Below are 57,671 nucleotides of genomic sequence, written 5' to 3'. Positions count from 1 at the left end.
GACGACCACGAGCAAAAGGACGAGCGCTGGAGCAATGCGCGCTATCCGCAGCACATAGAACGCCCGGAGTTCGATATTGCGCAAGTCATTCCAGCGTTTAAGCGCATTCGTCGTAATCAGATAGCCCGAAATCACGAAGAACATCGTCACGCCATAGTTGCCGTTGCGCGCAACGGCCCGCACCGCATCCCAGCCGATCGCACGCGCCAGCGCGGTGTCATCCAACCGATACGCGATATTGAAGTGGTGAAATAGAACGAGCAGAATCGCAATACCGCGCATGATGTCGATCTGACCATTGCGGCCCCCGTACCCCGCCTGCCTAGTTTCCCCGCGTATCACGCCGCCGTCGCCCATTGCACGAATACCTTGCCTGCTTCGCGCAGTACCGCTTCGCGCGCGTCCATGCTCACACCGGGCGCGTCGTAATACGCGGCAATCAGCAAAGGCGCGCGGCCTGGCGGGCGCACCAGCGCGTAGTCGTTGGTTTCCGCTTCCACGCTTGTGCCGGGACGATCCGCCGCTTGCCAGTCCCCCGGCAAAACCGCGCGTAATCGATTGAGTCCCGGCTTGCAGGCCACCATCCATTGCTCCAGTTGCGCGCGCGAACCCGCGCTCAGCACCTCGCCCAGCAACACCGCCCGCGCCGAAGTGACGATCGCACGCGGCGTCGTGGTATCGAGCACGCCGTCGTTGTGGTTGGAGTGAGGTTCGTAACGATCCGAGCGCGTCACGTTGTCGCCGATATCGCGCAGGAATTGCGTGAGCGCAGGCGGCCCCCCGACGCTACGCATCAGCAAAATCGCCGCCGTGTTGTCGCTTTCTTCGATGATCGCCTGGCAGAGCGCGCGCACCGGCAAAGCGCCACGCGCCAGATTCGCTTTGGTAACCGGCGAGGTAAAAATCAGATCCTGCGCCGTGTAGTGCACGAGCCGATCCAGTTGCTCCTTGCCCGCATCGACGCGTGCCAGCACCTGCGCCGCCAGCATGCCCTTGAAAGTGCTGCACATCAGAAAGCGTTCGTCCGCGCGATGTTCGAGTACGCGGCCCGAGCCCGTATCGATCGCATGGACGCCAAGACGCCCGCCGTGGCGACGCTCGATATCGGCGAGAAGTGGGGCATTCGCGGCACGCGCCGCCGGCAGTAAAACCGCACCGGCAAGCGCGGATAAACCCAACATCAAGGTACGACGCACAGGCGAATGAGTCACAACGCAATCCCGGTCATGAATGGTTGACAGATAGAGAAATCGGCAAGCATGGTCACACGAAATCGCTACTCGTGAAAGGCGAAAGCCATTACGCATTGATTCAGGCCTACCCACCCGATATATACTTCCTCATCCCAAAAAACCGGCCAACCGTTCGCCCCGCATGAGCCTTTCCGTCAAGAGCGTGCGCTATTTCATCGCTGTCGCCGAAGCCGAATCGGTCACGGGCGCGACGCAAACGCTCAATATTTCGCAGTCGGTGATCACCGAAGCCATCAAGGGACTCGAAAGCGAACTGGGCGCGCAACTGTTCGTGCGCCACGCGCGCGGCATGGTGCTCACGCATGCGGGGCATCAGTTCCTGCGTCACGCGCATCAGATTCTGGCGGCCGTGCGCAACGCGCAGCAGGCGCTATCCGCGCGGCCCGATGCACGCACCGGCCGATTGAATGTGGGCGTCACGAGCCTGATGACGGGCTATTTCCTGCCCTATCTGCTCGATCACTACAAGCGCGTTTATCCGAAAGTCGAAGTGCAGGTGATCGAGGATCAGCGCGATTACATCGAGCATCTGCTGGTGAATGGCGAACTCGATGTCGCCGTGCTGATCGTCTCGAACGTGGAAAACAGCCAGGCGATCGAAACCGAATCGCTCATTCAAGCCGCCTGGCGTTTGTGGCTTCCCGCCAATCATGCGTTGCGCGGGCTCGGCAGCATCTCGCTTCAGGAGATCGCCAACGAAGGCATGATCATGCTGAAGGTGGACGAACTCGAAGACAACACCACGGCTTTCTGGCGCGCCGCCGGCTTGCGGCCGAATACGGTCATGCGCACGGCTTCCGTGGAGGCGGTGCGCAGTCTGGTCGCCACGGGCGCGGGTCTGTCAATCCTGCCGGACGTGCTGTATCGCCCATGGTCGCTCGACGGCGACCGGCTCGAAGTGCGCAAGATTCTGGGCGACATGCCCACGGTCGATATCGGCATCGCGTGGCGGCGCAGCCTTGCGCTGCCGGAGATGGTGCAGCACTTTCTGGTGGTCGCCCGCGAGTATTCGCGCACGCACAACAAGAATTCGATCTGAATTTCCGATACATGCGAAATTGCATTCGCAAATAACGAATACAGTTTATTCCGCTTACATCGCTGTTCGGGTTTCTACGGAGCGGCGCGACTTCCTCTCGTCTCCCGCGCTTTTCTGGCCATTCGCGCACGCATAGCATTCGGTTTTGCCGATAGCTCGTATCTGGGTTTCGGTCTGGCTGACAAAAAAACCTGCCTCCTAGAATAGCTCCGACCTTCAGCGCATCGCCTCAAACGCCGCCCGCCACGCCTGCGGAACGCCGTCAAAGAACACCACCTACGAGGACCCGGAGCATGTCGCACAACTCAAAACTGGCCGCCGCCATCGCCCTTGCCACCTTCGTCAACGCAGGGCTCGCCAGCGCGGCCGCGCCGTCCGAGCCGCTCAAGCAACTCGGCAAGCCCGAAGGCCAGGTCAATATCATCGCGTGGCCCGGCTATATCGAACGCGGCGACACCGACAAGAAATACGACTGGGTCACCGGCTTCGAAAAGGAAAGTGGTTGCAAGGTCAACGTGAAGACCGCCGCGACCTCCGACGAAATGGTCACGCTAATGAACCAGGGCGGCTACGACCTCGTGACGGCATCGGGCGATGCGAGCCTGCGCCTCGTCTACGGCAAGAAGGTGCAGCCGATCAACACGGCGCTGATTCCCGCATGGAGCACCATCGAGCCGCGCCTGCAGAACGCGCCGTGGCACACGGTCAACGGCGTGCATTACGGCGTGCCCTATCAGTGGGGCGCGAACTTCCTCGCCTATAACACGAAGATTTTCCCGAAGGCGCCCACTTCGTGGTCGGTGGTATTCGAGCAGCAGACGCTGCCCGACGGAAAGAGCAACAAGGGCCGCGTGCAGGCCTATAACGGCGCGATCTACGTGGCCGATGCCGCCGTCTATCTGATGCACAAGAATCCCGCGCTCGGCATCAAGGACCCGTATGAACTGAGCGAAGCGCAATACGCCGAAGTGCTCAAGGTGCTGCGCACGCAAAAGCCGCTCGTGCATCGCTACTGGCATGACGTGACCGTGCAGATGAACGACTTCAAGAACGAAGGTATCGCCGTATCGAGCGCGTGGGGCTATACGGTCAATTCGCTGCAGGGCGAGAAATTCCCGATCGCCGCGACGATTCCGCAGGAAGGCGCAACCGGCTGGGCCGACACGACCATGCTTCACGCCGACGCACCACATCCGGTGTGCGCCTACAAGTGGATGAACTGGTCGCTCAATCGCAAACTGCAGGCCGATCTGGCCGAGTGGTTCGGCTCGAATCCGGTGATCGCGGGCGGCTGCAACCAGAAGGCCGTGGGCGGTTCGAACTTCTGCGCGGCCAACGGCTATGACCGCTTCGACCAGATTCACTTCTGGAAAACGCCGGTCGCCAGCTGCGCACAAGGTCAATGCGTGCCGTACAGCCGCTGGACCCAGGACTTCATCTCGATCATGGGCGGACGATAGGAATCCATACTATCTGTCTCGCCGCCCATACTCACGCATCTCGCAGGAACCGCTATGAACAGCGCAGTCGAATTCTCGAAGGTCTCGCGCCACTATGACGGCGTGCGCGCCGTGGACGACGTCTCACTCGTGGTCGAGGACGGCGAATTCTTCTCGATGCTCGGGCCGTCCGGCTCGGGCAAGACCACCTGTCTGCGCCTCATTGCGGGCTTCGAGCAGCCCAGCGCGGGCCGCGTGGTGCTGCACGGCCGCGACGCCACCGGCCTGCCGCCGTATCAGCGCGACGTCAACACGGTGTTCCAGGACTACGCGCTGTTCCCGCATATGAATATCCGCGACAACGTGGCGTATGGGCTGCTGGTGAGCGGCGTGGACAAGCGCACGCGCCATCGCGAGGCGGAGGAAGCGCTCGATCTGGTCGCGCTGGGCGGTTATGGCGCGCGGCGCCCTGGCCAGCTTTCGGGCGGCCAGCGGCAGCGCGTGGCGCTGGCGCGCGCGCTGGTGCGGCGCCCGCGCATCCTGTTGCTCGACGAGCCTTTGGGCGCGCTCGACCTCAAGCTGCGCGAGCAGATGCAAACGGAGCTCAAGACGCTGCAACGCAAGCTCGGCGTCACCTTCGTCTATGTCACGCACGATCAGGGCGAAGCGCTGTCGATGTCGGATCGTGTGGCCGTGTTCAACCAGGGACGCATCGAACAGGTCGATACGCCGCGCAATCTCTACACGCGCCCGGCCACGCCCTTTGTTGCCGATTTCGTTGGGACATCTAACGTAATTGCGGATGCCGCTTCACTGCAACGCGTCGGCAGCGCTCAACCGTTTTCGATCCGGCCCGAGCATATTCGCTTTATCGATACGGCAAACACGGGCGCCGACGATGTGCGCCTGCCCGGCACACTCGTCGATATCCAGTATTACGGCGCGACGAGCCGCTACGAGGTGCGCTCCGAAGCCGGACAAATGCTGGCGGTCACCGTCGCCAATCAGGACGATGCGAGCAGCGCACTGCCACAGGTCGGCGCGCAGGTGACGCTCGCGTGGCCGCGCCATTCGATGGTCGCGCTGGAGCAACGGAGATGAGCATGGCGACGACGTCGAATTCCGCCGTACCACGCACGCCGATCGCGCGCGACGGTCTCGTGCGCCGTGTCTGCAGCTTCCTGCACCGCCACGCGAATCTCTATCTGCTGATGCTGCTGTTGCCGCCGCTGCTATGGTTCGGCGTGGTCTATCTGGGGTCGCTGTTCGCGCTGCTGCTGCAAAGCGTGTGGCGCTTCGACGACTTCACGATGGCCGTGAGCCCCGATTTCACGCTCGCGAACTATCTGGCGCTGATCCGCGACGCCGCGAATCTCGACGTCATTCTGCGCACCACGGCGATGGCCTGCTGCGTCACGCTGGCGAGCGCGCTGCTCGCCTTCCCCGTCGCGTATTACATGGCGCGCTACGCCAAGGGCTGGAAAAAAGGCCTGTTTTATGTGGCCGTGATGCTGCCGATGTGGGCGAGCTATATCGTCAAGGTCTATGCGTGGACCGTGATCCTCGCGCAAGGCGGCATACTGTACTGGCTGATCGACATGCTGCATCTGCGCGGCGCGCTCGATGCGCTGCTGCGCGTACCGGTGATTGGCGGCGATTCGCTGTCGACTTCGAATATCGGCCGCTTTCTGGTGTTCACCTATATCTGGCTGCCGTTCATGATCCTGCCGATCCAGGCCGCCATCGAACGCATTCCCGGCAACCTGCTGCAAGCCTCCGCCGATCTGGGTGCCCATCCGGGCCAGACCTTTCGCACCGTGGTGCTGCCGCTGGCGTTTCCGGGCATTGTCGCGGGTTCGATCTTCACGTTTTCGCTCACGCTCGGCGACTACATCATTCCGCAACTGGTCGGCCCGAGCGGGCTCTTTATCGGCACCATGGTCTATACGATGCAAGGCTCGATCGGCAACGTGCCGATGGCCGCCGCCTTCACCGTCGTGCCGATGCTGCTGATCGGCGTGTATCTCGTCATCGCCCGACGACTCGGAGCCTTCGATGCACTCTGACGCCCAACCCTCGCGCCTGTTGCGCTGCGCCGCCTGGGGCGGCCTCGCCTTCCTGCATCTGCCGATTCTGGTGGTCGCGCTCTACGCGTTCAACACCGAAACCAGCGCGTTCAGCTTCCCGCTCAAGGGCTTCACGCTGCACTGGTTCGCCGATGCCTTCGCCCGCGACGATATGCTCGACGCCGCGTGGCTCTCCGTGAAAGTGGCGGCGCTCGCCACGCTGCTGGCCGTGGTCCTCGGCACGGCGGCCGCTGGCGCGCTGTATCGGCGCAACTTCTTCGGCAAGGAAGCCATCACCTTCGCGCTGATCCTGCCGATTGCGCTGCCGGGCATCATCACCGGCATCGCGCTGCTTTCGGCGTTCAAGACCGCGAATCTCGACCTGGGCTTCTGGACCATTGCCGTCGGTCATGGCACCTTCTGCGTGGTGATGGTCTACAACAACGTGGTCGCGCGGATGCGCCGCATGCCCGCCAGCCTGATCGAAGCTTCCATGGACCTGGGCGCGGACGGCTGGCAGACCTTCCGCCATATCGTGCTGCCGCAGATCGCCACCGCTTTGCTGGCGGGCGCGATCCTCGCCTTCGCGCTGAGCTTCGACGAAATCATCGTCACGACGTTCACGGCCGGACAGGAACGCACGCTGCCGATCTGGCTGCTCAACCAGCTTTCGCGACCGCGCGACGTGCCCATTACCAACGTGGTCGCGCTGCTGGTGATGGCCGTCACGATGATTCCGATTTTTGGCACGTGGTACCTCACGCGCGACACCGAAAGCACGGCAGGCAGCAGCCGCTAAACCCTCAGGCACCCATAGCCCATCCAGTCACCACGAGAAATCACATGGAAAAATCGTTGCAAACCAGCCTTTTGATCGGCGGCGAATTCGTGCCGGGCCAGGGCAGCAAGGAAAACATCTACAACCCGTCGACGGGCGAAGTGATCTCGCTCGTAGCCGAAGCCTCGCTCGAACAGGTTCAGGCCGCCACGGCCGCCGCGAGCCATGCGTGGCCCAAATGGTCGCGTAGTACACCGAAGGATCGTGCGACGCTGCTGCTCAAACTCGCCGATGCCATCGAAGCGCGCGCCACCGAATTCGCGCGGCTCGAATCGCTGAATTGCGGCAAGCCCTACCTGGGCGCGCTCAACGACGAAATCCCCGCCGTCGCCGATGTATTCCGCTTCTTTGCAGGCGCATGCCGCACGCAGCACGGCCCGATCGCCGGCGAATACCTCGAAGGCCACACCAGCATGATCCGCCGCGATCCTGTTGGCGTGGTGGCGTCCATCGCGCCCTGGAACTATCCGCTGATGATGGCAGCGTGGAAGCTCGCGCCCGCCGTGGCCGCGGGCAACACGGTCGTGCTCAAGCCTTCGGAGCAGACGCCGCTCACCACGCTCAAGCTCGCGGAATTGATCGCGTCGATCTTTCCCGCAGGCGTCATCAACGTCGTGACGGGTCGCGGCGACACCGTGGGCGCGCCGCTCATCACGCAGCCGCAGGTGCGCATGATCTCGATCACCGGCGATGTCTCCACGGGCCAGCGCATTCTGGAAGCGGCGTCGCGAACGGTGAAACGCACGCATCTGGAACTGGGCGGCAAGGCGCCCGTGATCGTATTCGACGATGCCGATCTCGACGAGGTCGTCGCGGGCTTGCGCACGTTCGGCTTCTACAACGCGGGCCAGGATTGCACGGCCGCGTGCCGCGTCTACGCCGAAGGCAAGATCTACGACAAACTGGTGGCCGACCTGTCGAGCGCCGTCGGTTCGATCCGCTATGGCGAGCAGCATATGGAAGGCGTGGAAATGGGCCCGCTGATCTCCGAGCGCCAGCGCGGACGCGTCGCGAGTTTCGTCGAGCGCGCCGCCAGCCAGAAGCACATCGAAATCACCACGGGCGGCAAGATTGCCGATACGCGCGGTTTCTTCTACGAACCCACCGTCATTGCGGGCGCGCGTCAGGACGACGAAATCGTGCGCCGCGAAGTGTTCGGGCCGGTGGTTTCGGTGACGCGTTTCGAAGGCACGGAACAGGCCATCGACTGGGCCAACGATTCGGATTTCGGCCTCGCCAGTTCGGTCTGGACCCGCGACGTCAACAAGGCGTTCAAGGTGGCCGCCGAACTGCAATACGGCTGCACGTGGATCAATACGCACTTCACGCTGGTCAGCGAAATGCCGCACGGCGGCATGAAACGTTCGGGCTACGGCAAGGATATGTCGATGTTCGCGCTGGAGGAGTACACCTGCGCGCGGCATATCATGGCGCGCTTTTCGTAATCGCAACGCGCCGGGCGCTTGCCCGGCTTCGCCCTCCTGGATGTTGCGAAGCGTTATGCTTGCTGATCGCTCGAGTGAGCGTCGAGCCAGAATCAATCAAGGAGGGCAACCGGCATGGACAGCAAGGTGACCGTAGCAGGCGTAGTCGGCACGGGGTTGATGGGCGTGGGCATCGCGACGCAATGCGCGCTGCACGGGTTGCGTACGATCGTCCACGACGTCGATGCCGCGCGCCTCGCGAGCGTGAGCGCAAAAGCCGAAGCGGTCCTCGACGAACTGATCGACGCGGGCCGGATCGATGCGGATGCACGCGCGGCGGCGTTATCGCGTATCGAAACGAGCGCGCAACTCGACGTAATGGCGCAGGCGCAATTCGTATTCGAAGCCGTGCCCGAAGTGCTCGATCTCAAGCACGCGCTCTACGCGCAACTCGACGCCGTGCTCGCCCCCGATGCGATTTTCGCCAGCAACACCAGCGGCTTCGAACCCGATCTGCTCGCTCGCGCCTTGAGCGCGCCCGAGCGCTTTGTGATCGCGCATTTCTGGAATCCGCCGCATATGATTCCGCTCGTCGAAGTCGTGCCGGGCAGCGCCACCGCGCCCGACGTCACGGCGCGCACCGAGGCCTTGATGAGCGCCATCGGCATGGAGCCGGTGGTGCTCGCGAAAGCGATTCCGGGTTTCGTCGGCAACCGGCTGCAATTCGCGGTGCTGCGCGAGGCGCTCAATATCGTGCGCTCGGGCGCGGCGAGCCCGGAAGTGGTCGATCGCGTGATGAAGGCGTCGCTGGGGCGGCGTTGGGGTATCGTCGGGCCGTTCGAGGGCGCGGATATGGGCGGGCTCGATACGTTCGTCGATATTTCATCGCATCTGATGCCCGAACTCGCGAAGGACGAAGACGTGATCGATCTGCTGCGCGAGCAGGTGAACGCGGGACGCGTGGGCGTGCGCAGCGGCGCGGGCTTCTACGACTGGGACGACGCGCATCTCGCACGCGTGAAAGCCGCGCGGCGCAAGCTGATTGCAGGCGGCTAGGTGCGCTCGCGCAACTGGTTGTTATAGGCGCTGTCGAGCGCGATGCGTATGCGGAACATGCCGTCCGTCATGCGCGTGCGCCCCGGCTGCGCGGGCAGCAGGGTCAGCAGCCCTTTGACGATATAGAGCAACATCAGCGCGCCGAGCAGATCGCCGCCGAACATCATGCTGTAGCTCTCCAGCAGATTCGGCGTCGAACCGGCCAGCGCGAACCAGACGTGATGCAAGGTGGAATTCGTGAAGGCAACCGCGAAAGCCAGCACGAGCAGGCGCCGCGCCGAGAGATTCGCCAGCGACGCCTTGAGGCCATAGCGCTCCAGCGCCAGCCGGTAAACCGCATACGGTCCCACCGAACTGATCACCGCGCCAGCAATCGCGCGCGCCGGGTCGTGCGGAAAATAATGAAAAAAATCGACCAGCAGCGCGGAAATCAGCAGGCCGATCGCGCCATCGACGCCTAATAGCAGCGTGCTCAACAGGCGAATCCCCGTGGGCAGATAAATCCATTCGACGAAGCGCGGGAATCCGCTGTGCAGGAACAGCAATTCGTCGATCCAGAGCGTGAGCAGATAAACCGCGATCGTGCCCAGAATCGAACAGAGATGTAGACGCAGGCTGCTCATCGTGCTGTGTGAAAGCCTTTCATGAAGCGATGACGGATCGTGCTGGCGCACCGCTGCGATCATAGCTCACCCGGGATAAAAGAGAAGAAGCCGGCGCGAGGCCGGCTTCTCCGTGCTGCAACGGGCCTTGATTGGTTGTGGTTGATCGGCCCTTGTTCCCCTCGACTAACTGATGTTGCTGATATTGCTGGTTGCGTTGTTACTTGGGCAGGGCGCCCGTGACCGAACTCAGCAGGCTCGTGACCGGCGCGAGCGCGCTGCTCGATCCCGCGGCGTGCGTCGCCGTCGAGCCGATCGAGGCCACCAGGCCCGTCACCGGCGCGAGCGCGCCCGTGGCGCTGGAGCTGGCCGTGCCGCTCGTCTGTCCGGCCGTCGCCGTGCTCGCATTCGCCGCGCTGTTCGTGACGCTCACGCCCGCGCCGACTACGCCCGTCACCGCCGCCGTCACCGTGGTCGCCGATGCCAGCGTCGAGCCGAGTGCCCCCGTCGTCGCGCTAACCAGCGGCACGACCGGGTTGGTCTTCGCGATGCTGCCGAGCGTGCCCGTCAGCGTGCCAGCCGTGCCGGTGACCGTGCCGAGCGCACCGGTGATCGGCGTGATCGGGTTGGCGCTGGCAAGCGTGCTCGTCACCGTGTTGACGGTGCTGCTGAGCGGCGCGGTGGCGCTGGTGAGCGTGTTCACCGCCGATGTGACCGGGGTGAGCGGGTTGCTGCCGGCGGCGCTGCCGAGCGTGCTGGTGACCGTGTTGACGACGCTCGTGATCGGCGTGAGCGGCGTGCTGCCTGCTGCATTGGCGAGCGTGCTGGCTACCGTGTTCACTGCGCTCGTTACCGGCGCGAGCGGATCGCTGCTTGCTGCGTTTGCGAGCGTGCTCGTTACCGTGCTCACTGCGCTGGTTACCGGCGTCAGCGGGTCGCTGCTTGCTGCGTTTGCGAGCGTGCTGGTCACCGTGTTCACTGCGCTCGTTACCGGCGTCAGCGGATCGCTGCCTGCTGCGTTGGCGAGCGTGCTGGTCACCGTGTTCACTGCGCTTGTTACCGGCGTCAGCGGGTCGCTGCCTGCTGCGTTGGCAAGCGTGCTCGTTACCGTGTTCACTGCACTCGTCACTGGCGCGAGCGGGTCGCTGCCTGCTGCGCTCGATGCCGCTGAAGTCAGCGAGTTGAGCGTGCTGGCCAGCGTGCTCGATCCCGAATTCAGTGCATTGGCGACAATGCCCGTCGTCGAATCGACGGTATTCACGACATTCGCCGTCGTCGTACCGGACGCCGTGCTCAGCGCGCCCACTTCGGTGTTAACCGCGTTTGCAAGCGTGCTGGTCGTGGCGTTGACCGTGTTCGCGAGATTGCCCGTGGTGGCGTTCGCTGCGTTCGTGAGCGTGCTCGTCGCTGCATTGGCAACGTTCGTCACAGGCGCAAGCGGGTTGCCACTAGTCGCTCCAGACAGAGCGCTCGTTACGGTGTTCACTGCGTCGGTGACCGGAGCGAGCGGATCGCTGCTTGCTGCGTTAGCCAGCGTGCTGGTCACCGTGTTCACCGCGCTCGTCACAGGCGTCAGCGGGTCGCTGCTTGCGGCATTGGCGAGCGTGCTCGTGACCGTGTCGACTGCACTCGTTACAGGCGCGAGCGGGTCGCTACCTGCTGCGTTGGCCAGCGTGCTGGTCACGGTGTTCACTGCGCTCGTCACAGGCGCGAGCGGATCACTCCCGCCAGCACCCGACAACACACCGGTAACCGTGCTCACAGCGCCAGTCACAGGAGCAAGCGGATCGCTGTCCGATGCACCCGACAACGCACCGGTAACCGCGCTCACAGCGCCAGTCACCGGAGCGAGCGGGTCGCTGCCCGATGCACCCGACAACGCGCCAGTAATCGTGCTCACCGCACCGGTCACAGGCGCGAGCGGATCGCTACCGCCTACACCCGACAATGCGCCAGTAACCGCGCTCACCGCACCAGTCACCGGAGCAAGCGGATCGCTACTGCCAGCACCCGACAATGCGCCAGTAATCGTACTCAACGCGCCAGTCACAGGCGCAAGCGGGTCGCTGCCCGACGCTCCCGACAACGCACCGGTAACCGCGCTCACAGCGCCAGTCACCGGGGCAAGCGGATCGCTGCCCGACGCGCCCGACAGCGCACCAGTAACCGTACTCACAGCGCCAGTCACTGGAGCAAGCGGGTCGCTACCCGATGCACCCGACAACGCGCCAGTAATCGTACTCACAGCGCCAGTCACTGGAGCAAGCGGATCGCTGCCCGATGCACCAGACAACGCGCCAGTAATCGTACTCACAGCGCCAGTCACAGGAGCAAGCGGATCGCTACCGCCTGCACCCGACAACGCGCCAGTAATCGTATTCACCGCGCCAGTCACAGGAGCAAGCGGGTCGCTACTGCCAGCACCCGACAATGCTCCAGTAATCGTACTCACCGCGCCAGTCACAGGCGCGAGCGGGTCGCTACCCGATGCTCCCGACAATGCTCCAGTAATCGTACTCACCGCGCCAGTCACAGGAGCAAGCGGGTCGCTACCCGAAGCACCCGACAACGCGCCAGTAACCGTACTCACAGCGCCAGTCACAGGAGCAAGCGGATCACTCCCGCCAGCACCCGACAACGCCCCCGTAACCGTACTCACCGCGCCAGTAACAGGCGCCAGCGGATCACTCCCACCCGCGCCCTGCAACGCCCCCACCAACCCGCCGAGTTGCGCGAGCGGCTGACCGCCGTAATTCACCGCGAGCCCAGCCGCGCCGCCCACCGCCACGGTGACGTCGTTGCCCGTCGCCACGCCGACGATACCGCCGCCAATCACAATCGTTCCCGGCGTGGCGCCTGCTCCAGCCGCCGCCCCCACTGCCACGCCCCCCGGCGCCGTCGAATCCGCCCGTGCTGCACCGCTGGCCGCCGCGGCGAAAACTGCCGCGGTGCACAACGCCATCGTGGTGATTCGCGTCTTCACGTTGTTCCCCATCGCTAGTCTCTCTTTAGGTTGGTTATCGCAGCGGTCGGCTGCGGGACCACACACTGCAGAGACCATGCCAACGCGAGCAAACCGGCCACAACACGTAACGACGGCACATTCACGACATCAAAATCGATGCAGTCAATGCGAATTGATTAGACGTAACAGGGAAATCCACCGACGTTACGAAATTGCGTAACGTGACATGAGCGCCAACACGAGAGGGATAGGAGCGCAAAGAAAGTTGCGAGTGCAGCGAGACGGTCGATATCGCGGAAGCGAATCGCGAAATGGGAGAAAAACTATTCGCCGATACAAAAACAAAAACGCACTACCGATTATTTAAATCGCAAAACACAGACACAGCTCCCGGCATATCCGGCGAGGATGACCGAGACGAAATGTTCGCGCAACCTACCCATATGAACAGGTCGAAAATGATCTGCAAACCATCCGCGCAACTTTCAAAAAACGCCACCGCCCATCCACAGAAATCGCTATCCGATTATGCGAATTCCCTTTCGCATCGATTAACAAATTCGCGCTGAATATCGCATTCGCATGGCGTTTCATTACCCAGGTTTACCTGTGTTACGGCCAGCCCCGTAACACGGAACATGAGCCATTACGTTACGCCCAATGTCGCGCGCATCGTTACGTTCGTTGTGCGCACATCGGTCTCTCGCACGGCAGCAAAGTGCTCAAGTGCAATCGCCTTGCAACGCCCGCCCCATAACGATCCGGCACCCGTCGCGTCCTTCCCGCCGCGATTCCTCAGTCGAAATGGCACACCTGTTGCGTTAGAAGCAGTGCAGCAATCGGGCACAGCGTCGGTACAAGGCGCAAGCGGCCGCCTCTCACGGCCGCGCCCGACCTTCGGCCTGGAGGGGACAAGTTTTCAAGCCACGGGCCGGCACATTGCAGGCGGCGCGACGCATCGGTACGCGGCGCGGCCCTGGCGAAATCGAGTGCAGCCATCCTGGATGCGATACGCCCAACAGGCGTCATTTCGCTATCCGGCCGGCTGCGGGTGCGTTCGTCGCGTTCGTCTTTTTGGCATTACATGCGGGGGGAAAATCTCATGTCCGTCGAGAAGCAGGTATTGCCACTACCGGGTGGCCTCAAAGTCTATGTCGAGCATCATTGCTTCGATCCGTCGTTCGATACCGTGCTGCTGGTCAATGGCGCACTGGCGACCACCGCGTCGTTCGGCCAGACCATCCGCTATCTGGGCGAACGCGTGAATGCGCTCTGCTTCGATCTGCCCTACGCGGGCCAGTCGCGCGAGCACAACGTATGCGACTACGCGCTCACCAAGGACGACGAAGTCGACATCCTCATGCACATCGCCGATCGCTTCCGTCCGGCGTACCTGCTGTCGGTTTCGTGGGGCGGCGTGGCTTCGCTGTTCGCACTCGCGCGCGGTTGCGCCAGCGTACGCCGCGCGGCCATCGCGTCGTTCTCGCCGTTCCTCAACGCCGCGATGACCGATTACGTCACCCGCGCGCGCGACCATATCGCCGCTGGCGAAAACCTGCAGGCGGCGCAGCTACTCAACGACACCGTGGGCCGCCATCTACCGCGCATCATGAAGCTCTACAACTACCGCTATCTCACGCGTCTGCCGCGCGACGAACAGGATCAGGTCGCCTTCCACGTCGATCAGATTCTGGCGATGGAACCGGAGCGCTATCTGAATGAGTTTCGCCATATCGATTGCGACGTGAAATTCGTCAACGGCGATCTCGACGACTACACCACTGCCGCCGATGTGCGACGCCTCGGCGATTACGTGCGCCACGCCGAATTCTCGACGATTCGCGGCGCAGGCCATTTCCTCGATCTCGAAGGCCGCGCGCAGCAGGAACAGATGCGCACGGTGCTGTGCGACTTCTTCTGCGGCGAGCGCGAGACCTTCACGCCCATCGCACCGATCCCGCAGCTTTCGCCGGTCGCCAACTCCAGCGTGCCGCAGCGCCTGCCGTTCCAGGTGCCCGTGCTTTCCTGAGCCGCAACGCTCGAACCCATCGTCAAGGCCCGCTCATGAATATCGTGCAAAGTATCGCCATCGTCGTACCGTGGCTTCTGTGGCTTGCGTACTGGATCGCGACGGCGCAAGCCGTCAAGACCACCGCGCGCAAGGAAGCGCGCAGCGCGCGCACCTGGCAATCGATTCCGCTGATCGTGGGCGGCGCGCTCGTGATCCTGCCCGATCCCTCGTTCGATGCGCTGCTGCCGGACTGGTCGCATCTGGGCGCAGTGCAGTTCGGCGGACTCGCGCTGCTCGTGGCCGGCTTGCTGTTTTCGGTGTGGGCGCGCCTGCATCTGGGCACGAACTGGAGTGTCTCCGTGACGCTCAAGGAAGGCCACGAACTGATCCGCAGCGGCCCGTATGCGCTCGTGCGCCACCCGATCTACACCGGTTGCCTGATCGCTCTCGCGGGTTCCGCGGTCATCGGCGAAACCTGGCGCGGCGCGCTGGGCGTCGTGCTGATTTTCGCTTCGCTGGCCTTCAAGGTGCGTGTCGAGGAAAGCTGGCTCACCGGTCATTTCGGCGATGCCTACGCGCGCTACCGCCGCGAAGTCGCCGCGCTGATTCCCGGCATCTACTGACGCGCGCGGCGGCCCGATGGCACAGATCATCATCACGGCGATCGGCTCGGCGGGCGACGTGCATCCGCTGCTCGGCGTCGGCCGTGCGCTGGCTGCGCGCGGTCATCGCGTCGTGTTCTGCACGCATCCTCCATTCGAGCCGGCGGTGCGTCGCGAGGGCTTCGATTTCGTCGCGATCGGCCTTGCCGAAGACTACACGGCCGCGCTCGCGAATCCTGCGCTCTGGCATCCGCGTACCTCGTTCAAGACGCTGTGGGCCTTGATTGCGCCCGTGCTGGAACCGCATTACGAGGCGCTGCACGCCAGGCTCGACGCGAATACAGTCCTGGTGGGCACACTCTGGGCCTTCTCCGCGCGCCTCTTGCAGGAGCAATACGGCACGCCATACGTGTCCGTACAGGTTTCACCATCGACACTGCTTTCGGCGCACGCGCCGCCCGCGCACAAGCGCCTGACGATTCCACGCGGCCTGCCCTTGCCGATCAAGACCGCGCTGATGACGCTGATCGAGCGCGCCGTACTCGACGCCGTGTGCGGCCCGCATCTGAACGCGTTGCGCGTGAAGCTCTCGCTGCCGCCCGCGAAGCGCATCCTCGGCCGCTGGCTGCATTCGACCGATGGCGTGCTCTGCCTCTTTCCCGACTGGTTCGCGCCGCCACAGCCCGACTGGCCCGCGCAGCACACGCTCAGCGGCTTCCCGCTCTTCAACGATCTCGACGATGGCGCGCCCGACGCGGAACTCGAAGCCTTCCTGGCCGCCGGCGAGCCGCCCGTGGTCTTCACCGCCGGATCGACGCTGGTGGACGGCGCGCACTACGCGCAAGCGGTCCTGCACGCCTTGCGCGCGACCGGCACGCGCGGCCTGCTGCTAGGCGGCGACAGCGCCCCCGACGATGCCCAGCGCGGCCGCGATATGCCGCGCCAACGTCTGCTGCATCGGCGTTATGTGCCGTTGCGCGCGCTGCTGCCGCGTTGCCGCGCGCTCGTGCATCACGGCGGTATCGGCACCGCGTCGCTCGCGTTCGAAGCGGGCATTGCGCAAGTGGTCACGCCGTTCGCGCACGATCAGTTCGACAATGCACAGCGTGTCGCCGATGCGGGCTGCGGCGTGCGTCTGGATGCGCCGTTCACGAACGCCGCGTTGGCGCACGCGCTCGCCCGCGTGCTGCATGATTCGCGCATCGCCACGCGCTGCGCACAGACGCGCGGCAAGCTCGCGGCCTCGCCCGACGGTTGCGCCGAAGCGGCGCGCTTCATCGAACGCTTCGCGCCATCGGCCACGCAGGAAACGGCGCATCAGCCAGCGCACGAAGCCGTGCCTGCGCCCATGCTCGCGGTGGTTCGCGCATGAGCACCGCACCGTCCTTCGCGCTGCCGGAACGCCACGCCACGCGCGGCTTGCGCCTTGCGCTGCTGACTTTCGCGCTCTCGCTGGCCACCTTTATCGAAGTGCTCGACTCGACGGTCACCAACGTGGCCGTGCCCGCTATTTCGGGCAGCCTGGGCGTGGCGAACAGCCAGGGCACGTGGGTGATCAGTTCGTACTCGGTGGCGGCCGCCATCGCCGTGCCGCTGACCGGCTGGCTCGCGCGCAGAATCGGCGAAACGCGGCTTTTTATCGGCGCGGTGCTGCTGTTCACGCTCACTTCGCTGATGTGCGCGCTCGCCGCCGATCTGCACGTGCTGGTGATCTGCCGCGCCTTGCAGGGACTCTGCTCCGGGCCGATGGTGCCGCTCTCGCAAACCATCCTGCTGCGCACCTTCCCGAGCGACAAACGCACGCTTGCGCTCGCGCTATGGGGCATGACTGTGTTGCTTGCGCCGATCTTCGGCCCCGTGGTGGGCGGCTATCTGATCGACGTGTTCTCGTGGGAATGGATCTTCCTCATCAATTTGCCGATCGGGCTTTTCTCTTTCGTTGTCTGTGCAACCATGCTGCGGAAGGACGCAAAGCGCGGCGAACGCGTGCCGGTCGATTACATCGGCATCGCGCTGCTTGTGATCGGCGTGGGCGCATTGCAGGCGATGCTCGATCTCGGCCACGACGCGGGCTGGTTCGATTCCACGCTGATCGTCACGCTGGCGATTGTCGCCGCGCTCGCGCTGGTGTCACTACTGCTCTGGGAAGCCGGCGAAGCGCAGCCCGTGATCGACCTGAGCCTCTTTCGCGATCGCACGTTCTCTTTCTGCGTACTCATCATCTCGCTCGGCATGGCGAGTTTTTCGGTGGTGGGCGTGGTGTTCCCGCTCTGGCTACAGGCCGTGATGGGCTACGACGCTTTTCACGCGGGGCTTGCCACCGCGCCGCTCGGCATTCTTGCGCTGGTGTTCTCGATCCTCGTCGGCCTGTACGCGCATCGCTTCGACGCGCGCGTGCTCGCCACCTTCGGCTTTCTCGTGTTTGCCGCCGTGCTCTGGTGGGACACGCATTTCACGCTGACGATGACGTTCACGCAGATCGTCACGCCGGGGCTGATTCAGGGCATTGGCCTGCCCTGCTTTTTTATTCCGCTCACGGCCGCCACGCTCTCGCGCGTGCCCGATCACAAACTGGCTTCCGCATCGAGTCTGTCGAATTTTCTGCGCACACTGGCCGCCGCTTTCGGCACCGCGATGAGCGTCACGCTCTGGGATCATCGCGCGACGTTTCACTATGCAACGGTTTCGCAATCGGTCACGAAAGAATCGGGCGGCACGCAGCATTTCGTCGATACGCTGCATGCGATGGGCGTGACCGGTGCGCGCGAACTGGGCGCGCTGCATCAGATCACGATGCAGCAGGCCTACATGATGGCAACGAGCGATATGTTCTTCATGGCCAGCGTCACCTGCGTGCTGCTGGCCGCGTTGATGTGGCTGACACGACCTAAACGGGGCGCGGCAATGACCATCGGCCACTGAATTAAAAACACACAACGATAACAACACATCAAACCACGAAAGGAACCACGCGATGCGGGCAGGTGCACTCGTCATTCTCTTTCACCCGAGCGGCAAACAGCTCGCGCGGCTACGCGCGTTGCGTGAAGCGTGCGCGGCGCTCGTGGTCATCGACAATACGCCTCAGGCCGACGCAAGCGCGCGCGAAGCCGCCAGGCGCGACGGCTATACGCTGATCCATCACGGCAATCGCGGCGGCATTGCGGGCGCGTACAACGTGGGGCTGACGCATCTGTTTGCGCGCGATCCGAAGATCGACGCCGTGGCGTTGTTCGACCAGGACTCCGTGGTCCCGCCCGCCTATTTCCCGACAATGGACGCACTCGCCGCGCGGCTTGCCGGACGCGCATTCATCGCCGGGCCGCGTATCTTCGATGAAAACGACGGCCGCTTTCTGCCCGAACTCGCGACCAACGGTATTGGCGTGCGTCGTTTGCAGGTAGACACGCAACAAGGCACGCCGGCGCCCATGCGTTGCGCGTTCCTGATTTCGTCGGGCAGCTTTGTATCGCGCGAAGCGTGGAAAGCGCTCGGACGCTTCGACGAAGCGCTGTTTATCGATCACGTCGATACCGAATACTGCTTTCGTGCGCTCGCACGCAACGTGCCGCTTTATCTCGTGCCCGCGCTGGTGTTGCGCCATCGCATCGGTGCAAAGGCGCGGCGGCGTGTTGGCCCGCTGGAAATCGCCACGATGAATCACGCGTGGACGCGCCGCTATTACAGCGCGCGCAATGCCATGCAGATTGCGATTCAATATGGCCCACGCTTTCCTGTCGCACTCGTGCCGAACCTGCTGACGCTCTGGCAGATCGTTCAGATCGTGTTGGGCGAACAGGACAAGCGCGCCAAACTCAAAGGGATTTTCTACGGTTTGCTCGACGGCTTTTTAGGCCGGCTCGGCCCGCTCGATGCTTCGCAGCCGCGCTGGATTCGCCGCGTCACGCTTCAGGAGCGGCGCGGATGAACACGCCAAAAAGTGCCGTTTTAATGGCCCTCTGCGCTGCAACGCTGCTAGTCTGCGGCTGCGCGCCGACCATCATGCCTGCCTTGCAACCGCACACGCCCGACGTGAACGCGCTCTCGCGCACCATGGCCGACACGCCGCAATCCGCCAGCGCCACGGCCTGGCCCGCGCCCGACTGGGTGCGTCAATTCGGCGATCCGCAACTCGATCAACTGGTCGCGGAAGCCTATGCACATAACCCCGACCTGCAGATCGCGAAAGCCCGCATTGGCGTGGCGCAGGCGCAATTGCAGCAGTTTTCATCGCTGACGGGACTCACGGCGACAGCAGGCGCAAGCGTCAACAAGGCGCGCATGCCGCAATCGAACGGCGTCGCCAATGTCTCCGCCAACGGCTACGACGTACCGGTGCAGTTATTTAGCGATCCTGTTCAATCACCGTCCTCCATTTTCGTGGGACTCAATTATCAGCTCGATCTCTGGGGACGCAATGCTGCGGCCACGCGCGGCCTGCTCTCGTTGCGCGATGCCGCGCGCGTCGATGCAGAACAGGCCCGCCTGACGCTGGCGATTGCCATCGTCTCGCTCTATTGCGATCTCGACCAGGCCTACGCGCTGCACGATCTGTGGATCGAAAAGCGCGACGCGAGCGACCAGATCACGGCGGTGTTACGCGAGCGCGCGGCGCGCGGCATCGACAACGGCTACGACGCCGACGACGCCGCCGTGCGCCGCAACAAGCTCATCACGCAGATCGAACTCGCCGACGAACGCATTCACCTCGCGCAGTTGCAACTGGGCGTGCTCTCCGGCGGCGGCCCCGAACGCGGCCTTTCGCTGACGCGGCCGCGCCCCGCCAATCTCGTCGATACACCGCTGCCCTCGCGTCTTTCCGCGGATCTGCTCGGGCGACGGCCCGATATCGTCGCGGCGCGTTTGCGCGTGGAAGCCTCGTATGCCGCCATCGACGGCACGCGCGCCGAGTTCTATCCCGACGTCAATCTCGTGGGCTTCGCCGGTCTGCTCGCGCTCACGCCCGGCGCGATGTTCTCGCGCCAGGCGCTCGCGGGCTCGGTCGGGCCCGCCGTGTCGCTGCCGGTGTTCGATCGCGGCCGCCTCAAGGCGAAACTCTCGGGCGACGCCGCCAATGCCGATGTCGCCATCGGCCTCTATAACAAGACCATCGACTCGGCGCTGGGCGACGTCGCGCGCACGCTGGTCTCGCTCAAGACCGTGGACCGCCTCGTGAGCGGCGAGCGCGATGCCGCCGACGCCGCGCAGCGCTATGTCTCGATCGCCGAAGAGCGGCACCGGCGCGGCCTGCTGATGCAAAAGGACGTGAACACCGCGAAGCTCACGCTTTACGACGAACGCGCGCAACTGATCGATCTGCAGGCGCAACGGCGCACGCTGCGGGTGGCGTTGATCGGCGCACTGGGCGGCGGCTTCGACGAGCGCACGCTGCCGGGACCGGCGATCTCGCACTTCGATGTGGCGTTTCCCTCGCATGACCGATTGACAGATCGGGCCGCAGATAAGCCCGGCGATCAAACCAACCTCACGCATTTCAATTAAATGCACCACGACCACACCAACCTGCACCCCGACCCCGCCACGTTCGGCGCGGATGCGGCCGCACTCGCCCGCAAGCGCGCGACGCGCAAACGGCGCTTCGCGATCTTCGGCTCGGTGGCGGCCGTGACGGCCATCGCCGCCGCGCTCTACTGGTACACCGCGGCGCGCTTTCGCGAAGACACCGACGATGCCTATGTCGCCGGCAACGTCGTGCAGATCGCCGCGCAAACGGCGGGCACGGTCATCGACGTCCTCGCCGCCGATACGCAACGCGTGCGCGCCGGCCAGCCGCTCGTGCAACTCGACGACGCCGAAGCGTCCGTCGCCCTGGCGCAGGCAAAGGCGCAACTCGCGCAAGCCGTGCGGCAGACCGCCAACGCGCGCTATTCGGCGACGATGTACGCCGAAGCGGTCAAGGCGCGTCAAGCCGATCTGGATCTTGCGCAGCGTGCGTTGGCGGCGCGCGATCATGCCTCGGTGGAAGTGGTTTCGCCCGAAGAACTGGCTCGCGCACGCGCGGCGGTGACCGGCGCGCAGGCCCAGCTTGGCGCCGCGCAGGCGCAACTGGATGCAGCGCGCGCGATGGGCAGCCGCCTCGCCGTCGAAGACAATCCGGGCGTCATTCAGGCCGTCGCGCAATTCAAGCTGGCATGGCGCAATCTGAAGCGCACCACCATCGTCGCGCCTATCGACGGCGTGGTGGGACAGCGCACCGTGCAGATCGGCCAGCAGGTCGGGCCCGGTCTCGCGCTGCTGTCGCTCGTGCAATTGCACGGTTTGTGGGTGGAGGCCAATTTCAAGGAAGGACAGATTCGCAATATGCGCGTGGGTCAACCCGTCATCATTAATTCGGATATCTACGGATCGAAGGTGAGCTATCGCGGGCGCGTGGAAGGGTTTTCCGCTGGCACGGGCAGCGCGTTTTCGATGCTGCCGCCGCAGAACGCCGCGGGCAACTGGATCAAGGTCGTGCAGCGCGTGCCCGTCGTGATTTCGATCGACCCGGACGATCTCGCCGCGCATCCCTTGCGTATCGGGCTATCGATGAAAGTACGTGTCGATACGCACGAACGCGATGGACATCTGCTGGATTCGGATACGCCGTTAGCCGCGCTCGCCACGCGTGTGCACGACGGTGTGGCAAGCGAAGCGCAAGCGGCGGCGGAGAAAGTGATCCGCGAAAATCGGGGCAATTGAAAGCGCGCGAGTGTCCGGTTTGTGCCTGGTTTGTGCCTCAATACCAAGGCACATCCGTGACCTCCGCCCCCGTCACCTTGACGATGAACTCCAGAAACGCCCGCACTTTCGCCGATGGATGCCGCCGCGACGGATAAAGCGCGTAAAGCGGAAAACGCTCGTCGGGCCAATCGGGGAATAGATCGATCAGCTTGCAGCTATCGAATAGCGGTTGCGTGCCCAGCGCCATGATCTGCGCGATTCCGTGTCCGGCCAGACACGCGCCATGCATCGTCGATACATCGTTGACGGTCAGCCGCCCGCGCGCGGCGATCACCACTTTCCTGCGCGGCCGGTGAAACTCCCACACGAACGGCCGCCCCGTTTCTGGATCGCGGAACTGGATGCATTCATGCGGTTCGCGCTCGAGGTCAGCAGGCTTGAGCGGCCTGCCGCGCTTCTTCAGATAGCCCGGCGAAGCCGCAGTGACGATGCGCGTCTCCAGCAGCTTGCGCGCCACCAGCGTTGACGGGCGCGGCACGCCGAAACGCACCGCCAGATCGAAGCCATCCGCAATCATGTCGCCGAGTTCGTCGCGCGTGATGAGGTCCAGCTCAAGCTCCGGGTAGCGCTCGACAAATTGCCCGATGCGCGGGCTCAGCACGATCTTCGAGAAAAACGGGTCGACATTCACGCGCAGTTTGCCGCGCACGGCGTTCGCCCCGCCCGCTGCGCTCGCCGCCGCCTGCTCCAGACCTTCGAGCAGCGGCACGACCTGTTCATAGAGACGACGGCCTTCGTCGGTGAGCGTGACGGTGCGCGTCGTGCGATCGAACAGGCGAATGCCGAGCCGCGCTTCCAGCCGCGCCACCGAACGGCTCACGCCCGATTGCGACATATCGAGCCGCTCCGCCGCGCCCGCGAAACTACCGCTATCGACGATAGCGGTCAGCACGCCCATACCGTTGAGAATGCGTTCGTCGAAGGACATCGTGGTTTCCTCTTCCATGTCTACGCGTTGTAGCGTCATGCCATTGTGTCATGAATCAAATGCCATTCATGTCATGGATTCCCAGGCCCGCCGCGCACACAATCCAGTCCGTCGAATCCTTTTATTCCTTTTCCGAACTGGAGCAAGCCGATGTTTGCAATTACAGGCATGACAGGTCAGGTTGGCGGCGCGCTCGCGCAGACGCTCATCGAACAGCAGCAAGCCGTGCGCGCCGTGGTGCGCAACGCGCAAAAAGCCGCAACATGGGCGGCGCGCGGCTGCGAAATCGCCATCGCCGATATGAACGACAGCGCGGCATTGCGCCAGGCTTTCGAAGGCGCACAGGGCGTGTTCGTGCTGCTGCCGCCGGTCTTCGATCCGTCACCGGATTTCGCCGAATCGAAACGCACGATCGCCGCCTTGCACGAGGCGCTGCGCGCCGCGAGGCCGCAACGCGTGGTCGTGCTCTCGACCATCGGCGCGCAGGCAACGCAACCGAATCTGCTCAATCAGCTTGGCCTGATGGAAACGGCCTTGAGTCAATTGCCGATGCCGGTCGCCTTTTTACGCGCGGCCTGGTTCTTCGAAAACGCCGCATGGGACGTGGCATCCGCACGCGAATCGGGCGTGATCGAAAGCTGGCTGCAACCGCTCGATAAACCGGTGCCGATGGTCTCCACCGCCGACATTGGCCGCGTAGCCGCGCAGTTGTTGCAGCAAACCTGGAGCGGCGTGCGCGTGGTGGAACTGGAGGGACCGCGCCGCGTCACGCCCAACGACATCGCCGCAGCCTTCGGTACGGCACTCGGCAAGCCGGTGAAAACAACCGCCGTTCCGCGCGATCAGTGGGAAGCGCGCTTTCTGGCTCAAGGCATGCTTCATCCTGCTCCGCGCATGCAAATGATCGACGGCTTCAACGAAGGCTGGATCGAATTCGAGGCGCCAGCCGAATCGCTCAAGGGTCGCGTCACGCTGGAAGCTGCCATCAAGGAACTCGTTGCACGCAACGCGTGATGCCGCCCCTCGCGCGCGAAACTGGCCTTACGCTGGCTTCAATATGGCGAACCGGTCATCTGCGCAGGTTTATGCATGCCGCGGGGAACGTTCGCTGCCCGATGCGCTCGTACGGGCATGGGCAGCGCGACATCGCGGTGGCTGAATTCAATGCGCGCGCACCTGTCACGTTGCCTTCCATACCTTTCATCGAACGATCGCGTGCACGGCTGCGTGCGATCTGCTTGCTGTCGAGGGACACATGGAAGCGCGTCAGGGGCGTTCAATCGAAGTCGATTTTTTCCGCGGTATCGTGCTGATCGTGATCGTGCTCGATCACATTCCGGGCAGCGCGCTCTCGCATGTGATGTTGCATGCGTATGCCTTATGCGATTCCGCCGAGGTGTTCGTTTTTCTCGGCGGCTATGCATCGGCGGCGGCTTATATGGCGGTGCACGCGCATCGCGGCGCGAGTGCCGCCAAGGGCCGCTTTTTGCGCCGTAGCTGGGAAATCTACCGCGCCTATCTGCTTACGGCGCTGCTTACGCTGCTCTCGGGCGCGCTGCTTGCGATGCTTCATATGAATCCGCTCGCCGCCGATCTGAGCGGCTGGGGACCGTTCGCGCTGCATCCGCTGCGCGAGTCGCTGAACATTCTCGTGCTCGCACGCCAGCCGTATCTATCCAGCGTGCTGCCGATGTATGTCATATTTGCGTTGTGCGTGCCCGCCGCCGTGCCGTTTGCCCGCCGCGCGCCGTTGTTCACGCTGGCCGCGAGCCTGCTGATCTGGGTGATCGCCCCGCAGCTTGCCGCGCTGTTCAGTGCCGGACACGTCGCCGACTGGTCGTTCAATCCGTTCGCCTGGCAACTGATGTTCGTGTTCGGCATGCTGTGCCGGCTGCATCCGGTGCCCGCCGATTTCAAGGCGTCGGAGGCCGCGCGCTGGCTTGTGCGTATCGCCTTCGCAGCCGTGGCGGCGTTCGCGGCGGTGAAACTGCTCGTATTGACTCAACCTTTGCCTGGAGCCATGAAACAGCATCTGGCGTTCTCCCGTGTCGTCAACTTCATCGTGATCGCGATGGTGGCCGCGTATTTCGTGCATCGCGGCACCATTGCGCGGCTGGCCGCACGCCTGCCGTCGGTGGTGACAGTCGGGCGCACGGGCCTGGTGTGTTTCGTGGGCGGCACGCTGATTTCGCTCGCCGTCGATACGGCGACACCGCACGCGCTGCACGGCGCGGCGGCGTTCGGCGCAGCACTCGCGGGCGACGCCGTGGCGATCGGCGCGACGCTGATGCTTGCGCACGCCTGGCGCGGCATGGCCGGGCGGCAAAAGGCGCGCGTGGCGAGCCACGCCGAATCCAAACGCCGGGCCGGTTGCGGATGAAGCAAAGCGGCTTGCAGGCATTCAACCGTTTGAAGGCGACCCACCACGCCGCGCTTTTACTCGCGCTCGCGCTGAGCACGCAGGCTCACGCCCAGCGCTCGCCCGCGCTGCCGCTGCATTGCACCGACCTCACGGGCACGCTGTTGCCGCCGGCCAGCATCGGCCTGCCCACCGGCGGCGCGCTCGTGCAAAGCGCCGTGATGATCGGCGCGACCGCTACCGGCAATCTTGACGGCGACTATTGCCGCCTGACCGGCGTGATCCGCCCGCAGACGGCCGGCACGCCCGATATCCGCTTCGAACTCAATCTGCCGAGCCGCTGGAATGGCCGCGCGGTGCAATTCGGCGGCGGAGGCTATAGCGGCATTGTCGTGACCGGCACCGGGCCGACGCCCTTCTCGCCCGACCGCGCCCCGCTCGCGCGCGGCTACGCCACCTTCGGCGACGACTCGGGCCACAACGGCGATTCCTCGCAGGCGAATTTCGGCCTGCTCGACGAAGCCGTGACCAACTTCGGTTACGCGCACCTGAAAAAAGTGCATGACGTCGCGCTCGCGCTGATCGAGCGCGGTTATGGCCGCACGCCCGAGCATATGTATTTCGCGGGCGGCTCCACGGGCGGCCGCGAAGGCTACACCGTGATCCAGCGCTATCCCGACGACTACGACGGCGTGATCGCTAACGCCCCCGCGCTGAACTTTTCGGGCGTGCGCCTGATGGGCGTAACGGTCGGCCAGCGCGAGTACCGCACGCCGGGCGGCTATCTCTCGCCGCTATTGCTGGAACATGTGTACGAACGCGCGATGCAGGTGTGCGATACGCTCGACGGCGCCGCCGACGGCATCATCAGCGATGTCGAAGGCTGCCGCGCAAAGGAAGCCGGGATCATCGAATCGCTGCGCTGCCCGGCCTATGAAGCGGGCGCGCCCGTGGCCGCCGACGAATGTCTCACGCCGCCGCAACTCGCAACGCTCGAACATCTGCGCGACGGCTTGCGCCTGCCATATCCGCTCGCCTGGAATGTGGACCGCTATCGCGGCTACAACGTCTTTCAGGGCGTGCGCTTCACCAGCATGCTGGGCCTCGCGCACGAACCCGAACGCCTGCCGCGGCCCACTTTCGTGGCGAACGGCTACCTGTTCGCGCAAGGCGATGCGTACATCAAATACTTCGTCACGCACGACCCGACCTTCGACGCGATCAACTTCGACGTGACGCGCCCGGGCCGCTATCAGCAGCGTCTTTACACGCTTTCCGCGACCATCGGCGCGATGAATCCCGACATCACGCACTACCTCGCGCGCGGCGGCAAGCTCATCACGCTGCAAGGTCTCGCCGATGAAGTCATCAGCCCGAATCAGACCATCGCCTATTACGACAGTCTGATCGCACGTTACGGCGAAGACCGCGTGGACAGCTTCATGCGGCTCTACATGGTGCCGGGTTTCCAGCACGGCAACGGCGTGTTTATTCCTTCGGTCGATCTGCTGGGCGCACTGGACGGTTGGGTTTCGCACGGCGTCGCGCCGGAAACGCTGCTCGCCACCGATATCGCGCAGCCCAGCAACGGGCGCACGCGCCCGCTGTGCCGCTATCCGGCGTTTCCACGCTATACGGGCAAAGGCAATCTCAATCGCGCCAGCAGCTACGTGTGCGCGACCTCGTAATTCAGACGGCTTGCGCCTGAAACGCGGCGATCTCACGCCACATCGCAACCGGGTTCGAGTACATCGGAAAGTGCCCGCAGTCCGCGATTTCCGCCAGCGAAACACCTTGCGCACGCAACGAATCCAGATACGACAGCGTGGCATTCTGCGCGCCATACATGAACAGGCGCGCAAACGGCAACGCGAGAAACTTCTGCATCAGATCGCCGTTATCGGATAGCGCCACCATCGAGCGAAAAATCGGTCCCACGGCTTGCGCGCGGACCTTGTGGCGCAGGCTCGCGGCGTAGAGCGCGCTGGCGTAGGCCGGCGCATGACGCGTACGCTCGATGAAATCGTCGAAGAATCGTTCATCGCTTTCACGCGCGTGATCGACAATCTGGCGGCTAAGAAAGCAGTCTTCGGGCGCGATATTGCCTTCGATATCGACAAAGCTGAGCACGCGTGCCGGATGCTGGTGCGCAAGCATCAGCGCAGTCAGCCCGCCCATTGAATGCCCAACCAGATGAAAGCGGGTGAAGCCCACGCGCTCGATCATCGCCAATGCCGTTCGCACGAGAAAGGGAATGTCGATGCGCGAAAGATCGGCGCACCAGGTTTCGCCGCAACCCGGCGCGTCGTACGCCAGAAACGGATGACCGGCGAACTGCGCGTGCCGCACGATATCGGCGTAATCCTCTTTGGTGGAGCCGAAGCCGTGCAGAAACACAATCGGCGTTTTATCTTTATCGCCGCCGCGAAATATTGCGCTAACTTCGAGCGGCGTGCCGTCGACGCTCAACGCCACGCGCTCGTGCTTGAATTCGTGTGACATCCTCTGTTCTCCTCGGTGCTACTCGGTGCTACTCGGTGCCATTCAGCCCGCGAGCGAGCGGCAAAATTGCTGGATGGCTGCGCAGGCTTGCGTCAGCGACGCATCGTCCAGTGCATAGGCAATGCGGATATACGGACCCAGGCCAAATGCGCTGCCATGCACCGTCGCCACCCCGGCTTCGTCGAGCAAGGCGTGTACGACGGCTTCGTCGCTATCGAGCCGCGCGCCGCTGCGCGTGGTTTTGCCCAGCAAACCTTCGCATGACGCGAACGCATAGAATGCGCCCTGCGGGAGTTCGCAATGCAAACCGGGCGCATCGTTCAGTTGGGCCACGACCGAATCGCGGCGGCGCTGGAACACTGCGCGCGATTGCGCGATGAAATCTTGCGGCCCCGTGAGCGCGGCCAATGCCGCATGTTGCGAAATACTCGATGCGCCCGAGGTTTGCTGGCCCTGCAATTTCTCCATCGCGTCGATCAGCCAGCGCGGCCCGGTCGCGAAGCCAATTCGCCAACCCGTCATCGCATAGGCTTTTGAAACACCATTCATCGTCAGCACGCGGTCGCGCAAACGCGGTTCGACCTGCGCGAGCGTGAAGAACGCCCGGCCGTCGAAAATCAGATGCTCGTAGATATCGTCCGACAAAACGAGCACTTGCGGATGCTCGAGCAGCACTTCGGCCAGCGCCTGCAATTCTGAGCGATCATAGACCGCGCCCGTGGGATTCGACGGCGAATTGAGGATCAGCCAGCGCGTGCGCGGCGTAATTGCAGCCTGCAACGCAGCGGGCGTGAGTTTGAAACCGCTCGTGGCATCGCACGGCACCGTCACCGGTTGCGCGCCGCACAACTGCACGATCTCCGGATAGCTGACCCAGTACGGCGCGGGCACGATCACTTCGTCGCCCACATTCAGCGTGGCGGCCAGCGCATTGAAAATCACCTGCTTGCCGCCGCTGCAAACGAGCGTATCGCGCCAGTCCACCTCAAGGCCGTTTTCGCGCTGGAACTTCGCGGCGATGGCTTCGCGCAGCGCGCGCAATCCGGCCACCTGCGTGTAACGCGTGTGGCCTGCGCGTATCGCGGCTATGCCCGCTTCGCAGATGTGAGCGGGCGTGTCGAAATCGGGCTCGCCCGCGCTGAGCGATATCACGGCCGCGCCACTCGCGCGGCGCGCGGCAACGCGATCGATCACGGCATAGGTGGCCGACGGTTTCGCGCCAGCAAGAAAGCGGTTCAAGGATTGCGCGTTCGATGCCATCACGCCGCCCTCCATTGCGAAAGCCCCAGTAAATCCAGTGTGGTTTTGCCTTCGCGCAGGCGCTCCATGATGCCGGCTTCCTTGTCTGCGCGCGCCTGGCCACGGCTGAGTGTGGCCTGTACGTGGGCGGCCGGAATCACGAGCACGCCGTCGTCATCGGCGACGACCAGATCGCCTGCGCTCACCGGCGTGCCCGTAAAGCTCAGCGGCTGGCCAACCGATGGCGCGCTGGCCTTGATCGTGCCGCGCATCGACACGCCGCGCGTGAACACCGGAAAGCGCCGCTGCGTGAGCGCCGCAATATCGCGCACGCCGCCGTCGATTACCAGGCCTGCAACGCCCGTTGCCTCGGCGGCGACGGTCAGCACTTCGCCCCAATATCCGGCAACGAAACCGCCCGTCGAGACCACCAGCACGCTGCCGCGCGGCGCCTTTTCCATGGCGATATGAATCGCCAGATTGTCGCCCGGCGAACACTCGAGCGGATACGCCGGACCGGCCACGCTCGCGCCCGGCCAGATCGTGCGGATGGCGGGATCGACGGAACTCGTAAGGAGTCCCGATGCTTCATGTAAGGTCGATGTGCCTAGTTTGCACGCCTGCTCCAGCAGCGCGCGGTCATAGTGTCGAATCGCGGACATCAGGCTTTCCTCTGCAACTGGTGATAACCGAGCGCGGCGCGCGCTTCGCCCAAGGTCTTGCCCTGCGCGATCGCCTCGCGAATACGCGCTTCCGTGGCTTCGATCGCGCGCGCCGTTTGCGCCACTTCGCGCGCCCGTGCACGCGGCACGATGACCACGCCATTGACATCGGCGACCACGATATCGCGCGCCATCACGCGTACGGTGCCGATCGCAACCGTGCCGTTGACCGCTTCGACCTGCACGCGGTCCTTCCCAGTGCGCATGAAGCGGCCCGCCGTGAAGAGCGGATAACGCTCGCCCAGCGCCTTCGTTACATCGCGGCAAACGCCGTCGATCACCGTGCCCGCGATGCCGCGCAAGCCCGCGTACTGGGTCATGATGTCGCCCCAGACCGTGCAATCGGTGCGGCCGTCGTTATCGATCACGATCACGTCGCCCGGCGCGACCTCGTCGATAAAATCGCCGACCGTGCCCGGCGGCACGCTGGCCGGCACGTATTTCACCGTGAACGCCGGGCCGACGACCACGCGCGTATCGTCCGCGAGCGGCATGATGCCCAGCGCCTGACCATGCAGGCCGAGTTTGTCGAGCGCATCGGAAACGCCAGGCGTATCGAGGCCTTCGAAGAGCGCGACCAGTTGCTGGTCTTCGGCGCTCGCCTTGAGGGATTGCGTCATCGCGCACATTCCTTGTCGAAAGAGGGGTTAGCGGGCCGCGATGGCCTCGAATTCCTTGTCATGCATGACTTCGGCAACGGAGCGGCCCGCGCGTACCGCCGCGACCATGCCGTCCTGGCGCCGCGCGATGCGCTCGCCCAGATCGAGCACCGCTTCGATGCGGGCTGCGGGCACGAACACCGTGCCGCAACGATCGGCAATCACATAGTCGTCCTCGTTCACCGTCACGCCCGCGACTTGAACCGCGCAGCCCGAGTCGAGCTGGATCACGCGATTGCGTGCGCTGATCATCGTCACGCCGCGCCCATAGACCGGATAAGCGACCGCTTCGCTGCCCTCGATATCGCGGCTCACGCCGTCGATGACGGAGCCGCGAATGCGCTTTGCCGTCGCCGCGTTGGCGAGAATGTCGCCCCAGCACGACACGCCGTTCGCGCCGCCCGCGATCACCAGCACACGATCGTCGCTGGTGACGGCGTCGATCACGGGCGAAATCAGGTGGACCGTGGGCTTCGCGTCGGTCTTGGGTCCAAGCTGGATCGTGCTCGCGCGGCCCACGATCTTCGGGCAATCCCACAACGGCCGCAGACCGAATGTCGCGCCGGGCAGGCCGAGAAAGTCGAGCGCATCGGACACCGTGTTGGTGTCCAGCGCGGCAAGGCGGTCGAGAATGGAGGTGGAGTTCATCGCGCTCGTTTCCGTTGAAAAGTGCGACAATCCTCGCGCTGTCCCGCTGATATGACAAATTCGCGTTTCGTATCTCCGTGATACGAATTCTGGAACACGTTTGTACGTATATCAGTACGTAGACCTGTACGCGTACCTAATGAGCCCGCCATGAGCCATACCATCGATTTCCGGCTGATACGCCAGCTCTGGATGTTTCTCGCCGTTGCCGAGGAACAGCACTTCGGGCGCGCCGCGCAGCGCCTGAATATGTCCCAGCCGCCGCTCACCGAGCAGATCAAGGTGCTCGAACAGTCGCTCAAGCTGCAACTCTTCCATCGATCGCGCCAAGGCACGCAATTGAGCCCCGCAGGCGCGGCGATCCTGCCTGCCGTGCGGCAATTCGCGGGCCACGTCGAGCAACTGGAGCGCGTCGTGCGGGAAGTCGCCGCCGGTCAATCCGGTGTCTTGCAGGTAGGCGCGATTACATCGGCAATGCTCGAAACCGTGCCGCCGCTGCTTGACGCGCTCAAACGCGCGCATCCGCATCTGAGCGTGTTCGTGAAGGAAATCGACAGCGTGGATGCCGTTCCGCAACTGGAAAGAGGCGAACTCGATCTGGCTTTCGTGCGTGTGGACGGCGAAGTGGGCGGCACGATCGCCACGCTGCCGCTCGCCGAAGACCGCCTGGCCGTGGCGCTGCCACGCGACCACGCGCTCGCGGCGCTGCCGCGTGTGCGCCTGCAGTCATTGGCCGATGAGCAACTGGTGATGTCCTCGCGGCAGGTCAGCCCGGTCTACTTCGACATGCTCACCGCCGTCTGCCGCACGCATGGTCTGACGCCGCGCATTACGCACGAAGTGCGTTCCGTGACTTCGCAGATCGCCTACGTAGGCTGCGGTCAGGGCGTGGCGCTGGTGCCCGCTTCGATGCGCCGCCTCGCGCCGGAAAACGTCGTCGTGCGTCCGCTCAAGGAAAAGATCATGGTGGTGACGGCCGCATTGCTATGGAATCCTGATCGTCATAATCCGATGGTGGATGAAGTGCTTGCGCTACTCAACAAGCACAAACCCGCTACGCGCCGATCATCGCCGGAATCCGCTCTTTGAGCGCGTCGATCGCCACGCGCGTCTTCGCTCGCAAATGGCGCACCTTGGGCCAGACCGCGTAGATTTCCTGCGAGCGCACGCGGTAGTTGCCGAGCACCGGCACCAGCACGCCGCTCTGCGTGAAGCGCGTGAGCAGCCAGCACGGCAGCCACGCCAGCCCGTAACCGTCGATTGCCGCCGCCGCGATCGCCTGAATATCGTCCATGCTGATCTGCGAGCGGATACGTACCGGCTGCACGCCGCCGTCGCCGCCCGTCATCACGGCGCCGCCCCAACACGGCGCGACATTGCCGCCGATCGAATAGCCGATGCCGATGTGATCCGCGAGATCGTCGATACTCGCAGGCGTACCGTGCCGCGCCAGATAGTCGGGCGATGCGCCGATCACCACATGCTGCGTGCCGAGATGACGCGCCGCCAGCGTGGTGCTGTCGCGCAACTCGCCGATACGCACGGCCAGATCGATGCCTTCTTCGACCAGATCCGTCATGCGGTCGGTGAACGACAGATCGATCTGCAGCTTCGGATGCTGACGTGCGAGATCGAGCATGACAGGCGCCACGCACAGATGACCGAACGCCTCCGGCACGCTTACGCGCAGGCGGCCGCTTGGCTCGATGCCGCTATGATCGAGCGCGGCCTCGGCGTTATCGAGTTCCGCGAGCGCACGTACACAGCCTTCGTAATACGACTGCCCTTCGGTCGTGAGCGACTGGCTGCGCGTGCTGCGATGAATCAGCCGCACGCCCAGACGCGCCTCTAACCGGCTGACGGCCTTGCCCACCGCCGAGCGCGTGAGATTCATGCGCTCGGCCGCCAGTGCGAAACTGCCCGCTTCTACCACCTGCACGAAAGTGGCTACGCCATCGAGGTTGTCTTTCATCTGTTGCCCTTTTAATTGGTTCCGTGCGGGACGCTATAGAGGGAATGATATGCGTCAATAGGGGAATTATATTCCTCTAGACTGCTCATGAAAATCCGATGATGAACGGCCCCTTTGCATGCGGCCGCGTCAAAACCCTTTCTGGAGCGAGTCATGCAGGTTTGCGAAATCGAACAGGAAACAGGCGAGATCGAGCCACCGTCAACACCGTTGCACACACAACGAAACACGGTCGCACTGATCGCCGTCTGTCTCGCAGCGATGATGTTTTCGCTGGAAATCTCCAGTGTCCCGGTCATTCTGCCCACACTCGAAACCGTGCTTCACGGCGATTTCAAGCAGATTCAGTGGATCATGAACGCCTACACCATCGCCTGCACGACGGTACTCATGGCGACCGGCACGCTTGCCGACCGCTTCGGTCGCAAGCGCATTTTTATCGGCACGATTGCGTTGTTTGGCGTGGCCTCGCTGCTGTGCGGGCTGGCGCAGACATCGGCGATGCTGATTGCAAGCCGCGCCCTGCAAGGCGCAAGCGGCGGCGCAATGCTGATCTGCCTGGTTGCCGTGCTGTCGCATCAGTTTCAGCAAGGCGCCGCGCGTGCGCGGGCCTTCAGCGTATGGGGCATCGTGCTCGGCATCGGGCTGGGATTCGGGCCGCTGGTAGGCGGCGCGATTGTCGCGCTGGCCAGCTGGCAGTGGGTGTTCTGGATTCACGTCGGCCTCGCTGTCGTGACGCTCGGGCTCGCGTGGGCCGGCGTGCAGGAATCGCGCGACCCGCAGGCACGCAGGCTCGACGTTTGGGGCATGGTGACGCTTTCGGCGGCGATCTTCGGCTTCGTCTGGACGATTACGCAAGGCGGCGACAAAGGCTTTACCAGCGCTACCAGCCTGACGATTCTCGCCGCCAGCGCCCTCAGCCTGGCCTTGTTCTACGGCGTGGAAACGCGCATCGCGCATCCGATGTTCGACTTCTCGGTGTTCAAGGTGCGCAACTTTTCCGGCGCGTTGCTGGGATCGGTGGGCATGAATTTCAGCTTCTGGGCCTTCATCATCTATTTGCCGATTTACTTTCAGCGCGCGCTGGGCGAAGGGCCGGTTGCCGCGGGGCTTTCGCTGCTTGCCTATACCTTGCCCACGTTGGTGTTTCCGCCCGTTGGCGAGCGGCTGGCGCTGCGTTACCGGCCTGGACTGGTGATTCCTGCCGGGCTGCTCACCATCGGCCTGGGTTTCTTCGTGATGTGGATCGGCAGCCGGTTCGGCCATGCGGGCGGATGGGCCGTGTTGCCCGGTTGCCTGCTGGCAGGCGCGGGACTTGGCATGACCAATACGCCGGTCACGAACACCACGACGAGTTCGGTTGCCGCGTCGCGTGCGGGCATGGCATCGGGTATCGACATGAGCGCACGCATGATCACGCTCGCAGTCAATATCGCGTTGATGGGCTTGCTGCTGGTGGAAGGCGTCTCGCATCGTTTGCAGGCGGCGCTGGATGTACCTGCGGAAAGCGCAACATGGCATGCCTTGGCCAGCCGCGTGGCAGCGGGCGATCTCGTACCGAGCGAGGCGGCGGCTTTCATCGGCGCATCTGCCCTGAGCGCGGAGCATTTCGCGCAGATTAGCCGAAGCGCGCTGATTCACGGCTTCGGCGTGCTGATGCTTTATGGTGCGATTGCCGTGAGCCTGATGGCGGTATCGAGCTACTTCATCTTTCGCGGAAAAGGCCTTAAATCATGAGTGTTTCGAAAGCCATATAACGCAGCGCGGTGGCCACGATATAGCGGGCGTCCACTTCGAGATCGAAAGAATCACTCGACCTCCATCGACGCCCGATTGTTTCACTTTCCGATGTTGCAGAAACGCGACTCCGCGACGCCGGGCGACGCAATCCCCCACGCCACCGGGCTTGCGCGAGCGTTATGAAACATGGCTTGCCGCCAATTATTTCAATTTTTTGAATCCATTCTTCCAGATTCCGGAAGGGACCCTGCGCCAACCGGCGCGCATTTTTTCGCAGGCCCTTTTCTATACTCGCTGGCGTCTCAACCCAGCGTACCTATAGAACTGGAGTCTCACAGTGAAAAAAATTTCGATCGCCGCCGCTTGCGTGACCGCATTCGCCGCCGCCTCCTCCGCACACGCTCAAAGCTCGGTGACCCTGTACGGCCTCGTCGACGCCGGCATCGCCTATACGAACAACGTGGGCGGCAGCGGCCGCGTTGCGCTGGCGAGCGGCAACATCAGCGGCAGCCGCTTCGGCCTCAAAGGCGCAGAAGATCTCGGTGGCGGCCTGAAAGCCATCTTCACCCTTGAAAACGGCTTTAACGTCAACAACGGTACGCTGGGCCAGAACAGCCGTATGTTCGGCCGCCAGGCGTTTGTCGGTTTGAGCAGCAACGCCTTCGGTACGCTGACGATGGGCCGCCAGTACGACGACATCGTCGACTTCGTTTCGCCGCTGTCGGCCACCGCCGGCACCTTCGGCGATTCGGGCTTCGCGCATCCGTACGACAACGACAACCTCCAGCACAGCGTCCGTTTCAACAACTCGGTCAAATACACGAGCCTGAACTACGGTGGCTTCAAGTTCGGCGGCATGTACGCGTTCAGCAACAGCACCGAATTCGCAGTCAGCCGCGCATATAGCGCCGCCGCCAGCTACACCTACGGCCCGTTGACGGCCGCGGCTGGCTATCTGCAAAGCAACGGCTCGGGCTCGAAGACGGGCACCGCTTTCACCAACACCACAGGCGCCGTCGATCAGGCCGAAGTCAAGGGCAGCCTCACGTCCGACGTGCAACGCACCGTCGCTGCAGGCGTGAACTACGCGATCGGGCCGGCCGTGCTGGGCTTCGTGTATTCGCATAGCCAGTACCAGGGCACGAGCGCATTCGGTCTGAGCAATGGATCGGTTCGCTTCGACAACTACGAAGTCAACGGCATGTACAACTTCACGCCCGCCTTCAAGGCCGGCCTGTCGTATGCGTACACCGACGCTCACCTGAGCGGCGCGACCTCGTATGGCGCCGATCCGAAGTGGAGCCAGGTGAACGCGATCGCGCGTTACTCGCTGTCCAAGCGCACGGAACTCTATGCCGAAGCGATGTACCAGCACGCAACGGGTAACAAGAACGTCGCGGTCATGTATAACGCGGGCGGTTCGTCGTCGACGGGCAATCAGGTGATGGGCGCGGTGGGCATGCTCACGCGCTTCTGATCGCACAATAGCGATGTAGATGGGGCAGCGCAGGTTTGATCCTTCACGCGCGCCGTTTGCATGGCTTTTATGCTTCAACGTTCTCCGGATGAAGTGTGCAATATAGTAAGGATCACTATTCGATCTTTGTTTTCTGAAAGCCGATCGTGATGCTCACGCTGGTCGCACATTCGTCCTTTTTTGCCCGTCCTTGTGGACGGGCTTTTTTATTTTGTGCACCGCCCCAAGGGTAAACACCCACCCATCGCATTTAATTTCCACCTCTGCCCTGCCGTTATACTTTTCATATACGGTGCATCGTTTCGCATATGGAACAACAATGAAAAGCCTGACGATCAATCTGCGGCTCGCCTTGACGGTGATGACGCTCGGGGCGCTGGTCATCGCGATGGGTGTGGTGAGCCTGTTCGGCATGGACCTGACCAATCGCGCACAGCATGACGCCTATGCGGTCCATTTCGCTTCGGCGGTGGCGCTCGGCAAATCCGGCACGGCGATGTCGCGCGCGCGCTTCGGTCTCGACTGGGCGATGGCGAATCCCGATTCGCCGCAACTCGGCCCGCAACTCGACCGCGCGCAATCGCTGCTGGCCGATTCGGACCGCTGGTGGCAACAGTTTCGCGCGCTGCCCAAGACGCCCGAGCTGCAAACGCTCACCGACGATCTCGACGCGAAACGCACTGCGGTACGCCGCGATGCGATCGACCGTCTGATCACGGCCATCCGCGGCCACGACGCCAGCTGGATGAACGAGCAGCGCGCCGCCGAACTGATCGGCCTCTATACGGCGATGAACACCAGCCAGACCGCGCTCGAACGTTATCTGGACGAAGCGGCGCGTCAGGCCGACGCCGCTTCGGGCGCGCGCTTTCGCATGCTGGGCGTGATGTGCGGCGCGAGCATCGCGCTGGCGATGTTGATCGCGTTCCTGAGTTGGCGCGGTCTGCGTCGCGCGGTGATGGACCCGCTGCGCGCGGCGATGGCGCAATTCGACGCCATCGCCGCCGGCGATCTGACCACGCACGTGAGCATCCAGCGCGCCGATGAAATGGGCGTGCTGCTCGACGGCCTAGCCGCCATGCAGACGCGTCTGCGCGAAACCATGGAACAGGTGCATGCCGGTGCGAACGCGATGGCTACCGCCACGCAACAGATCGCGAGCGGCAATATCGATCTTTCGCAGCGTACCGAAGAACAAGCTTCGTCGCTCGCGCAAACCGCCGCCGCGATGCAGGAGTTGATCAGCACGGTTCAGACCAACGCGCTCAACGCGCAGCAGGCGCGCGATCTCGCGCTGGGCGCTGCCGACGTGGCCGGGCGCGGGCGCGACGCGGTCACGCGCATGGAGCAGACCATGCACGAGATTCACGCCAGTTCGTCGAAGATGACCGACATCATCGGTACGATTGAAAGCATCGCGTTCCAGACCAATATTCTCGCGCTCAATGCGGCGGTGGAAGCCGCGCGCGCCGGTGAAGAAGGACGCGGTTTTGCCGTGGTGGCGGGCGAAGTGCGCAGTCTCGCGCAACGCGCTTCGGCGGCGGCGAAGGAAATCGGCACGCTGATCGCAGGCTCGACCGGACGCGTGGCGAGCGGCGCCGTGCTCGTGACCGAAGCAAGCGGCGCGATGGCAGAGATTCAGACCTCCACGACGCGCGTGGCCACGCTGATTCACGAAATTGCCTCGGCCTCGCGCGCACAGAGCGACGGCATCGAGCAGGTCGGTCTCGCCGTCACGCAGATGGACGAAGTCACGCAGCAGAACGCGGCGCTGGTCGAACAGAGCGCAGCCGCCGCGTCATCGCTCGCGGATCACGCGCATTCGCTCAATACGCTGGTGGCCGCGTTCAAGGTGGAAGGCGCGATGGTGTGATGGCGTGATGCGCCAACGTCGAACCAACGTGATTGAGTTCGGGCACGAGCATCACGGGAACAGGTTTGCCGGTATGAGCGAATGAGTATTGACCATCGAGTCTGAATAGAAATGATCGAGCGCGCTAGTCGCAACGCGCGTGCCACGCATCCGGCTGACTTTGCCGGGCGCGCACGTTGCTCAAGAAGCGGTACGACGAGCAGGCGAATCCACGTCGTTCATCCCTTTTCAGGAGCTCATCATGTCCATCCCCACCACTACTGCAACGGGCGGCGCGCGCATCGTCGGCGCGAGCGGCACATCGTCCGGCGGCCCCGGACCGTTTGTCATCGCCGCCAGCACGCTGGAAGGCGACCGCGTCTATAGTTCGGATAACGAAGAAGTCGGCAAGATCAAGGAAATCATGATCGACGTTCAGCAGGGCCGTATCGTCTATGCGGTGATGTCGAGCGGCGGTTTTCTCGGTATCGGCGATAAATTGCTGGCCTTGCCGTGGGTCGCGCTCGCGCTCGATGTGGAGCGTAAATGCTTCGTGCTGAATGTGACCGGCGAGCGCGTCAAGCAGGCGCCGGGTTTCGACAAGGACCACTGGCCGGCGATGGCCGATATCGGCTGGGCCACCACGCTGCATGACTACTACGGCGTGCGCCCGCATTGGCAGGACGATCCCGCCGATCCGCCCGAAGCCGGCGGCGTGAAGTTGTAATGCAGCAAATACAGGGCGCGCCGCCACGGCGCGCTCACGTTTCCGGGCTCGCGATATCGAGCCGGATCAATTCCTCCGCCATTTCGCAGGCCGCGCGCCGGGCTTCGTCGCCGGTGGCAAACGGTCCGGGCACCTGGCAGCCGTCGAACGGATAGATGATCCGGCCATCCGGTATGCGGCGAATCCGCAGATAGCCGATATAGCGGCCGAGCGCGTTGACCTTCTGTCCGCACACGACGTCGTAATCCTCGCGCCGGAAGTCACCGGCTGATATCGCTGATTTTTGCATTGACTGTCACTGAAGGCGGCTGCGCTGTCGCGGTTTTTGGGGAAGCTTCATGGCGGCATGCGCAATCGTCATGCCGTCGGGCGCTTCCCGGCTTTAGCGCAAGCAGTGCGCCCGGGGTGCGCGCGCTGGCGCAAAGAGGGTGCGATTCACACACGCCGTGCAATTCGTCAGGCGCATGACTTGCGGCCCTCAGCAGACCGGGCCGCTCCGCGCCCGGCAATCCGGCAATATGCACACGGAGGAATCAGATGAGGATCGAATTTACGAACCGCCGTCACGCCGTGGCGGCTTCGCGTATCGCGTTCGAAGCCCAGGTGGACGATCGGCCCGTATGGTGCAGCGTCTCGATAGACGCGCTCAACGATCGCTTCGACAAAAACGGCACGTCCTCGCACGCCCTGCTGAGCGCCTTCGAGGCAAACCGTGCCAGCATCGAGAAGGCCGCGCGCAATGCGCTGTCGAAGAACGGCGGGCAATCGGTGGAGCTTGAAACGGGCGATTTCAAGTAGCGGCCCGTGTGCCGGCGGTCCTGCTTTCAAAGGGACGCGAGCATGATTTCACGTAATTTCCTGCCCGCAGGACCGCATCTTCATGCCGTGACAGGACCGCCAGCCGCCCTTGTGCGCCCTGTCACGGCTCATCGGTCGATTCTCCTTATACTTGCGCAGCCCTCCACGAAAACGAACGCGCGAGATCGACCATGCGGCTGCTTTCTTATGGCTTACGCATCGCACTGGCCGCCTGGCTGGTGGCGGCACTGGTGCTGTTTTTCATGCAGGACAAGTTGCTATTGCCTTCGACGCCCGAAGCGCCCGATCTGCGCGCGACCACGCATGCGGGCGACGCCATCGACGTCTGGCACGCGCAAGGCCAGTACGCGGGCTACGTCGTCACGCCCGCCGATCGCGCGCCGCGCGGCACCTTCATCGTCTATCACGGCAACGAGGAATCCGCCGAAACCAAGCTGCCGCTCGCCGATATTTTCGTGCGCGCCGGTTATCGCGCGGTGATCGTCGAATATCCGGGGCACGGCAACCGGCCGGGCGCACGCACGATGGAAGCGGCGCTCGCGGCTTCGCGCGAAGCTTTCGCGACGTCCATCGCGCAATGGGGCGGCCCGGTCTATCTCGTGGGCGAATCGCTGGGCGCGGGCATGGCTTCGCAGGTCGTCAAGGGCAACGAGTCGCAGATCGCGGGCGTCGTGCTCATTACGCCGTGGGATTCGCTCGCCGATGTCGCAGCCGAAAAGTATCCGATCTTTCCGGTGCGCTGGATGCTGCACGACGGCTTCGATTCGGTTTCCGCCGTGGCGCGCTACAAGGGTCCGCTCGTGATCGTCGGGGCGCGCGAAGATACGCTGATCCCGGTTGCGCACGCGCAGCGCTTTGCCAACGCACACGGCGATGCGCGTCTGCTGATGCTGCCCACCGCCGATCACGACGACTGGTTCGGCGCGATGACCGCGCAGGAATGGCAGCAGGTGCTGGGGTGGTTGCAGGCGGCATGAAGCTGCATGGGCGCGCGCGCTCGCGCGTCTATATCGACTAACATGCGCAGATTGTCTGCCGTTATTTCGCTCCAACCCCGTACCGGATCACCCAGCATGGACGCCACGTCCCCTCTCGCCGCCCGGCGGCGCTTTGCCATTGCCTTGCTCGTCGCGGGCGTGTTCTTCATGGAAAACCTCGACGCCACCGTGATCGGCACGTCGCTGCCCGCCATGGCGCGCGATTTCGGCACGGCGCCTGCGTATCTGTCGGTTGGGGTATCGGCGTACCTTGTTGCGCTCACGGTCTTCATTCCCGTGAGCGGATGGGCCGCAGACCGCTTTGGCGCACGCCGCGTATTCAGCCTTGCGATCGCCGTGTTCACCTTTGCTTCGCTGCTGTGCGCGCTCAGCCAGGGGCTGCTGGGCTTCACGGCCGCGCGCGTGCTGCAGGGCATCGGCGGGTCGATGATGGTGCCGGTCGGGCGGCTCGTGGTGATGCGCGAAACGCCCAAGGAAGGCATCGTGCGCGCCATCGCCATCCTCACCTGGCCCGCACTGGTCGCGCCGATTCTCGGCCCGCCCGTGGGTGGCTGGATCAGCACGCACTGGAGCTGGCACTGGATTTTCCTGCTGAATCTGCCGCTAGGCGCGATTGCCTTCGTGGCGGCGCGTATGCTGGTGCGCAACGGAACGTTGCAGACACAACGATTCGATACCACCGGCTTCGTGTTCAGCGCTCTGGGCTTCGGCCTCTTCATGGCGGGCATCGAGGCCGTCAGTCGCGCCGATGTGCCGCTTGCCGTCTCCATCGACGTGTTGATTGGCGGCGTCGCGCTGCTGGCGCTGAGCGTCGTGCATCTGCGGCGCGCGGCGCATCCGCTGTTCGGCCTCGGGCCGCTGTCGATCCGCACGTTCCGCGTGACGGCGCTGGGCGGATCGCTGTTTCGCACCGCCATCGGCACCGCGCCGTTTCTGCTGCCGCTGATGTTCCAGATTGGCTTCGGCTATAGCGCCGTGCAGGCGGGCGCGCTGCTGCTGTGGCTGTTCGCGGGCAATCTCGCCATGAAGCCGGGCACGACACGCATCATGCATCGCTTCGGTTTTCGCACGGTGCTGCTGGTGAACGGTCTGCTGGTCGCGGCGGGCTTCGCGGCCTGCACGCAACTGGCTGCGGATACACCCTACTGGCTGGTCTGCGCGCTGCTGTTTTTCACCGGCATGACGCGCTCGATGCAGTTCACCGCGCTCAATACGATCGGTTTCGCCGATGTGCCGCAAGCGCAGATGCGCGACGCCACTACGCTCTTTTCGGTGATGCAGCAGATGAATGCGGGGATGGGGATTGCGGTCGGCGCGCTGATGCTGTCGATCGCCGAACAATGGCACGGCGCCGCTGCCGGGCGGGCGACGGCGGCCGATTTCCATCTGGCGTTCTGGATGATCGCCGCCGTGGCGCTGCTGGCGACGATCGATAGCGCGCTGCTGCCCGCGAACGCAGGCAGCCGTGTGCTGGTCACGCAGAAGCCGGAGAAGTCCGAACGGGCTGCGTGACTCGCTGCGCTTGATGCGCTCGATGCACGCGATGCAAGATCAAGCCGCCTTCGCCAGCTCCGCCTCGATCGCGGCAACCAGCTTCGGATCGTCAGCGGGCGTATCCGGCGAGAAGCGCGCGACCACTTCGCCGCTACGGCTCACGAGGAATTTTTCGAAGTTCCACAGCACGTCCGGCGCGGCGTTCGGCTGGATGCCAAAACCTTCGAGGCGCGCGCGGAACGCACCGTCGCCGGCCGCTTGCGGCTGCGCGCCCGTAAGCGACCGATAAAGCGGATGCTGGTCGTCGCCAACCACCGAAATCTTCGAGAACAGCGGAAACTTCACGCCGAACGTGCCCGTGCAGAACGCCTGGATTTCGGCGTCGGTGCCCGGTTCCTGGCCCTTGAAGTTGTTGGCGGGAAACGCCAGCACTTCCAGACCTTCGGCGCGCTTGCCTTCGTAAAGCGCTTCCAGCCCTTCGTATTGCGGCGTGAGCCCGCACTTCGAGGCCACGTTCACCACCAGCAGCACCTTGCCCGCGTACGGGCGCAGCGTGGTTTGCGCGCCGTCGATGGCGTTCACGGGAATGTCGTAAATCGTGCTCATGTCTGTGTCCTTTGTCGGTTTGTGTCGGTTTGTGTTTGAGGGCTCCGTCGCCGCGGCTATTCGCAGGCCTCGCGCACCATCAGCAGGGCCGCGCTGTCGACGATCGTGATCTGCCCATAGCGGATCTCGATCCAGCCGCGATCGGCGAACGAACGCAATTCCTTGTTGATGCTCTGCCGCGACACGCCCAGCAGCGCCGCCAGATCGTCCTGCGATAGTTTCAGGCCGATCTCGACGCCCGCCTCCACGGCATTGCCGTAGCGATCCGCGAGACTGAGCAGGCGCTCGGCCACCCGCGCGCTGAAATCGGCCAGCCGCGAAAAGCGGAAGCGGTTATTCAGTTCGCGATTGCGCGAGCAGATCAGCTCGAAAAAGCCGCGCATCAACGCGGGCTGGTGCTCGAACAGGTCGAGCATCGACTCGCGCGGGATATGGTACAGCCGCACCGTCCCGCGCGCATAAAGGTCACACAGCGAGCCCTTGCGGTCCAGCGCCGGAATGATGTTGATGACCGAATCCGGCTGGATATATTCGCCGATCACGCGCGCGCCCGACGCGCTCACCCAGCTCGCCTCCAGCGCGCCCGCCAGCACGATGAGGATTTCCTTGCAATCGGCCTGATACGGCACCACCCGTTCGCCGTGCAGCCAGGTCTTTTCGTAACCCGCATCGACGAGCGTGGCCGCTGCGCCCGCCGACCAGTTCTGCAGGCTCGGGCTGGCGAGAAACGCGTTGATGACGCGCTGGCGCGTCACCGGGTCGAGCGCGCGCCGGAACAGCGCCTCGTGCGTCTCAAGCGACGCGGGCGGGACAGCCGTGGAATGCGCGAGTCCCGCGCGCCGTTCGGGCGCGGCGAAGCGCTCCGCTATGCGGGCTAAGGCGGCCATGATGGGTTCTCCGGGGATGAGATGGGCAAACCATTTGAGCATCCGATCCCCACCGGCCCAAACCATGATTTTTTGCTATCCATATCAAGGACGCCGCGCTAAGGCCGCGTCCGTTTTGCGCTTTGTCGCCTTGTTGCTTTGCTTGTTACGCCGGCGCGAACTCGAAAGCCTGCACGCCGTTTTCCTCGACGTAGGTTTCCCAATGCGCGAGCAGCGTGTTCAGGCGCTGCGGTTCGGCATCGGCCAGATCCTGGGTTTCGCCGGGGTCGCGCGCCAGATCGTAAAGCTGCCAGACGCCCGGCCCGGCCGGCGCCGGAATGAACACGGCCTTCCAGTCGCCCTGACGCACCGCGCGACGCCCGAACAGCTCCCAGCCGGTCACATGCGTGGCGTCGTGCACGGCATCGGCTTCGTTACGCAGATACGGCAGCAGCGAACGGCCCTTCACAGCGGCGATGTCGCGCCCGCGCCAGTGCGTGCCCGGATGCTCGACACCCGCGAGTTCGAGCACGGTCGGCACCACGTCCATGACGGTGGCGAACGCGTCGCCCACGCCGCGCCGCGCCAGCGCCGCGTGATGCGCAAACGCCACCACGCGGATGCCGCCTTCGGTCGTGAACGCCTTGTAGAGCCGCGAAGGCGCCGTGCCCGCCTGCGCCCAGCGCGGGCCGTACCAGACGTAGGAGTTGCCGCGCCCGACGTTCTCCAGGCTGTTGTCGTAGTAATCGCGGATAAACCGTTGCAGGTCCGGGCCGAAGATCGGCAGGGCTTCGAGCAGCGCGCCTTCCGCGCCGTTGTCGGAGAGGAACAGCACGAAGGTGTTGTCGAATTCGCCGGTCTGCTTGAGATGGTCGATCACGCGGCCCACGTTCCAGTCGAGCCGTTCGACCATCGCCGCGTAGACCTCCAATGGTGCGCGCGGAGAATGCGCGTGCTTCCGGCGTCAGCGCGTCCCATTCGGGCGTGGGCGCGACGACGGGGTGAGCGGCCACGTCGGTGTCGAGCAGGCCGAGCGCTTTCTGCCGCGCCAGACGTTCGGCGCGCAGCACATCGGGGCCCGCGTCGTAGCGGCCGCGGTAGTGCTCGACGATTTCGGCGGGCGCCTGCAAGGGCCAATGCGGCGCGGAAAACGGCAGATAGGCGAAGAAGGGCCGGTCGTCGGCCTGCTGTCGATGCTCGCCCAGGTACTGGATCAGCTTGTCGGCGAAAGTGTCAGAGGAGTAAAAATCGTCGGGCAGATGGTCGGCGTACAGGCCGTCTTCCACGTAAAGCCCGCGCGTGGAACGCAACAGGCGCGGCTGCTCGTCGTCTTCGCCCACCGGTTCGAAACCGTAGTGATTCGCCGCTCCCGGCAGCAGCGCGAACGAGCGCTCGAAGCCACGCGCGGACGGCGCACGGTCGAGCGTCAGGCCGAGGTGCCATTTGCCCGCCATCGCCGTGAAATAGCCTGCGTCGTGCAGCAGTTCGGGCAGCGCGGCCACGCGGTCGTTCAGATAACCTTCGTAGCCCGGTTTATCGGCGAGATGCGGCGGGCGCGCCTCCGCCATCGTGCCGATGCCCGCGACGTGGTGATCGGTGCCGCTCAGCAGCATCGCGCGCGTGGGCGAGCAGGCCGAGGCGGTGTGGAAATCGGTGAAGCGCACGCCCGCGTGAGCGAGCGCGTCGAGGTTGGGCGTGGCGATCTCGCCGCCGAATGCGCCGAGGTCGGAAAAGCCCAGATCGTCGGCGACGATCACGAGGAAGTTGGGCCGCTTGCTGGAAGGCTGGGACATGGTGTGAGGTTCCGATGAGGTGGTGTGCAATCGCTTGATCGTTCAGTCGCTCGATCGCCGATTCACGTGAGCGCTTAATGCCGGGTGCGCCAGCGCGTGGTCGACGCTTCGAGGCGGCTGCCGAGCCAGCCGAACAACGCGCCCAGCGCGCCGATCGTCACCGCTGCGGCAAGTAGACGGTCCGTGCGAAAGAGTTGCTGCGCGTCCATCATGAACGTGCCCAGACCCACGCCGGACGGCATCAGATACTCCGCGCCGATCGCGCCCAGCCACGCATAAACGAGCGCGAGACGCAGCCCCGCGAACACGCCCGGCAGGATCGCCGGCACGATCAGCCAGCGCAGGCGCTGCAAGGCGTTCAGGCGCAGCGTGAGCGCGACTTCGACAAGCGCGGGCGGCAGACCTTCGACGGCGCGGCTGGTCGCCAGCACCACGGGGAAGAACGCTGCGAGCGCAACGAAGATCACCTTGGCGAGATCGCCCAGACCGGCCCAGGCCGTGAGCAGCGGAATCCACGCGAAGATCGCGACCTGACGCAAGGCGGTGAGCGTCGGGCCGAAGGCGCGGCGCACCCATGGCACCGCGCCCAGGGCGATGCCGAGCGTCAGGCCCGCGACAGCGCCTGCGAGGAGACCTTCGCCTGCACGCGCGAGCGTATGGGCGAGCGCAACGGGCAAGGCGCCGCTGCGCAGATCGTCGAGTGCGCCATGCAGGACCGCACGCGGCGCGGGCAGCAGGTTCGCGTCGACCCAATGCAGATGCGCCGCCACGGCCCAGAGCGCGAGAATCGCCGCCGGCAATACGGCGCCGCGCGCGTAACGTTGCCCGCCACGCGCGGACGTCGCGACGCGCGCGCCCGGCGCTTCATGCGGCCAGCGCACGAGCCAGCGGTCGATACGCTGCACGCCCTGATCGATCGCGAAACCCGTCAGCCCGATCGTGACGATGCAGACGAACACCACATCGAGTTGAAACATCTGACGGCCGTAGACCATCAGATAGCCTATGCCTTCCGACGACGCCAGCAGTTCCACCGCGATCAGCGTGAGCCAGCCCTGCGCGAGCGCCTGGCGCACGCCCGTGAGAAAAGCCGGCAAAGCGGCGGGCACCACCAGCAGACGCACGCGCTGCCACGCGCCCAGGCGCAGCACGCCCGCCACTTCGCGCAAGCGCCACGACATGCCGCGCACGCCGGTTTGCGTGTGGATCGCCACGGGAATCGCCACGGCCTTGAAAATGAGCACGATCTTCAGCGCCTCGCCGATGCCCAGCATCACCATCAGCAACGGCAGCAACGCGAGCGGCGGCACCTGCGCAATCGCATAGAACAGCGGCGCGATGGCGTCTTCCGCGATCACGCTCGCGCCCATCAACGCGCCGAGCAGCGCACCGCCAAGCGTGCCCAGCACGAAGCCGATCGCGAGCCGCTCCAGACTGATCAGCAGATTCGATACGAGACCGTCGTGCAGCAGGTCGCGCGCCGTTTCCCAGACCCGTTCGGGCGCGGGCAGAATCTGCGCCGACATCCAGCCTGCCTGCGAAGCCTTCCACCAGAGCAGATAGACGAACACCGGCAACGCCCACGGCAGCAGCGCGGACCAGGAGATCGCCCGGCCGCCCGCGCGCGCGGTGCTGGCGGTGCGGGCGGCTTCATCAACCGCATCGTCGAGAATCGTCGAATTCGCCGTGTTGAGCATATCGGCCTCGCAGCAAGGAAAAATCGGGTCGGTCGGGTCGGTCGGGTCGGTCAATACGTGAAGCGCAGCGTCGCGCCGACCATGCGCGGGTCGCCCGCCATCGCCGTATAGGTGTTCTGCACGCTCGCGAACGACGCCAGGTAGTAATGCCGGTTGAACAGGTTGTGCGCCCAGATCGAGAAATCCCACTTGTGCGCGCCGCTATTGAGGCGCCAGCCCGTCGCGAGATTGAAGATGCCGTAGCCCGGCAGGCGGCCGTAGCGCGAATCGTCGAGCGTGCCGTACTGGTTCGAACGCAGCGACCACACGCCGGTGATGTACTGGTCAATGTCGTGGCCGATCGGGAATTCGTATTGCGCGCTCAGATTGGCGATCCAGCGCGGCGCGCCCGAAACCGGCTTGCCCGTGAGATTGCAGGTGGTCGCGCCAGTGGCGATGGTGGTTTCCGCCGCGCACGGGCCGTTGGTGTACGAGCTATAGGTGGCGTTCACGTAGGACGCGTTCAGGCCGAGCGTCAAACCGCGCAAGGGCCGCGCGCGCAGGTCGAGTTCCGCGCCGCGCGAGCGCACATTCGCGCCGTTGGCCAGCACCTGGGTCACGAGTCCGCTGGACGGCACCGTCACGTAAGTCGTGGCCTGATAGCCGTTGATCTGCGTCCAGAACAGATTCGCGTTGAGCACGAGCCGATGATCGAGCCATTCGCTCTTGATGCCGAGTTCCGCATCGTTGGCGCGCTCCGGGCCAAACAGCAGCGAGTTCGCGCCCAGCGTGGGCGCGGAGCCCACCGCCATATTGATGCCGCCGGACTTCTCGCCGTGCGACAGCGTCGCGTAGGCGAGCACGTCGGACGTCAGCTTGTAGCTGAAATTGAGCATCATCGACGGGCTGATGCCGTGCTGCCCCAGTTGCCCCGATTGATACGCGCCCACCGCCGCATTGCGCAGCGCCAGCAGGGAGCCGCTGAGTTCCGCGCCGCCCGTCGGGGCGAGACGGTTCACGTAACCGGTCTTGTCTTCGTAGGTGCCGCGCACGCCAGCCGTGAGGTCGGCGCGCGTGTTGATATGCCACGTCGCCTGGCCGAACAGCGCGGCGCTATTCGTTTCGACCGAAGCCGGCGAAACAGCGGTCACGCCGTTGAGGATGCCGCGATTCACGCCGTACTGGAACAGATCCGCATCGGGGCCGAACGCGGTGAAGGTGTTCGTGTTGGTCTGCTCGTAGAAGTAGTACGCGCCCACCACCCAGTCGATCGGGCCGCCCGTGGGGGAAGCCAGTCGCACTTCCTGCGAGATCTGGTGATCGTCCACGCGCACGCCCGCATTGCTGATGGCGGGCACGGGCAGGCCATCGCCATCGTTGGTCGGCGAGAAGTCCCAGAAGCGCGCCGCCGAAATCGACGTGAGCGAATAGCCGGACGGCAGCCTGTAATTCACTTCCGTCGATACGCCGCCCTGATGGACGTTCATGTGCGGCGTGGTATCGGTATTGACCTGAAACTGCGAGGGATTCGCCACGGGCGTCACGCCCAGCAACGCCGCGCGCGACGAATACGTGCTGCCTGTGGGCACGCCGTAGAGCAGCAGCGCGCCGGTGTTCGAATTCTGCGTGTTGTAATCGGCGATAAAACGCACGCTCAAATCATTGTTAGGCTTCCAAAGTAACTGGCCGCGCACGCCGTAGTTGGACACGCCATTCAACTGACTGCCGTTGTACAGATTCGTCACGCTGCCGTCGCTGTGCGTATGCTCCAGATCGAGCGTGCCCGCCAGCGTTTCCGAAATCGGCCCGGACAGATGCGCCTTGGTCTGCGCGTAGCCGTCGTTGCCGACCGATTGCTCCAGATAGCCTTCGGTATGGAACTGCGGCGGACGCGTCGAGATATTGAGCACGCCCGCCGTGCTGTTCTTGCCGAACAACGTACCTTGCGGCCCGCGCAGCAAATCGACCTGCTGGATATCGAGCAGATCGAACACGGCCATGCCGGGGCGGCCCAGATACACGTTGTCGAGATACACGCCAACGCTCGGCTCCAGATTATCGCTGGCCGGATTATTGCCGATGCCGCGAATCGAAATGCTCGACTGGCGCGGATTGATAAACGCCACATTCAGGCTCGGCAAAGTCTGCTGCAAATCCTGGATGCGATAGAGACGTTGACGCTCCAGCTCCTGCCCGCTGACCGTCGAAATAGGCGCAGGCACTTTCTGCGCGCTTTCCGCACGACGGCGCGCCGTGACTGTGAACTCCTTCAGTTGCACGGGGTTTTCGCTTTTTGTCTGCGGGGCGTCGGTTTTCTGGGTCTGCGCGGCGCTGGCATCGTCCTGTGCCCACGCCGTCGTGGAGGCGAATATCGCTGCGGCAATGACCGTCAGCCGGAAAAACGTCGGGTGGTCCTTCATGTTGTTATAGGTGCCTTTTAATTCGCTTTTGCCGTTTTTTCGACTTCGCCGAAGGTGCGATAAGGTTGCCAGCGCGAGCCGAGCTTCGTTTGCGCAAGCGCCTGATTCAGATACCTCGCGTCAACCCACTGATCGACATCGAAGCTCTGGCGGATCATGCCAAGCTGCTTCGCGGTATCGACATCGCGCTTGAATGCGTTGACGAAGTACGGATCGAGCAGCGGCGAGAAAAACGTGGCCGGATCGCTATCGCCAATCTCGTTGCGCCAGACCGAAACCGGCGTGCCCGCACGGGTCTGTTCGAGTTGCAGATACGCATCCAGATTCTTGCGATCCGACACCCAGTCCGATGCCGCGAGCACGTTGGTCACGACCTTCTGCGCCCACTCGGGATGCGCACGCAGAAAATCGTTCGACGCCACCAGACCCGCCTTGAATGTACCGACGCCATCGCGGCCACGCGTGCTCACCGGAATCTCGACCAGCCCTTTGTCCTTGAGAATGAATAGCGACGACGGCCCCCAGACGGCATCGATACGATGCGCAGCAATGGCCGCCGCCGCGCCATTGAGATCGAGATTGACGATGCGGAAATCGCGCTCGGTCAGGCCTTCGCTACGCAACACGCTGTCGAACGAGAGTTGCAGCGCCGTGCCGCGAAAGAGTGCGATCTGCTTGCCTTTGAGGTCCTTGAGATCCTTGATGCCCTGCCCCGGCTGCACCGCCAGATAACCGTTGATATCGCGCGCGAGCGCTGCGATCAGCCGCGTATCGAGTCCATTCGCGCGGCCGATGATGCCCGCGAGATCGCCCAGAAACGCCAGATCGACCTGATGATTCGCGAAGGCTTCGTTGATGGCCGGCCCTGCGCCTTTGAAGAAAGTCCATTGAATCTTCACGCCGTCTTTCAGGAAGGCTTTTTCCAGCGCCTGGTTTGCGTAAAGCACGTCGACCACACCGCCGCCCGCAGGCTTCGAAGCAGCGCCGATATAGGGCACTGCAATACGGATCACGTTCTGTGCATGAGCCGTGGGCGAGACCAGTGCCAGCAGCGCACACGCGACGACAGAGACGGCATTAACAAACTTGAAAAAGCGGTGTGCGAAAAATCGACGTGCCACGGGAACCCCCTGCAAATAAGCACTTTTTATGCGCATGCCGCCACGCCGAATCGCGACGGCATGCCGTTCTTCATCAAGCCGCGGCGGCGAGCTTCGGATTCTTTTCGACGCGGCGCGTCACGCTCGAGCGGCCATCCACGCTCACGGGCACTTCGCCCGCCAGCGTCACGCGCCGCACCACGCGGCGTGCATCGCCGTAATCGTTGACGGCATAGTGCTGCGTCGCGCGGTTGTCCCAGATCGCCACATCGCCCGCCTGCCAGCGCCAGCGCACGATGTTTTCGAGGCGCGTGATATAGCCCTGGAACACTTCGAACAGATGATTCGATGCCGACCCAGGCAGGCCGATGAAGTGCTTGAAGAAGTGGCCCAGCACGAGCGTTTTCTCGCCGCTTTCGGGATGCACGCGCACCAGCGGATGCTCGGTTTCGTAGCGCGTGGAAACGAACACTTCGCGATAACGCTCGTAAGCCGCCTTCGCCTGTTCGCTCAGCGTATTGCGCGAGTAACTGGCGGCGGCCGCGTAGTCGTAATCGTTGCTATGCACGGCCCAGAGTTGCTCGGCCAGCGTCTTGAGCGTGTCCGGCAGATCGTCGTATGCCGTGGCCGTGTTGGCCCAGACGGTATCGCCGCCCACCTCGGGATTGGTCACGCCGCGCAGGATCGACGCCTTCGGGTAGGCATCGACGAACGTGACGTCCGTGTGCCACGAATTGGCGCGGCCGCCGTGCAGCGAATCGAGTTCGAGCAGATATTCGGTGCCTTCGCGCACCGGCACCGTGGGATGCGCGACCGGATCGCCCAGCAGCTTCGCGAACGACTCCTGCTCCTGATCCGTCAAATGCGTCTGATCGCGAAAGAAAATCACTTTATGCCGCAACAGGGCCGCGTTGATGGCTTCCAGCGCCGCCGGTTGCAGATCGCCCGAGAGGCGTACACCGCGAATCTCCGCGCCGATACGGCCCGTGACCGGATGAATGGACAGTTCGCCGCTTTCCACTACGTTCAGTTTCGACATGATTTTTCCGCCTGAAAATAAAAGGAATCCTTATGAATCAATATGGAAAGCGCCGGCTTGAGATCGTGCGCGTTTCCGCGTCATTCAGATCGTGGCTTCTTCAATGCGCCGCAATCGTTACAACCATGCTACCGGGACATCGTTTGAATATCTGTCTATGCCTTGACAGTCCAAAGCACACATTCAGCTATGCGAATGAGCGCCGTGACCCAGCAGCGCGTGCAGGCGCTCGCGCTGCTGCTGGAATGCGGTTTCGGCGCGATGGCGCGGATACGGCAAGCCAATCTCCACCGTCGCGCGCAACGGGCCGGGGCGCGGCGCCATGACGACCACGCGATCGGCCAGATAGACCGCTTCTTCAACATCGTGCGTGACTAGCAGCATCGTCAGGTCGGCGGCTGCGCGAATGCGCAGCAGTTGATCGTGCATCTGCGAGCGTGTGAGCGCATCGAGTGCGCTGAACGGTTCGTCGAGCAGCAGGAACGCAGGCCGCGCAACGATCGCGCGCGCCAGCGCCACGCGCTGCGCCATGCCGCCCGAAAGCTGATGCGGCAGCGCCTGCTCGAAGCCCGCGAGCCCCACCAGCGCGATATGTTCGTTCACGCGCTGCTGCACCTCGGCGCGATCGAGCTGAAAACGCGCGAGCCCGAGCGCGATGTTCTGCGTGACGGTGAGCCAGGGAAAGAGACGCGGGTCCTGAAACACCACGCCCGCTTCGTCGTTGCCGATTTTCGGCGCCACGCCATCGACGAGAATCTGCCCGTCATAAGCCGCGTCGAGCCCGCACAGCAGACGCAGCAAAGTGGATTTACCGCAGCCGCTTTCGCCGAGAATCGCAATGAATTCCTGTCGGCGAATATCGAGGTCGAGATCGGCGAGAATCGCGCGCGGCTGCCCGCCAACCTGAAAGCGCTTGCTGACGCCGTGCAGCCGCACGAAAGCCGTGGATTGAGCGTGTGAGGCAGGCGCGCCGCTGCGATACGGCGCCGTTGTGGGAGCGTTCATGCTGAGCCTGATTGTGGGAGCCTGAGGCGTCCATTATCAAAAAGGCCCGGCCGGGTTGTCTGTCAAAGAGTGGTCAGATTACCCGGCGATTTGGCGCTATCGATATTCCTGAATACGGCTTGATCGATAGAGTGAGTGAAAGGCTTTGGCAAGGAATGGCGCAGCGATCAGCCCGGCGATTGCGCCGAAGGCGCGCCGGGCGATTCCAGCAATGAACGCGCGAAGCGGCGGTAAAGCCACGCGCTGCCCGCTCCCGCTACGATCAGCATCGGCCCGAAGGCCACTGACTCGACGAGTCTGAACACGGGACTGTGCCCGCTTTCGCCCAGCACCCAGTTCGCCACCGCACCGACCAGAGCGGTCGGTAAGAGGATTGCGCATAACGAAAGCGCAAGCACGCAATGAAAACCCACGATGCGCCGGACGTTGCCACGCGAGTCGCGCCATGCCGCGCGCAGATTCAGCGGCCGCCCAAGCGCAACGTGGCAACCCACCAGGCTACACCGTAAATTGATCCAGACCGCCAGCATGAGCGCCGCAAAAACCAGCGTCATGGAAAGCGCGCGCCCGTGGCCGTGAATGCCGATGAAACGCAGGATCAGTATGGCAATCAGCGGACCGAGCAGGATACTCAGAAAATACGCGAGAAAAAAGCCGAGCGAGACGCCGTAATAACGCCAGAGATTCCGGCCCAAGGGCAGTCCGGTATGAGATTCGCCCAGCACCACGTAACGTATTGCCTGCACGGCCAATACGTTCATGACCAATAGCTTGAGAAGATACAGGCCCAGGATGAGCAGCGGTATCAACAAGGAATGTCGTCTGGGCGCGTGATGCAATTTGCTTTGCATGAATTGCACAAAGTAAATCGCCACGGTCGTGGCGGCGATCAACAATGGCCGCTGCCGGACCATTCTGATTGAATCGCGCCACGTGCCCGTGATGCACTCTTCGAACGTTATCGTTGTCATGGCTGACGTCCCCCGTTTGACGCGCCACGTCTTTCTGCCTGGGTGGCGCTAACCGCAATGCATGTTTTAGATGTCTTATCGGCTGCCTGCCGATTCTGCCATGCAAATCCGGGACGTGTACGGGGGTTGAGCGCCAGCGTGCTCCAACGTACGTTATGCCATGGCGCCGTCGCGCACCACGCTTGCCAGCCTTTCGATATGCTCCGGGCCGATACCGCAGCAACCGCCGATCAGCGACGCCCCGGCCTGCGCCCACGAACGCGCGAATTCCGCATAGCCTTGCGGTTCGAGATCGGCGCGCAGCTTGCTCAAGCCGTCGTTCGCGGCCATCGATTCGCGCTCCGGTTCGAATGCGTTCGCGTACACGCCCAGTTCCAGCGCGGCGCCGTTGCGCTCGCGCACGTCGCGCGCTTCCACCACCGCCGCGCGCATGATCTCCGCCTGGCTGCAGTTGAACAGGAACGCCTGCGCGCCCAGTTCCAGCGCCGCCTCGACGGCGGCTTCCACCGTTTCGCCCGAACGCAGCCGCGCCCGCTCGCGGCCTTCGACGATTGCCTGCACATCGCCGCTGTCGTCGAGCGTGAACGACAGCCACAGCGGACGCACATCGTCGCCCAGCGCACGGCGGGCGGCGCGCGCTTCATCGATCGAACTCAGCGTTTCGCCGAGCCACAGATCGACGTGCGGCGTGAGACCCTGCACGAGCGCATCGAGCAAGGGCGCGGCTTTTTCGGCATCGAACAGATCCGGCCGATACGAACCGAACACCGGCGGCAGCGAACCCGCCACCTTCACGGCACGCGCCTCGCCTGCCGCAGCGGCCGCTTCACGCGCGAGACGGCCCGCGCGATCCGCAAGCGCGACGCCTTGCTGCGCGAAACGCTCCTCGCCGATATGAAACGGCACGACCGCATAGGAATTCGTCGTCACGACATCGGCACCGGCGCGCACGAAGGCATCGTGGGCCGCGCGCACATACTCGGGCGCTTCGATCAGCGCAAGCGCCGACCATTCCGGCTGTTTGAACGGCGCGCCCATGCGCAGAAGTTCGCGGCCCATGCCGCCATCGAGAATTCGGATCATTGTTGTAGCCTGAAAGTTGTCGGGGTTGCGGCGCGCGAATGGCTCGGCGAATCGCTCAGCGCAATGCGCCAATCGTTTCGACGCGCGCGCCGCTTCGTGCCGCATTGCCCTTGCTATGCGGCGTTTCGCGCACGAGATAGCGATTGAGGCGCTTTTCCAGCAGCGCAGCAGGCCAGGTGAGCGCCACGACTAGCGCGACATACACGATGGCCGCGCCCGCCAGCGGTTCATAAACGCGGAAGGTCTCGAAACGCAGCGTATTTGCGGTGCCGAGCACATCGAACACGGTAATCGTGGAGGCCAGCACGGTGGATTTCATCAGCAGGATGGTTTCGCCGATCAAAGCAGGCAGCGCGAGCCGCAATGCACGCGGCCCGACGATGCTGCGCAGCACACGCCAGCGCGACATACCGAATGCGTAGCCCGCTTCCACCTCGCCCGCGGGCACGCCCGCAATCGCGCCGCGCAGAATCGTCGCCACATAGGCGCTCTCGTTGATTGCGAGCGCAACGATCGCGTACCAGTACGCATCGCGCAGAAACGGCGAAGCCCAGCTATCGCGCATCCACTCGCGCGGCAGAATCTGGCCGAAGCCGTAGTAAAGCAGATAGATCTGCACGAGCAGCGGCGTGCCGCGAATCAGCGTGATCCAGCCGCGTGCGGGCCAACGCCATGCGAAGCTACGCGCACCGGCGGCCAGCGCGAGCGGCACGCCAATCACGAGACTCGCTGCGCCGGAAATAAAGGTCAGCGAGAGCGTGGTGGGCACGGCCTCGATGAGTTTCGGCAGCACGGTGCCGGTGAGGAACGCAAACGAGAACATCAGAGCGAAGCCAGCCGCACACCGCGATTCACGCGCTTTTGCAGCGTGCCGAACACGGCCATCGAGCCGATGCTCAGCGCAAGAAAGAGCGCAGCGGTGACGAGATGAAAGAACAGATAATGACGCGTCGCGCCAGCCGCGAGCTGGCTCGTCTTGAGCAGATCGGAAAACGAACCGAGCACGCTGATATAGGACGCATCCTTGGTCGCGTTGAGCCAGACATTGCTCACGCCCGGCAACGCAAGCCGCAAGGCAAGCGGCAAACGCACGCGCCGGAATACCTGGGCGCGCGTCATGCCGAACGCAAGCGCGGCCTCGACCTGGCCCGCCGGCACGGCGATCAACGCGCCGCGAAAGATATCGGTGAGATACGCGCCCTGAATGAAGCCGAGCGAACAGATCGCCACCGCGAGCGGATCGAACGCGAACGCAGGCGACACCAGATGCGCGGCGTGCAGCGCACTTTCCAGCGCGGGCGCGAGCGCATAGAACGCGATCAGCAGGCAAAGCAATTCGGGCAGCGCGCGCACGACGGTCGTGTAACTGCGGCCCAGCACGCGCAGCGGCGCATGGCGCGAGAGCTTGGCGCCGCTGCCCGCGAAACCCGCCAACGTGCCGACAGCAAATGAACCGGCCGCGACCGCGACCGTCTGCGCGAAGGCCGCGGCGAACTCGCGGCCATAACCGCCGTTACCGAACGACAGCAGCGCGAAGACGGAGGTATCGATCAGCACGGAATCAGTTGCTCTTTTCGATCGTGCCTTGCAGCTTGGGGTATCGCGCGGTGATCGCGTCCCACGTGCCGTCCTTTTGCACCTGGGCGATGGCATCGGACAGACGCGCGCGCAGCGCATCGCCGCGACGCACGCCGCCGCCTACGCCCAGACCGAGTACCGGATCATCCTTGCAGGTGCCCTTGATCTCGAAGTCCTTGCCGTCCGGCGAATTCAGGAACGCCGTGAAGAGGCCCTTGCCTTCCTGCACGTAATCGACACGACCGGCGACCAGATCGGCGAGCGCGTTGTCGAACTTGTCGAAAGACTTGATCTGCGCGTCGTGCTTGAAGCGCGCGTCGAGGAAGGCCGAGAAGTTCGTACCGGCTTCCACGCCAATCACGCGGCCCTTGAACGTCGCGGGCACGGCGCAGTCGACCTTGCGCTTATCGCTCTTTGCGCCGACGAAGACCGTGGGCGACTCGTAGTACGGACGCGTGAAGTCGATCACTTTCTGACGCTCGCCCGTGATCGTCATCGACGACCAGATCACGTCGATCTTGCCGTTTTGCAGCGAGGGGACGAGGCCGTCCCAGGCGATATCTGAGAGCTGGCAATGCACATTCATTTTCGTGCAGACAGCATTGAGCAGATCGATTTCCCAGCCTTTCCAGCTACCCGAAGCGTCTTTGGAGAAGAACGGCGGATAGGATTCCGCATCGACGCCGATGCGCAGCGTGGGTTGTGCTGCGGCGACGAGCGAAGATGCAGTGATGGCCAGCAGGGCGGCGGCGAGGCGGGTAATGCGAGCGCGCATGTCGGAGTCCGGTTTTTAGAGTGCGGTCGCCTTGGGCGGCGAAAGGGGGGGACTTTAGCGGGTCAGGTCGCAGCTTTCAAATAACCTTTGGTTGTTTGTATATTTTTTTGGGCTGTGGGGGAGGAGTTGGGGCGTTTTTTTTGGGGGCGCTCGATTGTTATTTCTATTTCTTTCTGCTTTTTTGTTGGCATTTCCTTGTGGTCGTGTCGGTCTATTAGCGTCGCCCCTGTGCGGGGCGGCACCTACTTTTCTTTGCAGCGGTGTATGGACTGGAGACATAGGTAACAGGTGTACGGAGACATGGGTAACACATTCTCCGTTCACGTTTGCTGGTTCAGATTGATAGTCCCAAAGCAGTGGTGCGCAAAATACAGGTCATAGCAGTCGTCTTCTCCAGCGCGTTCGCGAATGCCTACCGGCAGATTGTGCAGCGCGCTGGATACCTTGAATCGCCGCTGCCTGAAGCGTAGCTCTCCGTTCCATCCGACGCGTTGCACGACATCGTTTTCCCCATATTCGATCGGCGGCAGGATCGCAGGGAATGTGCGCGCACTGGGCCGATAACGCGTGACAGGCGTTTTCATATC

50 protein-coding genes and 2 pseudogenes (1 of these 52 running past the window's edge) are annotated in these 57,671 nt (G+C 63.7%); 25 read left to right on the top strand and 27 right to left on the bottom strand.

Translation table 11 applies throughout. The annotated features are described in order from the left end of the window. On the bottom strand, positions 1 to 357 hold the beginning of the coding sequence (locus G3N59_RS00255; RefSeq protein ID WP_205980470.1) for an acyltransferase. It extends 843 nt beyond the left edge of the window; only the first 357 of its 1,200 coding nucleotides appear in the window; its start codon is at positions 355 to 357; the stop codon falls past the left edge of the window. Beyond that, positions 339 to 1,211, bottom strand: a complete 873-nt coding sequence (gene bla, locus G3N59_RS00250) for a class A beta-lactamase (protein ID WP_205980469.1) — start codon at positions 1,209 to 1,211, stop codon at positions 339 to 341. Before bla ends, G3N59_RS00255 begins: the two co-directional genes overlap by 19 nt. Positions 1,212 to 1,374: 163 nt before the next feature. Between bla and G3N59_RS00245 the strand changes: the two genes are divergently transcribed. The 7 genes from G3N59_RS00245 to G3N59_RS00215 all read left to right on the top strand — a co-directional run bounded on the left by G3N59_RS00245 (position 1,375) and on the right by G3N59_RS00215 (position 9,115). Beyond that, entirely contained in the window at positions 1,375 to 2,292 is a 918-nt protein-coding gene (locus tag G3N59_RS00245; protein WP_205980468.1) for a LysR family transcriptional regulator, read from the top strand. Between the two features lie 293 nt (positions 2,293 to 2,585). Next, positions 2,586 to 3,752, top strand: a complete 1,167-nt coding sequence (locus tag G3N59_RS00240) for an ABC transporter substrate-binding protein (protein ID WP_241023102.1) — start codon at positions 2,586 to 2,588, stop codon at positions 3,750 to 3,752. A gap of 54 nt (positions 3,753 to 3,806) precedes the next feature. Then, entirely contained in the window at positions 3,807 to 4,832 is a 1,026-nt protein-coding gene (locus G3N59_RS00235) for an ABC transporter ATP-binding protein (protein WP_205980467.1), read from the top strand. A gap of 2 nt (positions 4,833 to 4,834) precedes the next feature. After that, complete coding sequence (locus G3N59_RS00230; RefSeq protein ID WP_241023101.1) at positions 4,835 to 5,797, top strand: ABC transporter permease; 963 nt, start codon at positions 4,835 to 4,837, stop codon at positions 5,795 to 5,797. Next, on the top strand, positions 5,787 to 6,596 hold the full coding sequence (locus G3N59_RS00225; protein ID WP_205980466.1) for an ABC transporter permease: 810 nt from the start codon (positions 5,787 to 5,789) through the stop codon (positions 6,594 to 6,596). The genes G3N59_RS00230 and G3N59_RS00225 overlap by 11 nt, the downstream gene beginning before the upstream one ends. Before the next feature lie 44 nt (positions 6,597 to 6,640). Continuing rightward, positions 6,641 to 8,080 carry a gamma-aminobutyraldehyde dehydrogenase gene (locus G3N59_RS00220; RefSeq protein WP_241023100.1) on the top strand — a complete coding sequence of 480 codons (1,440 nt, stop codon included), beginning with the start codon at positions 6,641 to 6,643 and terminating at the stop codon, positions 8,078 to 8,080. A gap of 114 nt (positions 8,081 to 8,194) precedes the next feature. Then, positions 8,195 to 9,115, top strand: a complete 921-nt coding sequence (locus G3N59_RS00215; protein WP_205980465.1) for a 3-hydroxyacyl-CoA dehydrogenase family protein — start codon at positions 8,195 to 8,197, stop codon at positions 9,113 to 9,115. Here the strand turns inward: G3N59_RS00215 and G3N59_RS00210 are convergent. Together G3N59_RS00210 and G3N59_RS00205 are read right to left on the bottom strand one after the other, a co-directional pair. Next, positions 9,112 to 9,738 carry a hypothetical protein gene (locus G3N59_RS00210; RefSeq protein ID WP_205980464.1) on the bottom strand — a complete coding sequence of 209 codons (627 nt, stop codon included), beginning with the start codon at positions 9,736 to 9,738 and terminating at the stop codon, positions 9,112 to 9,114. The two genes, G3N59_RS00215 and G3N59_RS00210, sit on opposite strands and share 4 nt — an antisense overlap. Before the next feature lie 199 nt (positions 9,739 to 9,937). Further along, positions 9,938 to 12,700 (bottom strand): hypothetical protein, encoded by a 2,763-nt coding sequence (locus tag G3N59_RS00205; RefSeq protein ID WP_205980463.1) that lies wholly within the window; start codon positions 12,698 to 12,700, stop codon positions 9,938 to 9,940. A gap of 1,084 nt (positions 12,701 to 13,784) precedes the next feature. Between G3N59_RS00205 and G3N59_RS00200 the strand changes: the two genes are divergently transcribed. The 7 genes from G3N59_RS00200 to G3N59_RS00170 are packed head-to-tail and all read left to right on the top strand — an operon-like array spanning position 13,785 to position 21,994. Next, positions 13,785 to 14,711, top strand: a complete 927-nt coding sequence (locus G3N59_RS00200; RefSeq protein ID WP_205980462.1) for an alpha/beta hydrolase — start codon at positions 13,785 to 13,787, stop codon at positions 14,709 to 14,711. Between the two features lie 35 nt (positions 14,712 to 14,746). Beyond that, positions 14,747 to 15,316: an isoprenylcysteine carboxylmethyltransferase family protein gene (locus G3N59_RS00195; protein ID WP_205980461.1), complete on the top strand. Its 570-nt coding sequence runs from the start codon at positions 14,747 to 14,749 to the stop codon at positions 15,314 to 15,316. Between the two features lie 16 nt (positions 15,317 to 15,332). Beyond that, positions 15,333 to 16,667 carry a nucleotide disphospho-sugar-binding domain-containing protein gene (locus G3N59_RS00190; RefSeq protein ID WP_205980460.1) on the top strand — a complete coding sequence of 445 codons (1,335 nt, stop codon included), beginning with the start codon at positions 15,333 to 15,335 and terminating at the stop codon, positions 16,665 to 16,667. Beyond that, positions 16,664 to 18,217 (top strand): DHA2 family efflux MFS transporter permease subunit, encoded by a 1,554-nt coding sequence (locus G3N59_RS00185; protein WP_205980459.1) that lies wholly within the window; start codon positions 16,664 to 16,666, stop codon positions 18,215 to 18,217. The genes G3N59_RS00190 and G3N59_RS00185 overlap by 4 nt, the downstream gene beginning before the upstream one ends. A gap of 52 nt (positions 18,218 to 18,269) precedes the next feature. Then, on the top strand, positions 18,270 to 19,223 hold the full coding sequence (locus G3N59_RS00180; protein ID WP_205980458.1) for a glycosyltransferase family 2 protein: 954 nt from the start codon (positions 18,270 to 18,272) through the stop codon (positions 19,221 to 19,223). Further along, positions 19,220 to 20,797: an efflux transporter outer membrane subunit gene (locus G3N59_RS00175; protein WP_205980457.1), complete on the top strand. Its 1,578-nt coding sequence runs from the start codon at positions 19,220 to 19,222 to the stop codon at positions 20,795 to 20,797. Before G3N59_RS00180 ends, G3N59_RS00175 begins: the two co-directional genes overlap by 4 nt. After that, the gene (locus G3N59_RS00170; protein ID WP_205980456.1) at positions 20,798 to 21,994 is read left to right on the top strand and encodes an efflux RND transporter periplasmic adaptor subunit; all 1,197 of its coding nucleotides are present in this window, start codon (positions 20,798 to 20,800) and stop codon (positions 21,992 to 21,994) included. A 37-nt stretch (positions 21,995 to 22,031) separates the two neighbouring features. Here the strand turns inward: G3N59_RS00170 and G3N59_RS00165 are convergent, their stop codons facing one another. Beyond that, positions 22,032 to 22,964, bottom strand: a complete 933-nt coding sequence (locus tag G3N59_RS00165) for a LysR family transcriptional regulator (RefSeq protein WP_205981042.1) — start codon at positions 22,962 to 22,964, stop codon at positions 22,032 to 22,034. A gap of 150 nt (positions 22,965 to 23,114) precedes the next feature. Here G3N59_RS00165 and G3N59_RS00160 point away from each other — a divergent pair, with 150 nt between their 5' ends. The 3 genes from G3N59_RS00160 to G3N59_RS00150 all read left to right on the top strand — a co-directional run bounded on the left by G3N59_RS00160 (position 23,115) and on the right by G3N59_RS00150 (position 27,011). After that, positions 23,115 to 23,978, top strand: coding sequence for an NmrA family NAD(P)-binding protein (locus G3N59_RS00160; protein WP_205980455.1), 864 nt, complete (start codon positions 23,115 to 23,117; stop codon positions 23,976 to 23,978). 241 nt (positions 23,979 to 24,219) lie between these two features. After that, positions 24,220 to 25,344 (top strand): OpgC domain-containing protein, encoded by a 1,125-nt coding sequence (locus G3N59_RS00155; protein ID WP_205980454.1) that lies wholly within the window; start codon positions 24,220 to 24,222, stop codon positions 25,342 to 25,344. Between the two features lie 11 nt (positions 25,345 to 25,355). After that, entirely contained in the window at positions 25,356 to 27,011 is a 1,656-nt protein-coding gene (locus G3N59_RS00150) for a tannase/feruloyl esterase family alpha/beta hydrolase (RefSeq protein ID WP_241023099.1), read from the top strand. 1 nt (position 27,012) lies between these two features. Here G3N59_RS00150 and G3N59_RS00145 read toward each other — a convergent pair whose 3' ends face one another. From G3N59_RS00145 to G3N59_RS00125, 5 genes are read right to left on the bottom strand one after another with little or no spacing between them, the layout of a single operon-like run. Then, positions 27,013 to 27,825 carry an alpha/beta hydrolase gene (locus G3N59_RS00145; RefSeq protein WP_205980452.1) on the bottom strand — a complete coding sequence of 271 codons (813 nt, stop codon included), beginning with the start codon at positions 27,823 to 27,825 and terminating at the stop codon, positions 27,013 to 27,015. 42 nt (positions 27,826 to 27,867) lie between these two features. Beyond that, positions 27,868 to 29,085: a pyridoxal phosphate-dependent aminotransferase gene (locus G3N59_RS00140; protein ID WP_205981041.1), complete on the bottom strand. Its 1,218-nt coding sequence runs from the start codon at positions 29,083 to 29,085 to the stop codon at positions 27,868 to 27,870. Beyond that, the gene (locus tag G3N59_RS00135) at positions 29,085 to 29,726 is read right to left on the bottom strand and encodes a dimethylmenaquinone methyltransferase (RefSeq protein WP_205980451.1); all 642 of its coding nucleotides are present in this window, start codon (positions 29,724 to 29,726) and stop codon (positions 29,085 to 29,087) included. Before G3N59_RS00135 ends, G3N59_RS00140 begins: the two co-directional genes overlap by 1 nt. Then, a complete protein-coding gene (locus tag G3N59_RS00130) occupies positions 29,726 to 30,406 on the bottom strand; it encodes an RraA family protein (protein WP_205980450.1) in 681 nt (226 codons plus the stop codon). The genes G3N59_RS00135 and G3N59_RS00130 overlap by 1 nt, the downstream gene beginning before the upstream one ends. Positions 30,407 to 30,433: 27 nt before the next feature. Next, positions 30,434 to 31,093, bottom strand: a complete 660-nt coding sequence (locus G3N59_RS00125) for an RraA family protein (RefSeq protein ID WP_205980449.1) — start codon at positions 31,091 to 31,093, stop codon at positions 30,434 to 30,436. A gap of 150 nt (positions 31,094 to 31,243) precedes the next feature. On the opposite strand from G3N59_RS00125, the gene G3N59_RS00120 reads away from it, so the two are divergent. Beyond that, positions 31,244 to 32,182, top strand: coding sequence for a LysR substrate-binding domain-containing protein (locus tag G3N59_RS00120; protein WP_205980448.1), 939 nt, complete (start codon positions 31,244 to 31,246; stop codon positions 32,180 to 32,182). On the opposite strand, the gene G3N59_RS00115 is transcribed toward G3N59_RS00120, so the two are convergent. Continuing rightward, positions 32,148 to 33,065, bottom strand: a complete 918-nt coding sequence (locus tag G3N59_RS00115) for a LysR family transcriptional regulator (protein WP_205980447.1) — start codon at positions 33,063 to 33,065, stop codon at positions 32,148 to 32,150. The genes G3N59_RS00120 and G3N59_RS00115 overlap by 35 nt on opposite strands. A gap of 153 nt (positions 33,066 to 33,218) precedes the next feature. Between G3N59_RS00115 and G3N59_RS00110 the strand changes: the two genes are divergently transcribed. The 4 genes from G3N59_RS00110 (at position 33,219) to G3N59_RS00095 (ending at position 38,861) form a co-directional block, all read left to right on the top strand. After that, the gene (locus G3N59_RS00110) at positions 33,219 to 34,802 is read left to right on the top strand and encodes an MFS transporter (protein ID WP_205980446.1); all 1,584 of its coding nucleotides are present in this window, start codon (positions 33,219 to 33,221) and stop codon (positions 34,800 to 34,802) included. A gap of 340 nt (positions 34,803 to 35,142) precedes the next feature. After that, complete coding sequence (locus G3N59_RS00105) at positions 35,143 to 36,282, top strand: porin (protein WP_205980445.1); 1,140 nt, start codon at positions 35,143 to 35,145, stop codon at positions 36,280 to 36,282. A 319-nt stretch (positions 36,283 to 36,601) separates the two neighbouring features. Beyond that, positions 36,602 to 38,155, top strand: coding sequence for a methyl-accepting chemotaxis protein (locus G3N59_RS00100; RefSeq protein WP_205980444.1), 1,554 nt, complete (start codon positions 36,602 to 36,604; stop codon positions 38,153 to 38,155). Positions 38,156 to 38,396: 241 nt separating this feature from the next. Continuing rightward, positions 38,397 to 38,861, top strand: coding sequence for a PRC-barrel domain-containing protein (locus tag G3N59_RS00095; RefSeq protein ID WP_205980443.1), 465 nt, complete (start codon positions 38,397 to 38,399; stop codon positions 38,859 to 38,861). A 34-nt stretch (positions 38,862 to 38,895) separates the two neighbouring features. Here G3N59_RS00095 and G3N59_RS00090 read toward each other — a convergent pair whose 3' ends face one another. Further along, positions 38,896 to 39,150, bottom strand: coding sequence for a DUF6723 family protein (locus G3N59_RS00090; RefSeq protein ID WP_205980442.1), 255 nt, complete (start codon positions 39,148 to 39,150; stop codon positions 38,896 to 38,898). A gap of 248 nt (positions 39,151 to 39,398) precedes the next feature. On the opposite strand from G3N59_RS00090, the gene G3N59_RS00085 reads away from it, so the two are divergent. From G3N59_RS00085 to G3N59_RS00075, 3 genes are all read left to right on the top strand, one after another. Then, a complete protein-coding gene (locus G3N59_RS00085) occupies positions 39,399 to 39,659 on the top strand; it encodes a DUF1488 domain-containing protein (RefSeq protein ID WP_205980441.1) in 261 nt (86 codons plus the stop codon). Between the two features lie 191 nt (positions 39,660 to 39,850). Then, entirely contained in the window at positions 39,851 to 40,657 is an 807-nt protein-coding gene (locus G3N59_RS00080) for an alpha/beta fold hydrolase (RefSeq protein WP_205980440.1), read from the top strand. A 96-nt stretch (positions 40,658 to 40,753) separates the two neighbouring features. Continuing rightward, positions 40,754 to 42,190, top strand: a complete 1,437-nt coding sequence (locus tag G3N59_RS00075; RefSeq protein ID WP_205980439.1) for an MFS transporter — start codon at positions 40,754 to 40,756, stop codon at positions 42,188 to 42,190. 39 nt (positions 42,191 to 42,229) lie between these two features. On the opposite strand, the gene G3N59_RS00070 is transcribed toward G3N59_RS00075, so the two are convergent. From G3N59_RS00070 to G3N59_RS00005, 15 genes and pseudogenes are all read right to left on the bottom strand, one after another. Next, positions 42,230 to 42,778, bottom strand: a complete 549-nt coding sequence (locus G3N59_RS00070) for a glutathione peroxidase (protein ID WP_205980438.1) — start codon at positions 42,776 to 42,778, stop codon at positions 42,230 to 42,232. A gap of 56 nt (positions 42,779 to 42,834) precedes the next feature. Next, the gene (locus G3N59_RS00065; protein ID WP_205980437.1) at positions 42,835 to 43,665 is read right to left on the bottom strand and encodes a Crp/Fnr family transcriptional regulator; all 831 of its coding nucleotides are present in this window, start codon (positions 43,663 to 43,665) and stop codon (positions 42,835 to 42,837) included. A 145-nt stretch (positions 43,666 to 43,810) separates the two neighbouring features. Further along, positions 43,811 to 44,557: a sulfatase-like hydrolase/transferase gene (locus G3N59_RS37240; protein ID WP_277397873.1), complete on the bottom strand. Its 747-nt coding sequence runs from the start codon at positions 44,555 to 44,557 to the stop codon at positions 43,811 to 43,813. Positions 44,558 to 44,765: 208 nt separating this feature from the next. After that, positions 44,766 to 45,437, bottom strand: a pseudogene (locus G3N59_RS37235) (sulfatase-like hydrolase/transferase); the annotation flags it as partial. A gap of 74 nt (positions 45,438 to 45,511) precedes the next feature. Beyond that, entirely contained in the window at positions 45,512 to 47,188 is a 1,677-nt protein-coding gene (locus G3N59_RS00055) for an ABC transporter permease (RefSeq protein ID WP_205980436.1), read from the bottom strand. Further along, positions 47,185 to 49,533 (bottom strand): TonB-dependent receptor, encoded by a 2,349-nt coding sequence (locus tag G3N59_RS00050; protein WP_205980435.1) that lies wholly within the window; start codon positions 49,531 to 49,533, stop codon positions 47,185 to 47,187. The genes G3N59_RS00055 and G3N59_RS00050 overlap by 4 nt, the downstream gene beginning before the upstream one ends. Before the next feature lie 17 nt (positions 49,534 to 49,550). Next, complete coding sequence (locus G3N59_RS00045) at positions 49,551 to 50,654, bottom strand: ABC transporter substrate-binding protein (RefSeq protein WP_205980434.1); 1,104 nt, start codon at positions 50,652 to 50,654, stop codon at positions 49,551 to 49,553. Between the two features lie 73 nt (positions 50,655 to 50,727). After that, on the bottom strand, positions 50,728 to 51,672 hold the full coding sequence (locus G3N59_RS00040; protein ID WP_205980433.1) for a TauD/TfdA family dioxygenase: 945 nt from the start codon (positions 51,670 to 51,672) through the stop codon (positions 50,728 to 50,730). Positions 51,673 to 51,855: 183 nt separating this feature from the next. Further along, on the bottom strand, positions 51,856 to 52,677 hold the full coding sequence (locus G3N59_RS00035) for an ABC transporter ATP-binding protein (RefSeq protein WP_205980432.1): 822 nt from the start codon (positions 52,675 to 52,677) through the stop codon (positions 51,856 to 51,858). Between the two features lie 167 nt (positions 52,678 to 52,844). Further along, positions 52,845 to 53,438: a hypothetical protein gene (locus G3N59_RS00030; RefSeq protein WP_205980431.1), complete on the bottom strand. Its 594-nt coding sequence runs from the start codon at positions 53,436 to 53,438 to the stop codon at positions 52,845 to 52,847. Between the two features lie 363 nt (positions 53,439 to 53,801). After that, positions 53,802 to 54,731, bottom strand: coding sequence for a homocysteine S-methyltransferase family protein (locus G3N59_RS00025; protein ID WP_205980430.1), 930 nt, complete (start codon positions 54,729 to 54,731; stop codon positions 53,802 to 53,804). A gap of 55 nt (positions 54,732 to 54,786) precedes the next feature. Then, the gene (locus G3N59_RS00020) at positions 54,787 to 55,557 is read right to left on the bottom strand and encodes an ABC transporter permease subunit (RefSeq protein WP_205981040.1); all 771 of its coding nucleotides are present in this window, start codon (positions 55,555 to 55,557) and stop codon (positions 54,787 to 54,789) included. Further along, complete coding sequence (locus G3N59_RS00015; protein ID WP_205980429.1) at positions 55,554 to 56,288, bottom strand: ABC transporter permease subunit; 735 nt, start codon at positions 56,286 to 56,288, stop codon at positions 55,554 to 55,556. The genes G3N59_RS00020 and G3N59_RS00015 overlap by 4 nt, the downstream gene beginning before the upstream one ends. 4 nt (positions 56,289 to 56,292) lie before the next feature. Next, positions 56,293 to 57,084 carry a transporter substrate-binding domain-containing protein gene (locus tag G3N59_RS00010; protein WP_205980428.1) on the bottom strand — a complete coding sequence of 264 codons (792 nt, stop codon included), beginning with the start codon at positions 57,082 to 57,084 and terminating at the stop codon, positions 56,293 to 56,295. 320 nt (positions 57,085 to 57,404) lie between these two features. Beyond that, positions 57,405 to 57,671: pseudogene (locus G3N59_RS00005) on the bottom strand (IS481 family transposase); the annotation flags it as partial.

Origin of the sequence: Paraburkholderia sp. Ac-20340 (genome assembly GCF_017104965.1) — a bacterium.
Classification (GTDB): Bacteria; Pseudomonadota; Gammaproteobacteria; order Burkholderiales; family Burkholderiaceae; genus Paraburkholderia.
This window is presented reverse-complemented; position numbering and strand designations above follow the sequence as displayed.

What these genes read in the sequence shown, in the direction of transcription:
- G3N59_RS00070 (WP_205980438.1), bottom strand. Translation starts at nt 42,778, where the DNA reads ATGAGCACGATTTACGACATTCCCGTGAACGCCATCGACGGCGCGCAA.
- G3N59_RS00135 (WP_205980451.1), bottom strand. Translation starts at nt 29,726, where the DNA reads ATGTCCGCGATTCGACACTATGACCGCGCGCTGCTGGAGCAGGCGTGC.
- G3N59_RS00165 (WP_205981042.1), bottom strand. Translation starts at nt 22,964, where the DNA reads ATGTCCTTCGACGAACGCATTCTCAACGGTATGGGCGTGCTGACCGCT.
- G3N59_RS00175 (WP_205980457.1), top strand. Translation starts at nt 19,220, where the DNA reads ATGAACACGCCAAAAAGTGCCGTTTTAATGGCCCTCTGCGCTGCAACG.
- G3N59_RS00190 (WP_205980460.1), top strand. Translation starts at nt 15,333, where the DNA reads ATGGCACAGATCATCATCACGGCGATCGGCTCGGCGGGCGACGTGCAT.
- G3N59_RS00115 (WP_205980447.1), bottom strand. Translation starts at nt 33,065, where the DNA reads ATGAAAGACAACCTCGATGGCGTAGCCACTTTCGTGCAGGTGGTAGAA.
- G3N59_RS00035 (WP_205980432.1), bottom strand. Translation starts at nt 52,677, where the DNA reads ATGAACGCTCCCACAACGGCGCCGTATCGCAGCGGCGCGCCTGCCTCA.
- G3N59_RS00030 (WP_205980431.1), bottom strand. Translation starts at nt 53,438, where the DNA reads ATGAACGTATTGGCCGTGCAGGCAATACGTTACGTGGTGCTGGGCGAA.
- G3N59_RS00010 (WP_205980428.1), bottom strand. Translation starts at nt 57,084, where the DNA reads ATGCGCGCTCGCATTACCCGCCTCGCCGCCGCCCTGCTGGCCATCACT.
- G3N59_RS00100 (WP_205980444.1), top strand. Translation starts at nt 36,602, where the DNA reads ATGAAAAGCCTGACGATCAATCTGCGGCTCGCCTTGACGGTGATGACG.
- G3N59_RS00025 (WP_205980430.1), bottom strand. Translation starts at nt 54,731, where the DNA reads ATGATCCGAATTCTCGATGGCGGCATGGGCCGCGAACTTCTGCGCATG.
- G3N59_RS00180 (WP_205980458.1), top strand. Translation starts at nt 18,270, where the DNA reads ATGCGGGCAGGTGCACTCGTCATTCTCTTTCACCCGAGCGGCAAACAG.
- G3N59_RS00140 (WP_205981041.1), bottom strand. Translation starts at nt 29,085, where the DNA reads ATGGCATCGAACGCGCAATCCTTGAACCGCTTTCTTGCTGGCGCGAAA.
- G3N59_RS00110 (WP_205980446.1), top strand. Translation starts at nt 33,219, where the DNA reads ATGCAGGTTTGCGAAATCGAACAGGAAACAGGCGAGATCGAGCCACCG.
- G3N59_RS00220 (WP_241023100.1), top strand. Translation starts at nt 6,641, where the DNA reads ATGGAAAAATCGTTGCAAACCAGCCTTTTGATCGGCGGCGAATTCGTG.
- G3N59_RS00080 (WP_205980440.1), top strand. Translation starts at nt 39,851, where the DNA reads ATGCGGCTGCTTTCTTATGGCTTACGCATCGCACTGGCCGCCTGGCTG.
- G3N59_RS00125 (WP_205980449.1), bottom strand. Translation starts at nt 31,093, where the DNA reads ATGAACTCCACCTCCATTCTCGACCGCCTTGCCGCGCTGGACACCAAC.
- G3N59_RS00160 (WP_205980455.1), top strand. Translation starts at nt 23,115, where the DNA reads ATGTTTGCAATTACAGGCATGACAGGTCAGGTTGGCGGCGCGCTCGCG.
- G3N59_RS00065 (WP_205980437.1), bottom strand. Translation starts at nt 43,665, where the DNA reads ATGGCCGCCTTAGCCCGCATAGCGGAGCGCTTCGCCGCGCCCGAACGG.
- G3N59_RS00130 (WP_205980450.1), bottom strand. Translation starts at nt 30,406, where the DNA reads ATGACGCAATCCCTCAAGGCGAGCGCCGAAGACCAGCAACTGGTCGCG.
- G3N59_RS00040 (WP_205980433.1), bottom strand. Translation starts at nt 51,672, where the DNA reads ATGTCGAAACTGAACGTAGTGGAAAGCGGCGAACTGTCCATTCATCCG.
- G3N59_RS00075 (WP_205980439.1), top strand. Translation starts at nt 40,754, where the DNA reads ATGGACGCCACGTCCCCTCTCGCCGCCCGGCGGCGCTTTGCCATTGCC.
- G3N59_RS00245 (WP_205980468.1), top strand. Translation starts at nt 1,375, where the DNA reads ATGAGCCTTTCCGTCAAGAGCGTGCGCTATTTCATCGCTGTCGCCGAA.
- G3N59_RS00195 (WP_205980461.1), top strand. Translation starts at nt 14,747, where the DNA reads ATGAATATCGTGCAAAGTATCGCCATCGTCGTACCGTGGCTTCTGTGG.
- G3N59_RS00215 (WP_205980465.1), top strand. Translation starts at nt 8,195, where the DNA reads ATGGACAGCAAGGTGACCGTAGCAGGCGTAGTCGGCACGGGGTTGATG.
- G3N59_RS00240 (WP_241023102.1), top strand. Translation starts at nt 2,586, where the DNA reads ATGTCGCACAACTCAAAACTGGCCGCCGCCATCGCCCTTGCCACCTTC.
- G3N59_RS00235 (WP_205980467.1), top strand. Translation starts at nt 3,807, where the DNA reads ATGAACAGCGCAGTCGAATTCTCGAAGGTCTCGCGCCACTATGACGGC.
- G3N59_RS00210 (WP_205980464.1), bottom strand. Translation starts at nt 9,738, where the DNA reads ATGAGCAGCCTGCGTCTACATCTCTGTTCGATTCTGGGCACGATCGCG.
- G3N59_RS00170 (WP_205980456.1), top strand. Translation starts at nt 20,798, where the DNA reads ATGCACCACGACCACACCAACCTGCACCCCGACCCCGCCACGTTCGGC.
- G3N59_RS00155 (WP_205980454.1), top strand. Translation starts at nt 24,220, where the DNA reads ATGGAAGCGCGTCAGGGGCGTTCAATCGAAGTCGATTTTTTCCGCGGT.
- G3N59_RS00085 (WP_205980441.1), top strand. Translation starts at nt 39,399, where the DNA reads ATGAGGATCGAATTTACGAACCGCCGTCACGCCGTGGCGGCTTCGCGT.
- G3N59_RS00200 (WP_205980462.1), top strand. Translation starts at nt 13,785, where the DNA reads ATGTCCGTCGAGAAGCAGGTATTGCCACTACCGGGTGGCCTCAAAGTC.
- G3N59_RS37240 (WP_277397873.1), bottom strand. Translation starts at nt 44,557, where the DNA reads ATGGTCGAACGGCTCGACTGGAACGTGGGCCGCGTGATCGACCATCTC.
- G3N59_RS00120 (WP_205980448.1), top strand. Translation starts at nt 31,244, where the DNA reads ATGAGCCATACCATCGATTTCCGGCTGATACGCCAGCTCTGGATGTTT.
- G3N59_RS00145 (WP_205980452.1), bottom strand. Translation starts at nt 27,825, where the DNA reads ATGTCACACGAATTCAAGCACGAGCGCGTGGCGTTGAGCGTCGACGGC.
- G3N59_RS00090 (WP_205980442.1), bottom strand. Translation starts at nt 39,150, where the DNA reads ATGCAAAAATCAGCGATATCAGCCGGTGACTTCCGGCGCGAGGATTAC.
- G3N59_RS00095 (WP_205980443.1), top strand. Translation starts at nt 38,397, where the DNA reads ATGTCCATCCCCACCACTACTGCAACGGGCGGCGCGCGCATCGTCGGC.
- G3N59_RS00050 (WP_205980435.1), bottom strand. Translation starts at nt 49,533, where the DNA reads ATGAAGGACCACCCGACGTTTTTCCGGCTGACGGTCATTGCCGCAGCG.
- G3N59_RS00225 (WP_205980466.1), top strand. Translation starts at nt 5,787, where the DNA reads ATGCACTCTGACGCCCAACCCTCGCGCCTGTTGCGCTGCGCCGCCTGG.
- G3N59_RS00185 (WP_205980459.1), top strand. Translation starts at nt 16,664, where the DNA reads ATGAGCACCGCACCGTCCTTCGCGCTGCCGGAACGCCACGCCACGCGC.
- G3N59_RS00230 (WP_241023101.1), top strand. Translation starts at nt 4,835, where the DNA reads ATGGCGACGACGTCGAATTCCGCCGTACCACGCACGCCGATCGCGCGC.